Source organism: Arachnia propionica, assembly GCF_003859805.1.
Classification (GTDB): Bacteria; Actinomycetota; Actinomycetes; order Propionibacteriales; family Propionibacteriaceae; genus Arachnia; species Arachnia propionica_C.
Genome location: NZ_RQZG01000018.1, coordinates 57,672 through 113,547, shown reverse-complemented (window position 1 = coordinate 113,547; position 55,876 = coordinate 57,672). Strand labels below are relative to the sequence as shown.

Here is a 55,876-nt window from a genome sequence, read left to right as displayed (position 1 = left end):
TGACCCGGCGCTCGAAGCAGGCCCCGGAGTCGGAGTCGAGGGTGCTGACCTTCCAGGACGTCACCCTCGATCCGCAGCACCGGGAGGTCACGCGGGCCGGACAGCACATCTCGCTGACCCGCACCGAGTTCGCCCTGCTGCAGGCGTTCATGGAGAACCCACGCCGCGTGATGGAACGCAACACCCTCCTCAACGAGGTGTGGGGATTCGAGTTCCCCGCCACCGCCAACTCCCTGGAGGTCTACATCGGTTACCTGCGCCGCAAGACCGAGGCCGGAGGGCTGCCACGGCTCATCCACACGGTGCGCGGCGTCGGATACGTCCTGCGTGAAACGGCCCCGTGATCGGTTCCCTCTGGGTCAGGTTCCAGCGGGCCGTGACCCGGCTCATCACCGGCCAGTCCCTGCGCGCCAGGCTGGCCTCACTGACCGGCATCTCCGTGGCGGCCTCCGTCCTGCTGGTCGGGGGCACCGCCTTCATCTCCACCCGACTGTCGCTGCTGGGCCAGCTCGACCAGGAACTCACCACGGCGGCCCACCAGGCGGCCAGCACCATCGCGGGGGACGTGGAGGCCCTGGGCGGGCTGACCGCCGAGACCATGTCGTCACGGGAGCTGGTCGCACTGACCTCCGCCACCGGTGAGGCCCGCCAGCTCCCCGGCCAGACGGTGGTGCTGGCCCCCACCGCGGCGGACGTCGCCCTGGCCCGGATGCAGGTGGGACAACGCGCCCGGTCCTTCACCACCGAGGAGGGGGTCTCGTACCGGCTGGTCTCGGTCCCGCTGCGCGCCCTCGACGGGGCAGGGAAACCGTCCAGCTACGCGGTGATGTACGCCCGCCCGATGGATGCACTGAACGCCACCCTCCAGTCCCTGTGGATCGTGATCCTGCTCTCCAGCATCGTCGGGATCATCACCACCACCGCGACGGCGCTGTGGGCGGCCCAGACCGCGTTGGGCCCGGTGCGTCGCCTGTCGAACGCGGTGAAGAACGTCACCCGCACCGATCAGCTGACCCCGATCCGCATCTACGGCAAGGACGACCTGGGTGAGCTGACCCAGAGCTTCAACCTGATGCTGAAGTCGTTGGCCACCTCCCGGGAGCAGCAACGCCAGCTCATCGCGGACGCCGGGCACGAGCTGCGCACCCCGTTGACCTCGATGCGCACCAACATCGAGCTGCTCGTGGCCGACGACAAGTCGGGGATGCTGCCGGAGGGGGCCCGCTCCGAGATCCTGGACGACGTCTCCGCCCAGCTGGGTGAGTTCTCGGCGCTGGTGGGCGATCTCGTGGCACTCACCCGCGACGACCACCTCCAGCGTGAACCGGAGCGGTTGGACTTCTCGGAGGTGGTGGAGGCGGCCCTGGCCCGTGCGGAACGTCGAGGCCCGAACATCACCTTCCACACCGACCTGGTGCCGGTCGCGGTGCTGGGGGATGCCTCGACGCTGGAGCGGGCGGTGACGAACCTGCTGGACAACGCGGTAAAGTTCTCCCCCTCCGACGGCGCGATCTGGGTGGAGCTGAGCGGCGAGGGCGTGCTCACGATCACCGACTCGGGGCCGGGCATCGCGGAGGAGGACCTGCCGCACATCTTCGATCGCTTCTACCGCTCCGACCGCGCCCGCAACACCCCGGGCACGGGGCTCGGTCTGGCGATCGTCGCCCACACCGTCGAGGCACACGCCGGCACGGTCCGGGCCGGGAACCATCCCGGTGGTGGCGCACGGTTCACGATGCGCCTTCCGGTGCTGCGTGACGCGGGCTCACCGTTGTCCCCGTGAACAGCTCTCCCCAGCCTGTCCACAGGGTTGTCCACAGCTGGGCAAAACTACACCGACGTAACTCAACGGCTTCCCGGGGTGCGACCGAACCCGCTTCCACAAGGCCCTGCACTGTCCGCACCATTCTCCACAGGGTTGTCCACAGTTGGGCAAAACTACATGGACGTAACTAACGCACCCTGAATAGACTTCGGTGAGCACCTCGAGGGATCGGAGAGAAGATGCTGGGATTTGCTGCGCTCGACCACCGGCCCGGTGGTCCGGTCGCCGTGTGGTTGGTGAGCCGGACCGAACCGGCTGAGGCATCCAGCACCAATGCCGTGGTCATCGACGCGGACGACCCCGAACGGCTGCGCAAGGTCCACGGCCTGACCCGCGACCGCATCGTCGTGCTCACCCCCGACAGCACCACCGTGGAGCCGCCCGTCGAGAAGGCGGCCGGGGTGGACCTCCTCGACCGCTTCGTCGAGGCCACCCGCGCCCACCAGGAGGCCATCGTCACGGCCATCCGCGCCCACGCGGCCACCCGGAAGGGCCAGAAACTGGTGGAACCCACCTTCCCGGCCCCCCCGGAGCCCCCCACACACTGGCCCGGCACCTCCGAGCTGCGTGCCCTGCAGCTCGCCCGCTGGCTGGCCCGGGTGTGGACGAACTGGCTGGTCGGCGACGGGGAACGGCTGCGTCGCACCACCCAGCCCCGCACGGGACTCTCCCCGTGGATCATGCCGGAGGAGCTCAACCAGCACCAGCTGCTGGAGCTTCCCCCCGCCCTGCTCGACGACCTCCACGTCCAACCCCTGACCCCACCCCCGGCCTGAGCGGCCTCCCCGTGCCGACGGCGGAGGCGTCGTAGACTCAGGTCCATGGACAGCACACCGGCGACGCGACCCCGTGGTGTGCGCCGCCTGTTCACCCCGATCACCCTGTCCCTGGTGATCTGTGTGCTCTCCCTCACCCTCATCGGTGTCTTCGGCGGCTGGGAGCCGGTCGCGCAGGAACGCGACCGCGTCGTGACGATCCTGCCCGGCGAGACCGTGACCGCCCACCCGTTCGCCGTCACCCCGGTCGCCGCGTACTGGACCACCCTCAAGGATGCCCCCTACCTCACCCCGGCGGGGAAACGGCTGCTCGTCGTCGAGCTGGAGCTCCAGGTGCAGGAGACCTTCCCCGTCCCTGCCATCCTGCTGACCGGGGACACCACCCTCGAGGCCCCGGGCATCGAGACCCGTGGCACGGACCCCACCACGGCACGGCAGCGCCTGTACGGCAGCTTCCGCACCCTGGACACCCACACCCCCTGGTACCTGCAACCCGGCCTGCGACACCCCATCACGGCACTGTGGGCCCAGGACCTCTCCGTCCCCGCCCCCGAGACACTGACGCTGACGTTCCCGTCGTTCACCTGGCGGCAGCACAGCGGAGGCCTCGGCCACGACTGGTTCGACCCGACCCCGGCGGCCCGGGTGACGCTGCCGGTCACGGAGAGGACCGCGCCATGAGAGTGCCCGCCCCGCTGCGAGTGGCACTGTCGCTGCTGCTGGTGATCGGTGCCCTGCTGGTGCTGACCAGGCTCACCGAGCGCACCCCCACCGTCGACCAGATCAGCTCCGAACCCTTCCGCATCGCGACCACCCTGGGACGCCCCACCACGTTCCGGATCGGCACGGTGACCGTCACCGGGATCTCGGCGGCGACCGAGCTGCAGCAGACCACTCCCCCGCTGCGCACCCCCGGGATCTGGCTCGTCGTGACCTTGGAGTTCATCCCATCGACGGAGGCCGTCACCCTGCCCGACCTCCACCTGGAGGGCAGCGACGGCACCACCTACGGCGGCAGACAGGCGGGCAACATGGTGGGATGCGGCCCGGCGCAGCCCGGCTTCGTGCTCAGCTGCTCCCTGGCCATGGAGCTGCCCCCGGACGCCCTGGCCGGTGCCACCCTGCTCATCCCCGCCAACCGGATCGGGGTCCGCAACCCCGACGACGTCGTCGCCGTTGATCTCGATCTGGATGCCGCCCGGGCACAGGAACTGCTCGCCACCGCCGGACCCGTCACGCTGCCGGAGAACGTCGTCACGAGGCCGGCATGAGGAACCGACGTCCACGCACCACGTGGTGGCTGGCCGCGCTGCCGCTCATCCTCGTCGTGGCGGTGCTCGCCTCGTCGCAACGGATGCTGAACATCCACCTGGCCTGGGAGCTGACCACCCCCGTCCGGGCCACCGACCGCACCGCGCACCTGGTGCAGACCTACGACCACTTCGGTGAGTCCCACCAGCTGGAGGTCACCGTGACGGTCCTCAAGGTCTCCAGCCTGCCCGAGGTGCAGGTTGGGCACCAACGGTTGCGTCCGCCCCCCGGTGGGGTGCTGTGGCAGATCGACACCGAGTTCCAGGCCCCACCCGATGTCGTGCTGTACTACTGCGAGACGGTGCTGTTCTCCGACGGGGTGTCCTACAGCCCCCACGCCGGAAAGATCGACGTCGACACCGGGGTGGGTCTCACCAGGAACGGCAACGGCCTGTCCTGCACCCCGGCGGAGACCCCCGGCCCGCAGCACGAGTTCACCGGCCCCGGCATCAGGCCGGCGGAGGAACCTCGCCCGACACGCTGGCAGCAGAGCTTCAGCTTCGCACTCCCCGCTGGGGTGCAGCCGGAGGAGTTCCGGCTGTGGTGGCACCGGCCGCAGTACCTGAGTTTTCCACTGACCCCCTGAGGGCCCGGCGTGGCCTGGTGGGGTAGGCCAGGACCACGCAGTTCACCGCCGCGGCCAGCACCGCGATCGTCACCACGAAGTACACCGTGCGCACCACCAACACCAGGTAGGGCTCGACGGAGGCCGCGAGCAGCACGTCCCTCGGCCCCATCAGCAGGTGCACCGCCCGCGCCACCGCGGGCTGCAGCTGGTTCAACCCGACGAAGGCCAGGCAGAAGATCGTCATCGGCACCGCACCCGCACTGAACACCCGTCTCAGCCCCGTCCAGGCCTCGTCGATGGGATCGATGAGCGGGTCCAGCAGCTGCACGACCACCTTCTCCACCCAGGACGACACCGGTGTCCTGGCCCGCACCCCGGCCCCGATCCGTCGCTGGATCTCCTCCATCGAGGGCGTGGAGAGCTCGGCGTCGTCCAACTGGTCCTGACACACGTGCGCCCCCAGGGCCAGCCAGGCGACGGGCAGCAGGAGCAGCAGCGTCGCGGACCCGACGAAACCGGAGACCCAACCGAGAACCACGACCGCCAGCTCACCCACCGGTCCCAGCCAGGAGACGAACAGGTCCCACTGCCGCAGCAGGGCGTCGACGACGGCACGTCGTCTGATCCAGCCGAACAGTTTCGTCAGCTCCGTGCTCATCGCCTTGGCCAGCGAGACCATCCACAGCGCCTCCAGGTAGGCGGCGACGGCAGCCATGACGACAAAACGCCTCGCCGCCCTGGTGATGGCGATGACCCGACGGACCACCAGGGCACCCGCGATCATGGCCAGCAGCAGCCACCCGCTGGCATAGCTGAGGCGGTCATCGCTCATGACGACCGTGTGGAGGTACTCATCCAGGGTCACGTCGTGGACATAGGTGCGGGAGTCCTCCAGCAGCAGCCCCTGCATGCCGTAGACCGTCAGGAACGGCAGCATCACGGAGGCCGCCAGCATCAGGTCCCGTCCCACCCGGGCGCGACGGTTGCCCACCTGCTCCCCCTGCAGTGCCGGCAGGGAGGCGATGCAGACCCGCATCATGAACACCAGCGCCACCAGGACCGACAACGGGGCCAGCGGCAGGATGAACAGCCCCAGCGTCGCCGACACCTTGGACGCGAGGAAGGCCAGCCACAGGAACCCACTGCGGGCCGCGGCCCCGAGCAGGTGGATGCCCAGCAGCTGGGGCCAGTGGCGCCACAGCACACGACCGGTGGCCACCAACAGGGCCTCCACCGTCGTGAACCAGGACCTCACCCGGACATGGTAACCCTGAGCCGCCAGTTCTCCCGGAAATCCACCTCGACCCCGTGCCTGAGGGCGTGATCCACCAGCAACTGCCGGATGTCACGCATGTCGTTGTACAGCACCGGTGCCTGCGCCACGGCCGTGTACCCCCCCGGCCCCGCTGAGTCGGTAGTGGTTGAGGGCGACGGCGAAGCGGTCGTCGTCGGTGACGAGGCGGCCGTCGGGATGCGTGAGGCGGGTGATGCGCTGCCCGACGGGGCGGGTGGGGTCGATCTCGTAGTCCACGCCGTGGGCCATGTCGTACTGGTAGTCCCAGATGGTGACGCCGTCGCGGGTGGCGCTGGTCATCGTCGCCGGGTCGAAGACGGTGCCCGCGGGCAGGTCCGCGTAGTAGCGGGCGGCGTGCTCCAGGTGGGCACGCAGCTCGGCCCCGGTGAGTTGGACGGCGGCCAGGGTGTTGTCGAAGACGTAGAGACCGGCGATGTCGCGGAGGCTGACCGGCCCCTGCGGGATGGCGGCGGTGCGGGAGGTCGGCGCGGTGAGCGAGACCACCGGCAGGGCAGCGGCGGGGGTGCCCGCCAGGGCCTCGGCGACGGTGCGGGCCTGGACGTGCTGGACGAAGGCGATGGCCTCACTCGCGCGCCAGGTGGCCTGCTCGGTTCCCATCCGGCGTGGCGAGACCGCGACCTGCTGGTTGACGTGGCGCCGGGTCCGCTCATGGATCTCCTGCACCGCCGCGACGACCCCGGGGTGTGGTGGCTCACCTGCCGCCGGGTGGGCGGTCGCGCTCGCGTGGAGCAGCCGCCAGCCGTCATCGGTGCGTTCCAGCTCCAGGGTGGTCTCGGTGAGTCCGGCGGCGTGGGCACGGGGCTGGGTGAGCAGCACCGGGGCACCGGTGGCACGGCAGGTGACGAACTGTTCGGGAACGTCCTGGTGCGTGTGGCCGATGACCATCAGATCGATCCCCGGGACCTCGGCGGCGATGTCGGCGGCCGGGTTCTCCGGCGGGATGTCGGCCCCCGTCGCGTACGACGACGTCCCGATCCCGGCATGGCAGAGCACCACGACGAGATCGCAGCCGAACTCGTCGCGCAGCCTCGGTACCCACCGCTGCGCGCACACCACCATGTCCTCGACCACGACCCCCTCGCGCTCCAGGTGGTGCCGGTCCCACACCATCGACCCCGGGGTGGTGAGCCCCAGGATGCCGACCCTGACGGGATGCCCGCCCAGGGTGCTCTCGAGCCGGACGAAACGCTGGAACCCCACCTCGGATCCGTCGCGGTGGGAGACGTTCGTCCCGAGCAGCGGGGCCGTCAGCTGCGACTGCCAGGCGCTGAGGTGCTCGAACCCGTAGTTGAACTCGTGGTTGCCGAGGTTGACGGCGGTGTAGCCCATCACGTTGAACGCGGCCGCCATCGGATGGGTCGTCCCGGTCCTCGTGATCGGTTCCTGTTGTGCGACGTAGGTGTTCAACGGGGTGCCCTGGATGGTGTCACCGTTGTCGACCAGCACGACGGCGTCGTCACCGAGCTCACGGCGACGGCGCTCCACGACGGTGGCCAGCTGGGCCAGTCCGGCCTCCCGGTCGGTGAACGGGCGGTCGGCGTAGTAGTCCCAGTTCAGCACGGTGCCGTGCACGTCGGTGGTGGCCAGCACGGTCAGTCGGTGTGCCATCCGTCCTCCTCACAGATCGGAAACCTCCCCGAGCCTACCGGGGTCAGGACGTCATGAGGCCCTCGGACCGTCACGGTCCGAGGGCCTCATGGGATCGACTCAGGCGGGGACGACCTCGAAGCCGACCCGCGCGGTGACGGCGGGGTGCAGCTTGATGGACGCGGTGTGGTTGCCTGCGGTCTTGACGGGCTTGGCGAAGGACACCGAGCGCTTGTCGATGGCCGGGCCGCCGACCTTCTTCACGGCCAGGGCCACGTCGTTGGCGGTGACGGCACCGAACAGGGAGCCGGACTCGGAGACCCGGGCCGAGACCTTGACGGTGAGTTCCTCCAGCTGGGCGCGGATCTCCTGGGCGTGCTCCACGCCACGGATCTCGCGGGCGTCACGAGCGCGCTTGATGCCCTCGATCTGCTTCTCCGCGCCGCGGGACCAGACGATGGCCTTGCCCTGCGGGACGAGGTAGTTGCGGCCGTAGCCGTTGCGGACCTCGACGATGTCGCCGGCGATGCCGAGCTTGTCGACGGTGCTGGTCAGGATGAGCTTCATCTGCTGTTCCTCCGATCAGCGAGCGGTCGAGGCGTAGGGCAGCAGGGCCACCTCACGCGCGTTCTTGACGGCCAGCGCGATCTTGCGCTGGTCCTGGACGGACAGCCCGGTCACGCGACGGGCACGGATCTTGCCACGCTCGGAGATGAACTTCTTCAGCGTCGCGATGTCCTTGTAGTCGATGTTGTCCACACGAGTGGTCTTCACCGGCATGATCTTCTTCTTGTTCACAGACTTGCGCTGTGGACCGGCCATTGTGGTGCTCTCCTAGTGTTGCGGGCCCGGTGGCCCAATGGGAAGCCCGCCTCGCGGCGGAATGTGCCAGCCGACCCGTCGGGTCGGTTGTGCGGGTGGGTCAGAACGGGGGTTCCTCGGCGGCCGGTTGGTTCCAGGGGTCGTTGCCGCCCCGGTTCCCACCGTTGTTGTAGCCGCCCTGGCTGCCCCACGGGTCCCCGGCCGGGCCACCCTGGGGCTGCTGAGCCGGTGCCCCCTGGTTGCCGTAGCCGCCACCCTGGTTCTGGTTCCCCTGCCACTGGCCGCCGCCACCCTGACCCTGGGTGCGGGTCACCTTGGCGGTGGCGTAGCGCAGGGACGGACCGACCTCGTCGACATCAACCTCGAACACCGTGCGCTTCTCGCCCTGCTGGGTCTCGTAGGAACGGGACTTCAGGCGGCCCTGCACGATGACCCGCATCCCCTTGGTGAGGGACTCGGCCACGTGCTCGGCGTACTGGCGCCACACGGAGCAGTTGAGGAACATGGCGTCGCCGTCGCGCCATTCACCGGTCTGACGGTCGAAGGTGCGGGGCGTCGAGGCGACGGTGAAGCTGGCGACAGCCGCACCGCTCGGGGTGAAGCGGAGATCGGGGTCCGCTGTGAGGTTCCCGACCAACGTGATCGTGGTTTCGCCTGCCATGTTCTCCTCCGGGATCGGACTTGGGGTTGAGTTTCGTTCATCACCACTATGGGCACGGCCATCGTCGAATCGTCACGATGGGCCTGAACTGGACTCAGATGTTGACAACGCCTCAGGCGTCGCGACGCAGGACCTTCGTCCTGATGATCTTCTCGTCGATGGTCATGAGACGATCCATCTCCTGGACCACGTCGGGGGTGCAGGTGACCTGCAGCACCGCGTAGGTGGCCTCGGACTTCTTGTTGATGTCGTAGGCGAGACGACGACGACCCCAGTGGTCGACGTTGTCGATCACACCGCCACCGGCGGTGATCACCTCGAGGTGCTTGTCGACCAGGCCAGGGACCTGACGCTCGTCGACATCGGAATCGACGAGGACCATGATCTCGTACTTGCGCATGGGTACTGCCCAACCTCCTTCGGACTGACGGCCGTGGGCGGGTCCCACGGCAGGAGGGCATGACCGACCGGGTGGCCGATCAGGGGCACACTCTACCCGAGCCCGGCAGCGTCACGAAACCGCAGTCGGTCCAGGGTCCCGGAGTCCTCGATGGCCAGCCAGAACGCGTCCGCCCAGATGCGGTGCCCCCGGTCACCGGGGTGGAACCGTCTCATGCCCCGGGTGGCCTCCTGGAGGGGCACGAGGTGGTGGTCGTGGAGTGCGACCAGCTCGCGGGCCACCTCGGCGAACTCGCAGGACCGCCCCGCCCAGGGCGGAGAGTTGAGCGAGGGCACGTCGGCGACGAAACTGCCCTCCGGCAGGGCCGCGACGATGTCACCGAAGTGCTTCTCGAACGAGTAGAGATTGTTCCCTGCCTCCACCACGTCACTGCGACCGATGGCGACGGTGACCACGTCCGCGGGCCGGGGCAGCTCCGCCAGCAACGGGAGCTGCTCGCGCACCAGGTCGCGGGTGGTGGCCGCCGGCACGGAGAGATTGGTGACCACCACGTCGCGGCCGGTCGCCTCCGCCAGGCGGTCCGCCAGCAGACTCACGTACCCCCTGTCGACGTGGGAGGCACCGACCCCCTGGGCAGCGGAGTCCCCCAGCACCACGTGGTGGATGGCGTCCTCGGGCATCGAACGGGGACGCTGCCGCCAGTGATCGGGGTAATGGGTCACCTGCTGCTCCACCCTGGCACGTCGGAGGGCCACCCCGAGTGCCACACCGACTCCCACCACGGCCGCCCCGGCGAGCAACCAGCCGCTGCGCGTCCTCATCGGCGACGGTAGGGGCCGGGGATCACGGGATTGCCGTCGCGGTTCCAGGCGATGAGCCCACCCGCGACGGATTCGGCGAGGATGCCCTTGGAACGCAGCTCCGCGGCGACGATGGAGGAGCGGAACCCGTTGTCACAGATCACCACGACCGCCGAGTCACGCTCGGCGAGCGGGTCGTCGCCGTGGATGGCCTCCAGCGGGTCCTCGTGGAGCAGTTTCGGGTCGATGGGGCGGGCACCGGGCGCGTGCCCGGCCTCGTACTCCCCCGGGGTGCGCACGTCGATGAGCACGGCCCCCTTGCTGAGCGCCATCAAGGTGTCGTCGATGCTCAACCCACCGGAGCGTTTGCTCAAGAAATCCATCAGACCCATGCGGTCAATGATTCCACGCGTTCCGGTCTCGCACCGGGGATCAGGCACCGACGGCACCCAGATGGACAACTTCTGGGCACGACGTGGCGAACACCTGGCCCGGGGTGAGCAGCATCGCCCCTCGCATCCGCACAACTGCGGCCAGGTGATGGTGTGTCACCTGCGTGTGCCCGACGACGGCTGACAGGTCGACCTCTGCGTGGGAGGCGCCTCGGCGAAGAGCTCCCGTCCGGGCGCGGACGCACCGATCGGGGACTGCACCGCGCCGCAGCGACGGTGGGACCGGAGCGCAGGGCGAGGCGGAGGCGTGTCCCCCCGACGAGGCCGTCGGCGGGAAGCCCCTTGCCCGCACCGAGACGGCATCGATGCAGTGGCGTTCCCAGCAGATGGCATCGCGTTGGCCAAGCTCGTCGAGGATGGTCTGGTGGAGACGCTCCCACACGTCTGCGTCGTGCCAGTGACGTAACCGACGCCAACAGATGACCCCGGAACCGCATCCCATCTGTGGTTGCAGGTCACACCACCGGCAGCCGGTCGACAACACGAACACGATGCCCTCCAGGGCGGCACGGTCTGAGGCCCGTGGCCGCCCACCAGGACCCTCGGGGTCCTCGCCCCGGGACAGCCCAGCTCCGTCAGCTCACCGAGGATCGCGGAGCGTGAGACGCCGCAGGCGGCGGCAGGACGCCTGGCCCGCCGGTGGACCACTGACGGGAGACCGACCGTGGTGCGCATGACATCATCACGCCGTGCATCACCACTCGATGTGTCCGGGCAGTGCTGCAGAACTCCCACGAGGGTGCGTCACGGACGGCTCAGGTGTGCGAGACCCACCCCGCAGCACCTTCATGACACGCCTGCCTGTCAGCGGTCACCACCGGTCGTCGTGGATGACGTCGTCGAGGGCGATCCGGTCGTTCCAGCCGAACCGGATCAGGTCCGGGACCTCCTGCAGGCAGCTCACGTGGCCGACGCAGAGCCAGCCGACGGGGCGCACGTGCTCCGGGATGCCGAGCAGCTCCTTCAGGAACGGCTCCTGGTAGAACGAGACCCACCCGACCCCGATGCCCCGCGCGGTGGCCATGAGCCACAGGTTCTGGATCGCACACACCACCGAGAAGATGCCGGCGTCGTTGATCGTGTGGCGGCCCAGCACGTTCGGCCCCGACCGGGTGGGGTCATAGGTGGCGACGATGCCGAGCCCCGACTCCCCCACCCCCTCGATCTTGATGGGATCGAACGTGGCGCGACGTTCGTCGTCGAGGGAGTTCGCGTAGTCGAGCCGACACCCCGCGACGTGGGCGGCGAACCGCTCCAGCAGGTCACGGTCGCGCACGACGATGAAGTCCCACGGCTGGCTGTTGCCGACGCTCGGGGCGGCGTGGGCGGCCTCGAGGAGTGAGCGGAGCTCCTCGTCGCTGAGGGCTTCCCCGGTGAACTCGGCGCGGACGTCTCGGCGTCGGGAGATGATCTGGGTCAGGGCATGTGCGAGGGAATCATCCATGAGCGGGACCCTATCCAGTGACCACCTCCCCCACCCCACGGGGTCACCCCGACCCCCGGCGGACGACCGGAGCGAGCTGGTCGGCAACAGTCGGAAAACCGTCTGTTGCCGACCACCGTGCCTCCGCGCGATCAGCGCTTGCGACGTTCCAGGGCCTCGTACATGCCGTCGATGAGTTCCTTGAAGCGTTCCTCGACCTGGCGACGTCGCACCTTGAGCGTCGGGGTGAGCATCCCGTTGTCCATGGTGAGGTCCTCGTCCATCACCTCGGTGGCGCGGGGACGCTCCTGGGAGGGCAGCCTGGCGGTCAGCTCGGCGACGCGGCGGCGCAGCTCCTCGGCCAGCTCACCGGACTTCACCCAGTCGGCCAGCTCACCCGGCCACTGCATGAGCCTGCCGAGCTCCTCGACCTGCGGCAGCGACGGCTTGACCAGCAGGGTCAGGCACGGCCGGTTGTCGCCGAGCAGGACGGCGTGCTCGAACAGCGGGTCGGCGAGGATCATCCCCTCGATGGGCTGCGGGGCGACGTTCTTGCCGCCGAGGGTGATGATGATGTCCTTGATGCGGTCGGTGATGACGAGGAACCCGTCGACGTCGACGTAGCCCGCGTCACCGGTGTGGAGCCAGCCGTCGTCGTCGATGGCGGCGCGGGTGGCCTCCTCGTCGTTCCAGTACCCCGCCATGACGTTGGGGCCGCGGAACAGCACCTCGCCGTGCTCACCGATGTGCAGCTGCCCACCGTCGAGCACCCGCCCGGCCGTGCCGATCTTGAACCCGCCACCGGGAGAGTTGAAGGTCACCAGCGGGGAGGCCTCCGTCAGTCCGTAGCCGGTGTGGATCGGCTGGCCGACGGCGGAGAAGAACTCCTCCACCTCCTTGCGCAGGGGTGCGCCGCCGCAGGCCAGCACGGACTTGTGGCCGCCGATGGCCGCCCGGATGCTGGAGAGCACCAGGCGGTCCGCCAGCCCCAGCTGGGCCCGCCACCACAGGGCCGGGCGACGACCCTTGCGGTAGGCCCGCTGGTTCCTGGCCCCGACCCGCAGGGCCCAGGTGAAGATCGCACGCTTGAGCTTCGAGGAGGCCACCTTCGCGTGCGCCGTCGCGAACACCTTCTCGTAGAGCTTCGGCACACTGACCAGCAGCGTCGGCCTGGCCTCCACCATCGCCTCGGCGACGGTGCGGGCGTCCGGCACGTAGGTGTTCATGCACCCCTTGAGCAGGATGATCGCGGTCCAGGCCCGCTCCAGGGCGTGGGACAGCGGCAGGAAGCACAGCGAGTGGTCATCGCCGTCGAAGTCGAACATCTCGTCGATGGCGCGTTTCTGCGCGATGAAGGCGCCGTGGCGCAGCATCACCCCCTTGGGGTCACCGGTGGTGCCGGAGGTGTAGATGATCGAGGCGAGGTCGTCACCGGTGGCGGTGGCGAGTCGTCGTCCGATGGCCTCGGGATCCGCGGTGGCGCGGAAGTCGTCGAGGGTGACGACCTCGTCGGGCATCCCCTCCCACCCGGTGATGGCGACGATGAGCCCCAGCTCCGGGAGATCCCCTGCCACCTCGAGGACACGCTCGCCCTCGCTGCGACCCCCGACGAACATGATCCTGAGGCCCGAGTCCGTGGCGATGTGGCGGATCTGCTCCGGGGTGGAGGTGGCGTACAGCGGCACCGGCACGGCCCTGACCGTCGTGGCACCGAAGTCGATCTCGGACCACTCGGGGCAGTTGCCCGCGAACAGGCCGATCCTGTCGCCGGGTTCGATGCCCAGGTCGAGCAGGCCCTGGGCGATCTCGTCGATGCGGCGACCGAACTGTTCGAAGCTGTGGACCCGCCAGCCCTTGTCGGTCCTGATCCGGGTGGCGGGTCGGCCGCGGTGCTCGACGATGGTGTGGCGCAGCTGCACGGCGAGGTGGTCGATCATGGGGCCTTAGTTTACGCGACCGTAGGTAGTGCGACGATCTCCTCGACGAGGGCGGCCGCCAGCCGTCGGGGAACGACGGGTGGCGGCCACCGGCAGGGTTCACGAGACCGGGATGCAGACCTCGGTCACGTACTGGGCCGGGTCGTCGGTCTGCGCCGGACCGACCAGGTAGCGGTTGTACATCGGTCCGGCGATGGTCAGTCCCTCGGCATCCAGGTGGGTGCCCAGCTCATCCACCGCGGCACCGATGAGGTCGTACGGCCCTTTCACCAGGGCGACGGCGACCCGCTGCTCCGGCACGTCGCAGGTGGTGAGCGGGGCCGTCGCCGTCGCATCGGGCTGGACCGCGACCCAGACCTCGACGTCCACGTCGACCTCCTTGTACTCGGGGTCGTGGAAGGTGGCCCCGCACGGCCCGTCGGCAAGGGGCAGGTGCTGGTTCATCACCTCGGTCATGAGCTGGTCCCAGGCCTGCCCCTCGTCCTGGTAGGTGGGGATGATGGTGCGCAGGGCGACGACGCGGTGCGCAGGATGGATGGTGGTGGTGAGTTCGGCCATGATGGTCCTCCCTTGTGTGATGGAGATGAGTTGGTCGATCCGAGCGAGGCGCAGCTCAGCGGCCCGGGCCTCGGTCACGAGGTGCTCGCGTTGCACCACCAGCGCCCGCCGGAGCAGTTCCGGTTCCCGGCGCAGTGGGAGCAGGGCGGCGATGGCGGAGACGGAGAAGCCCACGTCGCGCAGCTGACGGATGAGCAGCGCGTCGGCCACCTGGTCCGGCGCGTAGAACCGGTACCCGGTGAACTCGTCGATGCTCGCCGGGCTCAGGACGCCGTGGGCGTCGTAGTGCCGGAGCATGCGCACGGACAACCGGGTCAGGGTGGAGAACTCCCCGATGCGGAGCAGTCTGGTCTCGGCCATGACCCCACTGTGGACCCTGCCACCGTGTGAGGGTCAACCGTCGGGGCACATTCTCTTGCTCGGCGGCCTCGGCAGGGCGCACCCGCGGGCATCCTCGACGCACTTTCTCACCCCAACCACTGTGCACGAATCGCCGTTCTACTTGCTCGAACCCCCTTGTGAAACGTTCCAAAATCGAGCAGAACGGCGATTCGTGCCGTGTGGCGCGGGGCTGTCCGCCCTCGCCCCCGCGGCCGGGCGCGGCCCGGTACGGTTGCGCCATGAGTCCTTGGCGCAACCGTCTCAGCTTCGGGCTGGGGACCCTCGGGCGGGACATGTCAGCGGCGCTGGTGAGCCTCTACCTCATGTACTACCTCACCGACGTGGCCCACATCCCGGCGACGGCGACCGCCGCGGTCACCGTCGTGCTGGTGGTGATGCGGATCTTCGACGCCCTCAACGATCCCGTCATGGGACTGATCGTGGACAACACCCGCTCCCGATGGGGCAAGTTCAAGCCGTGGATCGCGTTCGGCGGGGCGCTGTGGGCGGCCGCCACCCTGGCGTTGTTCGTCGACACCGGCCTGACGGGGTGGGCCTTCATCGCGTGGTTCACGGTGGTCTACCTGGTGTGGTCGGTGGCCTACACCATCAACGACATCTCGTTCTGGTCGATGCTGCCCGCCCTGTCGCAGGACCTCAGGGAGCGGGAACGGATCGGGGCCATCGCCCGGATCGTCGCCAACCTCGGCCTGTTCAGCGTGGTGGTCACGGTGGTGCCGGCAACCGGCGCGCTCGGTGAGGTGCTCGGGAACCAGCAGCTGGGCTGGCTGGCCTTCGCCGCGATCCTCGTGGTGCTGAAACTGCTGTTCCAGCTCCTGACGCTGGGCTTCACACGCCAGCAGGTCGAGCCGGTCGCGGAGCGCACCAGCTGGCGCGAGGTGGTCACGGTGATCGGGCGCAACGACCAGCTGCTGTGGGTCACGGCCGCGATGTTGTGCTTCATGGCGGGATACATGACGGTGACCAGCCTCGGGATCTACTGGTTCAAGTACGTCCACGGCGACGAGGCGGCGTACTCGATCTTCGCCGCGATCCTGGCGGTCGCCCAGCTGACCGGACTCGCGGTCTTCCCACTGCTGCGCCGCAGGCTCCGCCGTCGCCGGATCCACACCCTGGCGACGGTGCTGTGTCTGGCAGGTCTGCTGGTGTTCTGGTTCGCGGCCTCCTCCATCCACCTGGTGGTGCTGGCCGGGATCCTGCTGTTCAGCGGGCAGGCCTTCATCCAACTGCTCATGCTCATGTTCATCACCGACTGCGTGGAGTACGGCCAGTGGAAGCTCGGGCGACGCAACGAGTCCATCACCCTGGCCGTGCAGCCCTTCATCTACAAGGCCTCCAACGGGCTGGGCACCGGGTTCGTCGGGCTGGCCCTGCTGCTGTCCGGGATCAGCGGCGGGGACAGGGTGGACGTCACCGTCTTCCAGACCGTGATGCTCGGCGTCCCGATGCTGCTCATCGTCGCCTCCTGGTTCATCCTCAAGGGACACCGTCTGGACGAGGCCCGCTTCGCCGAGATCGTCGCGGAGTTGGAGGCTCGGTGACGCTGTGGAGAAGCGTCCTTGGGCCGCACAGCTGCCCAGAGTGTTGACATGAGTACTCTGCGCTCCCAGTCGCTCGTGGTGCGGCGCGCCGACCCGGAACTGCACCGTCATGTCGATCACCTGGTGGAGGTCGGACACCTGGTGTCCCTGCTCCCCGGGGTCTGTCGCCGGGTGGACGTTCCCGTCGAGCACGTCCTGCTCGCACGGGCCGCCACGTCGTGGAAACCGACGGGTGCCCTGCTGGGCGCGAGTGCGGCTGCGTTGACATGGTGGCCTGACCTCGAGCCGAGGGTGGTGGACTTCTTGGCGCGTCCCACGGGACTGGCTCAGGTGTCGCAGGCTGCGCGTACCGGAGCAGCTCCTCCGACGTGTGGGGGGATGCGCGGGTTGCCGGTGTGGAGTTGTCGGTGCTCGGGATGATCGCCGATGGGGATGGGGCCGCACTCTGCGAGGCCCTGCGTCGACGGGTCACCACACAGCCCCGCCTGGAGTCGGCGCTCAGACTGATGCCCGGCTCCCCGGGGGCAACCGATCCGCCGGAAGCTCGTCCTGGCAGCCGAGTACGAACCCTGGTCCCCCCTCGAGCTGAAGGCCCATCAGATGCTTCGGGCCGCAGGGGTCCAGAGCTGGAGGAGCAACTACGAGGTGCGGCTGGGAGGGAGGCGGTACTTCGTGGACATCGCCTTCCCCCGGGTGAGCCTGGCCTTCGAGCTCGACGGCTGGGAACACCACCGGCAGCACACGGCCTTCGTGGCGGATCGGGAACGCCAGAACCTGCTCATGAAACGGGGATGGACCGTTCTCCGCCACACCGCCGGCACACTTGACCAACTCGTCGGCGACGTGCGTTCGGTGTTGACGGTGTTCTCTGCCATTTCTCGGCACTGACCCCCTGTCCAGCGACCGAGAATGGCAGAAAACACCATCCGCGCCGAGCAGCTCCGGCACGATGGTGCCCGTGAAACTGGATCACACCGCCACCATCGCCCAGGTCCACGCCCATCCCCTCGGGCGCGACATCATCGACAAGGTCCTGCTGCAGGCCGGCAGGAGCCGCGCCTGGGTCACCAACCCCCTGGTCTCCCGCATGCGGGTCTCGTGGCTGGAACGCTTCCTCGGCGACGGGTTCACCAGCACCCTCCTCGACCTCCTCGCCGACTGCCCCGAGGCCCCACCCCGACGGGGCGGGCCCGTCCAGGCCACCTGGTGGAAACAGGCGGTGTTCTACCAGATCTACCCGCGTTCCTTCGCCGACAGCGACGGCGACGGCATCGGCGACCTCCGCGGCATCATCGACCACCTCGACCACCTGCAGCGTCTCAGCATCGACTGCGTGTGGCTCTCCCCCATCTTCGCCTCCCCCAACAAGGACATGGGCTACGACATCTCCGACTACCGGGCGGTCATGACCGAGATGGGCACCATGGCGGACCTGGAGGAGCTCGTCGAGGCCTGCCACCACCACGGCATGCGCATCATCCTCGACCTGGTGGTCAACCACACCTCCGACGAGCACCCCTGGTTCCGCGACGCCCTCGCGGGTGGCGACCACCGCGACTTCTACTTCCTGCGCGACGGCGAGGACCTCCCGAACAACTGGACCTCCTTCTTCTCCGGACCGGCCTGGCGGAGGATCGGCGACACGTGGGCCCTGCACCTGTTCACCCCCGAGCAGCCCGACCTCAACTGGGAGCACCCGGCGGTGCGCCGTGAGGTCGCCGACATCGTCCGGTTCTGGCTGGACAAGGGAGTCGACGGTTTCCGGCTGGACGTCATCAACTACATCTCCAAACGCGACGGCCTGCCCGACGGCAACCCCAGGGTCGGGCAGCTCATGGGTTTCACCGGGGTGGAGCACTACTTCCACGGCCCCCGTCTCCACGACCACCTGGCCTGGCTCCGGCAGGCGGCCTTCACCCGCGACGACGTCGCGCCCGGCACCGAGGCGCCGGGAGGTGACGCCCGCCCGGTGATGATCGGGGAGGGGCCCGGGGTCGGCGTCGAGACCGCACGGCTGCTCACCCACACCACCCGTGACGAGCTGGATCTCGTGTTCAGCTTCGACCACCTGGAGACCCCGGGGCACGTCCGCTGGGACGACTACGCCTACGACCTCAACTTCCTCAAGCGTTACTGGATCGACTACCAGTCCCGCCTGGACGCCGGGGACTGGCAGGCGTTGTTCTTCGAGAACCACGACAACCCCCGCATGATCTCGAAGGTGAACCCCGATCCCCGGTTCCGCACCGCCCTGGGCAAGGCCCTGGCGACGCTGCTGCTCACGATGCGCGGCACCCCGTTCATCTTCCAGGGGCAGGAGATCGGGGCCGTCAACCAGGCCTTCCCCGACGCCTCGGCCCTGCGCGACGTCGAGTCGCTCAACCTCCTCGACGCGGAGGGTCCCGGCGCCTGGCCGAAGGTGCTGGCCGGTTCCCGCGACCACGCGCGGGTCCCGATGCGGTGGCGACGTGGCCCGGGGCTGGGGTTCACCACCGGCACCCCGTGGCTGTCCGGTTCCGAGGAGTCCGTCGGCCACACCGTCGAGGAACAGGAGCAGGACCCCGGGTCGGTGCTGCGGTTCCACCAGGACCTGATCCGGCTGCGTCGTGAGCATGCGACGTTGCGGCTGGGCTCGATCCGGTTCATCGACGTCGGGGTCCGCGACTACTTCGCCTGGTTCCGCGAGCACGAGGACGAGCGCTGGTTCATCGAGGTGAACCTCTCACCCCATGAACTGCGGCGCAGACACCGGGACCGACCGCTCGAGGTGGTCCTCGGCACCGCCTGCGACCGGAGCGGGCCGATGCGCCCCTACGAGGCGCTGGTGTGCCGGGTGACACCAAAAAGTTGACACCTCCGGACATTCGCGAATTTCCTTTCCGGCCACTGAAGGGCTACGTTATGGTTGGCCGAAAGTTCAGTAGGCCACCCCCAAACCACACCTGACTTTCGGAGGAAGAGTGATGCGCACCCCCAACCGCGCCGTTCCTCGGTATGTCCTCGCCGCGATGATGGCCGCTGCCATGCTGTTCAGCGCCCTCGTCTCCCCGCAGGCACGCGCCGACGAATACGACCCCGGCTACCCCAAGCTCGGGACATCCCAGGAGCTGTACTACGGCCACTACCTGGATCGTGACGGCAAGCCGTACTCCACCCAGCTGCTCGCGGTCCACGCCAAGGCCGGCGCCAAGCCGTTCTACGCCTACTGCGTCGAACTGGACGTCCCAGCCAGGTGGGGTACCGACCTGCAGCAGGTCGGCTGGGACCAGTTCCCCGGCACCAACAACTTCAAGACCGACGCGAACGTCCGCGCGAAGGTGAGCTGGATCGTCCAGCGCAGCTACCCGCAGTCCTCGCTGGAGGAGATCACGAAGGCCGCTGACGTCCCTGGTCTCACCGAGAAGGAGGCCGTCACCGCCACCCAGTCGGCGATCTGGAACCTGACCAACGGTTTCAAGTGGAACGGCAAGCTGTGGGATCACTACGGCCAGGCCCCCGACACCGACGCCGCTCGTCAGCAGCGTGTGAAGAAGCTCTACGACTACCTGCTCGGTCCCGCGAACACCGGTCTGCAGGAGTCCGCCGGCCCGGCCCTGACCATCAAGGCCCCGGAGCAGGCCGGGGAGGCCGGCGCCAAGGTCGGCCCGATCCTGATCGAGTCCACCGCCGCCACCGTCAAGCTGGAGGGCGAACTGCCCTACCCGCTGGTGACCGCTGACGGCAAGGCCGTCGACGCCAACGCCGCTCCGGTCGGTCAGGAGCTCTTCCTCGACGTCCCGGCCGACGCCCCGGCCGGCGAGGTCAAGCTGACCTCCTCCCTGTTCGGCCACGCCAACGCCGGGCAGCTGCTGATCGGCAAGGGCAAGCGCACCCAGACCATCATCCTGGTCCACTCCACCCCGAAGAAGGTGGACGCCGAGGTGAAGCTGATGTGGAATGCCAAGCCGACGCCGCCCGCTCCCAGCACGCCTGCCCCGAGCACCCCGGCTCCCAGCACGCCTGCCCCGAGCACCCCGGCTCCCAGCACGCCTGCCCCGAGCACCCCGGCTCCGAGCACGCCCGCTCCCAGCACGCCCGCTCCGAGCACCCCGGCTCCCAGTACCCCGGCTCCGACCACCCCGAAGCCGAATGTGCCGGCCCCCAGTGCCCCAGCGAAGCCCGGCCTTCCCAAGACCGGCTTCTGATCCCCTCCCCTCAAGCGAGGCCCGCACGGATGATTCCGTGCGGGCCTCGTGATGTTCCGTAGTCTTGTGCCATGAAGATCGGCTGCCACGTTGACCTCGACTCCGCGACCTCCCGGGCCTCGGCCGTCGGAGCGGACATCGCCCAGATCACCCTGGGCGATCCGCAGTCCTGGAAGAAACCTGTTCCGCCCGAGGGCCTGCGTGAGGCGGCTGCCGACGCCGGGATCGGGTTGTACGTCCACGCCGCCTACGTCATCAACGTCGCCTCCAGCAACAACCGCATCCGCATCCCCTCCCGCAAGCTCCTCCAGCAGACCATCGACGCCGCCGCCGAGCTCGGTGCCGCAGGCGTGATCGTCCACGGTGGGCACGTCACCGCGGGTGAGGAGCAGCAGCTGGGCTACGACAACTGGCGCAAGTGCGTCGACGCCCTCGATGCCAAGGTGCCGGTCCTGATCGAGAACACCGCTGGCGGGAAGAAGGCGATGATGCGTCACCTCGAGTCCGTGCAGGCCCTCTGGGACACCCTCTCCGGCTCCGAGAACCTCGACCGGATCGGCCTGTGCCTCGACACCTGCCACGCCCATGCCGCAGGACTCGACCTCAGCACCGTCGTCCAGGACCTGCGGGCCATCACGGGGCGGATCGACCTGGTCCACTGCAACGACTCGGCGGATGCCCCGGGCTCCGGCCGCGACCGCCACGTCCCTTGGGGACAGGGCCTCATCGACGAGGGGACGCTGCTCGCGCTGCTCCGCGACGCCGACGCGCCCGTGATCCTGGAGACCCCCACCGAGCACCACGCCGACGAGATCGCCTGGTTGCGCGACCACCTCGACGGTTGATCGGGCCGATGTCCCCACGACGCTTGGCGCGACGGTGTTGAATGGTCACATGACGAGTTCCCCGATCATCACACTGAACGACGGCGTCCAGATCCCCCAGCTCGGTCTGGGCACCTGGCAGATGACCGACGACGAGGCCACCGCCTCCGTGCTCAAGGCGCTGGAGGTGGGATACCGCCACATCGACGGGGCCGCGATCTACCGCAACGAGGTGGGTGTCGGCAAGGCCATCAAGGAGTCCGGCCTGCCCCGCGAGGAGATCTTCCTCACCACGAAACTGTGGAACGCGGTGCAGGGCCGTGAGCTGGCGCGTGCCGGGCTGGAGCGTTCCCTGGAGAAGCTCGACCAGGACCACGTCGACCTCTACCTCATCCACTGGCCCTGCCCCGCCAAGAACCTCTACGTCGAGACCTGGGAGCAGCTCATCGACTTCCGCTCCGAGGGTCTGGTGAGGTCCATCGGCGTGTGCAACTTCCTGCCCGACCACCTGGATGCCATCGTCGACGAGACCGGCATCACCCCGTCGGTCAACCAGATCGAGCTGCACCCGACCTTCCAGCCCGATGACCTCATCACCCACTGCGCCGATCTCGGCATCACCATCGAGAGCTGGTCCCCGCTCGGCCAGGCCCAGGACCTGGAGCACCCGACGGTGGTGGGGATCGCGGAGCGGCTGGGCGCGACCCCGGCCCAGGTCGTGATCCGCTGGCACATGGACCGTGGTTTCGTCGTCATCCCGAAGTCGAGGACCCCGGAGCGGATCGTCGCCAACTTCGAGGCCCTGGACCTCACCCTGACGGCCGAGGACCGGGCGGCCATCGACGCGTTGAACGTCGACAACCGCATCGGCCCCGACCCGGCGACCCTCAACGAGTGAGTCAGACCGCCTGGAGCTCGGCGTCCAGGCGCCGCAGGGGTGGTGCCGGTCCCACGGACCACCCCTGCGGACCTGCAGGTGTCAGGAACCGTGTCCGCAGGCTTCGGCTCGCCGGCCTGGCCGGGATCCCGGCCAGGTTCACACTGATGCTGAACCCCTGCGGCCCACAGCTGAAGGTCAGGATGTCGTCACGGCCGGTGGTGTCCACCTCCCGCAGCGGGGTGTGCAGCCCCAGGCCGGTCCGTTTGACGGTGGCCTCCTTGCGGGTCCACAACGCGCTCATGTCGTCCAGCGCCCGCAGGTGTTCACCCAGGGCCATCTCGCCGGGTGCTGCCATGTAGGTGAACAGCTCCGGGTCGAAGGGCACCCTCCCGGAGATGTCCACCCCGACCGGAACCGGGGACAGCACGCAGGCACACAACGCCCGGTCGTGGGACCAGTTGAAGTGCAGGCCGACATCCGCACCGAAATCCGGCTTGCCGAACCGGCCCACGTCGATCCTCGGCAGCGGACCACCACGACGCTCCGCCCACAGGTGCTGCAGCTGCGCGAACACCACGATGCTCGACGAGCGGTCGACCGCGCGCTCGTACCGGTCACTTCGCTCACGTCGCTCTGCCGGGAGTGCGGCGCGCAGGCAGCGCAGGGTCCTCAGGTCGAGCCGTGAGGCATCCGTGATCACCAGGTCGACCATCATGGCCTGTCCACCACCACGCAGGTGTTGTGGCCGCCGAAACCCAGGGACAAGGAGATGGCACGTTCCAGTTCCGTGTGTCGGGAAGCACCCGTGACCACGTCGACCCTGATCCCGGGATCGAGTTCCGTGGTGCCGACGGTGGCAGGCACCTCACCACGGGTCAGGGCCAGGACGCAGGCGATCATCTCGATCGCCCCTGCCGCCCCCATCAGGTGCCCCGTCATGGACTTCGTGGAGGTCACCGGAGTCGTCTCGTCGAACTCCGCAGCGATGGCCCGGGACTCGACCAGATCGTTCCTGACGGTCCCCGTGCCGTGGGCATTGACATGTGTGACCCCCGAGGTCGGGCCTGCCTCGGCCAAGGCGTCGGAGATGGCCCGCCGGATCGCCTCGGCGTCCTCCGCCGGAGCTGTGATGTGGTGGGCGTCCGTGGTGCTGCCGTACCCCGTCAGGCGGGCCAGGACCCGCGCTCCGCGAGCGCGTGCGTGATCCTCACGTTCCACCACGACGGCCGCTGCCCCCTCACCCATCACGAAACCACCCCGGTCCTTGTCGAAGGGCAGTGACGCACGGTCAGGATCATCCGCCAGGGACAGCGCCCTGAGGTTCTGGAACCCGGCCATGACCGGGACCCTGCCCATCATCTCCGCACCGCCACACACCAGGGCATCAGCATAACCGTGACGGATCGCCCGCAGTCCCTCCCCGATGCTCATGGTGCTCGAGGCACAGGCGGACACGTGGGACAGCGACGGCCCCTTGGTCCCCAACTCGAATGGCGGCCACCCCCGACAGCATGTTCCCCACCCATTTCGGGATCAGCATGGGTGAGACCCGGCGTGACCCTGCGGTGCGGTGGGTCTCGAACTCGTCACAGACGGTGGAGACCCCTCCGAGCCCCGGGGCCATGTGGACCCCGAGACGGTAGGGGTCCACGTGGCCGAGCAGACCGGCGGAGGCCACCGCCTCCCGGACCGCCACGAGGCCGAAGGTCACGTACGGGTCCTGGCGTCGCAGCTCCAAGGAGGAGAAGTGGTCCTCCGGGACGAACCCGGAGACAGGCGCGTAGACCTGGACAGCCAGATCCTGGCGCTGCTCCTCGGTGAGCCGGACGATGCCGTGGCTGCCCCGGAACAGGTTCTCCTCGAACCGTTCCACCCCGACCCCGAGCGGGCTCACGGCCCCCCATGCCGGTGATGACGACGTCGTGCATGGCAGGTCTCCTCAGACACCGGCCATCCGGGAGGCATCCTCGAGACAGTCGAAGAGGTCCTGCACGGTGGTGACCTGGTCGTTGAACTGGACACTTCGGCCGAGCTCCTCCTCGACCCTCATCGCGAACTCGAAGACACCGATGGAGTCGACACCGATCTCGGCGAGGTTGTCGGAGAACTGCAGGGTCTCCGGGGTACGGATGGTGAAGTCGGCCAGTGCGTTGCGGAAAGCAAGTTCAGTCATGTCGGTTTCTCCTGTGGTGGTGTCGGTGTGGGATCGTCCAGGGTGTGTCGATCCGCCCGTCCACGACTCCGGTCGGGGACGGTTCAGGTGGTCGGTGGGTTCAGAATCCGTGGTCTCTCAGCCAGGTCAGCAGGTCGTCCTCCCTCCTGACCGCCTCGGCGGGATGCCAACGTCCCATCCGGAGTGAGTCGACGAGACGGCCGTCACGCAGGTAGACCACACGATCCGCGCGGGCCGCGCAGGCCGGGTCGTGGGTGACCATCACGATGGTGCGCCCCTCCTCGTGGATGCCGGAGAGGGCATCCATCACCTCGAGGGTCATGGAGCTGTTGAGGGCTCCCGTCGGCTCGTCGGCGAACACGATGGCCGGTTCCCCCGCGAGTGCCCGACAGATCGAGGCCCGCTGCAGCTGACCACCCGAGACCTCCGTGATGCCGTGCCGTGCGATGTGACCGATGCCGAACCGGTCCAGCAGCGCATCCACCCGGGAGACCACGGTGTGGCTCCTCCTCGGATCCGCCTTGAGGGCCGGCAGCAGGACGTTGTCACGGATGTTCAGGTTGGGCAGGAAGTAGGCCTGCTGGAACACGAACCCCATCCGGGTCAGACGTACCCGGCTCATCTCCTGGTCGCCCAGGCCCGTGAGATCACGCCCTTCCAGGCTCACCGACCCGGTGGTGGGCCGGTCCATGCCACTGATGTTGTAGAGCAGGGTGGACTTCCCCGACCCCGAGGCCCCCATGATGACGACGAACTCGCCCCGCTCGACACTCAGGTCGATGCCGTGCAGGACCTTCGTCGGAGGGTCGGTGCTCCGGTAGGTCTTCGTGATCCCGGTGCATTCGAGAGTGATCTGGGACATCTGGATCTCCTAACTGTTGAGCCATTCGCTGGTTTCACCGCGGCGCAGCCCGGCGGTGACGAGGACGGCCGCGAGAAGACCGACCGCCACGAGGATCAGGGGGTGGCCGACCAGGACGATCCACGGCTGGGTGATGAACCGCAGGCGGGCCAGGCCGAGACCGGAGGCCGAGACGAGGGCGCTGACGACGGCCTCACCGAGACTCGCCGCGAGGAGCGTGCCGAGCAGGGTTCCGACGGTGACGGTGACCAGGGTCTTGAAGATCACCTGGGAGATCAGCTCCCGTCGGGAGAACCCGAGCGCGGCGAGCACCCCCATCCGGCTGCGTTCCCGGGTGAGCCGCAGCTTCAGGAACAACCCGGTGATGAGCCCTGCCACCACGAGCCCGAAGACGAAGGACAGCCAGGCGGCACTGCGGAACGCATCGGTGATCCCGGACAGGGTCTGGGTCACGTATTCCTGCATCGGGACGATGCTGGCCCTGTCGAACCGGCTGCCGTACTCCTGGCTGATCACCGCTGGATCGGTTCCCGGGGTCACGTCCGCATAGATGACGTGGCTGACGGCGTCGGCCGGGGCCTGCCCCTGCATCTTGGCGGTGCGGCCACCACTGGTGACGTCCTGGTAGATCCCGGACACCTCGAGGGTGGTCTCCTGCCCCGCGAGACGCACCGGCAGGGCATCACCCACCGCCACCTCGTGATGGTTGGCGTTCAGCACCGACAGCGCGATCTGACCCTCGGCAGGACGCTGCCCGGAGAGGAACTCGACGGTGTCGCCGGAGTGGTCCCCGACCTCCACACGCAGGCTCTCCCAGCCCTCCGGGCCCCGGGCCTCGTGCAGGACGTTGCCGAAGACCCGGATGTCATCGAGTCGTGGATCGGTGCGCATCGCAGCCACCATGTCGTCGCGCACGGTCCCGACCTCGTCGAAGAACTGCAGGTCGGCGCGCACGTCGGCGAGCGGAGCACCCATGTAGGTCACGAACCGCGGGCTGGAGAAGGTGGAGAGCAGGTTCATCGGGAGGATGAGCAGCAACGCGGTCAGGCAGAACACCGCGGGGATCAGCAGCCACTGCCTCAGCTCGGCACGGAGGTCGATCCACGACAACCGCTGCGGGATGCTCCCGCGTCCACGGCTCAACCGGGCGCGACGCGCCTGCCTCGCCGCACGGGCGGCCCGCCTGGCGGTCTGCTTCTCGTCCAGCGTGCTGCCCTGCACCAGGGCGCCGACCACCTCGATGCGCCGCACCCCCCGCAGGATGCCGCGACAGATGCCGACCACCAGCAGGTACACCAGCACCAGGGCGACGACGGGGACCAGCACCGTCGCCGGACCCGGATCAGGGTTGGAGTAGTTCTTGGTGATGCCCTGTGAGAGGAAGGAGGTGGCCACGACCCCCAGCAGCCCGCCGAGGACGCAGGCGGTCAACGCCATGAGGCTGAACTTGCCGAGGTACAGCCCCGTGACGGCCCTCGCGGGGAGACCGATGGCACGCATGACACCGATCTGGCGCACCTCGTCCTCCATCGTGCCCGTGATGACGAACCGGAGGTTGATCAGCGCGATGACCACCAGCAGCAGGCTGGCGAACACCAGCGCGATCGCGACCAGCCCGTCACTGAACGCGTTGACGAGCCGGATCATGTCGAAGGTCACGGCCTGACCGTTGCGGGGCAGGGAGTCGTCGGCCTCGTAGGCGGTCTGGAGCCCGGTGATCTCGGAGGTGTCCGTGACCCGGTACTCCACGATGATCTCGGGAGCACCGCCCCCGGCCTCGGTCAGCTCGGCGAAGTCGTGCTCCGAGATGACGAAGCGGGTGGCCGACGACAGCGACGAGGCCATCTGGGCGTCCCGGACGAAACCGGCGACGGTGAAGGATGTCACCTTGCTGCCGGTCTGGACCTGGAGGAGATCCCCGACCCGCAGCTTGAACCGGTCCTCGTAGGCGACGGGGACGTACACGTCACCGTCGGCCGGCTGGACGGCCCTGTCCTCGGCGTCGAGCAGGAAGTCGAAGGACTCGTTCTGGGTGACGAAGAGGTTGTCGATGAGACTCTCCGCGAAACTGCCCGATTCCCCCGTGCCGGGGCGGGACCAGGTCAGCGCCGCCGAGTCGTAGCCGATCATCTCCTCGATCAACCAGGAGTCGATCTCGGGATGGTCGGCGGCGAAACGCTCCAGCGCCGCCTGGTCGTGTTCCCCGGTGTGCATCTGCAGGAAGTGCGGTGGCCTGGCCTCGTCGAACAGCTTGTCGATGCCGCCGACGAGGCGTTCCATCACCATGCTCCCGGTGGCCATGAGGAAGGCGCTCAGCACCAGGATGACCAGCAGGGCGAGGTTCACCCCCCCAGTTGCGCACCAGGTCGTTGCGGAAGTACCGCAGGTACAGTCTTTCCTTCATGAGAGGCTCCAGACTCCCGGGATCAGAAGCGACAGCCACGTGAGGGCGACGTGGTAGATCACGTCGAGCACGATGTTGCCGATCTCCACCCAATCAGTTGTGCCGGTCTCCCGGCGTTTTCGCACAACTTCCCGGGTGTGGGTCCACAGCCCACTGACGCCGTAGATGTACAGCGTGACCAGGGCGGCCGCCCAGAAGTTGCCCTGGAACCAGATGGTCATCACACCGATGACACCGAGCCCCAGCTGTTGGAAGCCGTACTTGATCTGCCACGGGCTGGTGGGCCAGCCCAGCTTCTTCGCCGTCGTCCTCGGTGTGAGGACGTTGATGGTGAACCCCAGCACCGCGACGATGCCGTGGGTCACGACGAACTGGTGCAGCAGCAGGGTGTGGCTGACGGTGACGCCGTCCGTGGGGAAGCCCATGACGGCCAGGTGCACCACAGCGGTGAGCACACCCATCCCGATGATGGCCAGGATCCACATGTCAGCTCCTCTCGTTCCGGTCCGTGGTCAGGGTGTCCTGGAGCGCGCGCACGCTCCGGGCGCGGGAAATCAGGGCGGCGATGCCGACCAGCAGGACCCCGACGATCATGAAGAGGAACCCGATGCCCCGGGACTCACCGACGCCGATGACGTTCCCCAGGGAGTCCGCCAGCGCCCCGCCGTCACGCAGCAGCGGGTTGAACACGTGGTCGGCCAGGTGACCGGAGATCCCGTAGGCGGCCACGTAGCCGAGCTGGGAGATCAGTCCCATGAGCCCCCAGATCTTGCCCTGGGTGTCGTTCGGGATGGCGGACCTCACCAGGACCTCGACGGCGGTGTTGAGGGGCGGCAGGACCAGGAAGAACCCGAAGGCCATCACCCCGATCGCGAGCACGTTGGGGATGGCGCCCATGAAGAACACCACCACACCACCACCGACCAGGGACCACGCGAGCCACCCGATCCACGAGCCCTTCATGTTGAACACCCCGATGACCAGACTGGCCACGACCATGCCGATGGCGGCGACGGAGCGGACGATGCCGAGGGTGGTCTCGTCCGACAGGTCGAGCACCATCGGGGTGAGCAGGGTCTGCAGGAAACCCATGCAGAAGGTGACGAGCGTGAGGAGCAGCATCAGCGTCATGATCCCGGGGCTGTTGCCGAGGAATCGGCATCCCTGGTGGAAGTCGGCCCAGAAACCGTTGTCCGCGACCGGCCGGGGGGTCTTGACGGTGCGCCACACCAGCACCATGGCGCTGGTGGTGACCACCATCGTCGCGACGTCGATGGTGACCACGACGGTGATGTCGTGGGTGGCCATGATGAGACCGGCGACAGCAGGTGAGATCAGGTACTGGGACGCGGCCGCCAGCTGGACCAGGCCACCGGCGCGGGCGTACTGCTCGGGGGTGAGCAGATCGGTCACCGTCGCGCGGTAGGCCGGGTCCATCACGGAGCTGAACACGGAACTCACCGCGGCGCACAGACAGAGCACCGGGACCGAGGCGGTACCCGTGTGGAATGCCAGCAGCATGCCCACCAGGCCGAGCGCCGACAGGGAGTCCCCGAGGATCATGAGCAGCCGCCGGTCGAACCGGTCCGCCAGCACCCCGCCGAGGGGACCGAGCAGCAGTGCAGGCAGGAACGCCGCCATGGTCACGAGCGCAACCGACGTCGTCAGTCCGGACTGCTGGTAGACGTGGACGCCGAGCCCGAACGCGGTGAGTCCGTTGCCGATCCGGGCCACCAGTTGGGCCACCCAGATGATCATGAAGGCACGGAACTTCTTGGCGGTCACGTCGTCATCGGGTGTGGGTGATGAGGGCATCTCAGCTGTGGCGGCCCGCTGGGGGGCCAAGGTGTCGTGGCTCACGAGCCTTCCTTTCAGGTCGAAGTTGGTGGGACATCACAGGGTGTTGAGGATCCGGCTGAGCGATATCGCCCTGATGCTGCATGACTCACGCACGACACCTGTCACCTCGTTTCCTCGTGGTGAGTGCCATGGGCAGCAGGTTTTCGGTCACGAGGATGCGCTCCTTGGACAGCGCCACGACCAGTGGCGAGACTGACGAAATCCTGACTCGGAGCCCGAGTCATATGACATTCAGCTGCCTCCAGGGCATCCTTTTTCAGGACAGTTCGCTGTACCCCTGCGCAACTCACAGGACTTGACGGTGAAGACTGTTTCGATGTCTCCCGTTCAAGAACTGATCCCCGGAGAACACGCTCAAGAATTCAGCAGAATCATCTCCTGGATGCAGCCTCTGTTCAGTTCTCGTTGTCGAGTATTGGTCAGCGGATCCAGGTGACCAGTTTCTCTGCACCCGACAGTACGGAAGACGACATCGGGGGTCAACGCCGTCACCCCCAAAGTTGACTCGACGCTGAGCGCACCTCGGGATCACGTGGCCAGGCCGGGTCACCCGCCCCTGTGCAGGGGCACCTTCACGTCGGTCACCCATGTGGCATCCTGGGCGCCGAACGCGCAGGTGCCGCCGAGCATGCCCACACGTTGGCGTATGCCGACCAGGCCGTCGCCCCCACCCCCACTCTTGCGGAGCCCACCTTCTCCCAGGGCGTTGACGGTGCGGATGCAGGCGTATCCCTCCTGCTCGAAGACCTCGACGCTGCACACACCGGGAGCACCGTGCCACACGATGTTGGTCACGAGCTCCCCGAGCAGCCGGGACAGGGTGTGTTCCTCCTCGTGGGACAGCTCGTCGACATCGATCTCGAACCTCGTCTGGGCATGGTACCCACTGTCCCCCAGGGCACTGCGGACCTGATTCCACTGCTGCGTCAGGGAGTGCCCGACCGGGCTTCCCAGGGACATGAAGTCCTGATCCACGGCACGCAGCGCAGCCATTGCGGCACGCAGTTCCTGGGCTGCACGTCTCGAGAGCTCCAGCGTCTCGGTCACCTGGGGGGCGAGATCCTGGTGCAGGAGGGGGTCCTCGACCAGCTCCTCCAGGTTCATCAGCACCAGGGTCTGGGTCTGGGCGACGCTGTCATGGAGTTCACTGGCCATGAGCAGTCGGGTGGAGCGCAGCACCTGCTCGCTCTCGACCCGCATCTCCACCTCGGAGTCCAACCTGCGCCCCATGAACCAGCCCGCACCCGCGGCAAACCCTGAGACCAGTGCGACTGACACGATGTTGGTGGCCAGGTCCTCACTGCCGTGGCGGACCCACCAGGAGATCATCTCGACGACGGGGTAACCCACGGCCAGCCACCACATGCCTGCACGACGATGAAAGAACCAGTTGCGGACCAGCAGGGTACCGCACAGGTTCATGAGCCCCGAGGGCACCGACAGCACCGTCGAGCCGATGTAGTACCCGAGACCGAGCACCAGTGCCGCCCAAGGCCTCCGGGGCAGGACACACATCGCCGCGAGCATGACCAGCATCACGGCAAGGTGGGCTGGCGACAGCTTCCCCCAGGCGGCCTGCAGGGCGACGAAGAGCAGAAGGCATCCTGCCACCGGCTCCATGGGCACCTTCCGAGGCCATGCGAGGCTCTGGAGGATCCCCTTGACCGTCATGGGGTCATGCTACCCAGCGCCACGTGACGGTTGATGGGAGACCACGGGGCACCACAGACTCCAAAATGGTCGCGAACCGCCGAAAAACCGACGATTCGCGACCGGTCACCGGAATTCCCACACCGACACCGCGATCCCGGAAAGCATGAAGGGCCAAACAGTGACCACGGAGATCATTCACGCCCCCGACACAAGCCCCCGACACAACTCGTGACGACGGAGCACGTTCGAGGCAACTTTGGGTGATCGCGTCCCTGACCGGTCCCACCGGGTCAGTAGATTGGCAGCATGAGCAACACTGAGATCCGCGTGCTCGTGGCAGAGGATCACGACCAGGTGCGGGCACGCATCCAACGGATCGTGGATGCCATGCCCGGCATCACCGTCGTCGGGAACGCCGCCAACGGTCTCACCGCCGTCTCGGCGGCGAAACGCCTCGAACCCGACGTGATCCTGATGGACATCAGCATGCCGATCCTCAACGGCATCGACGCCAGTAGGCAGATCGTCGACCTCGGCCTGCCCTCCCGCATCATCGCCCTCACCTCCCTGGAGGACGACGCGACGTTCCACGAGGCCCTGCGTGCCGGTGTGGCCGGGTTCCTGCTCAAGACCAGTTCCCGGGGCGAGATCATGCACGCCATCCAGCAGGTCCATGCCGGGGAGTCGATGCTCTCACCCAGCCTCATCACCCGCGTGCTGGCGCACTACGAGCCGCCACACCGCCCGTCGAAGGTCATCACCGACCTGCCCGACAAGGACCGCGAACTGCTGCGACTCATCGCGCGCGGCCTCAGCAACACCGAACTGGCCGAGCACCTGGGCCTGTCCCCCGCGACGGTGAAGAGCTACGTCTCACGCCTGCTCGGCAAGCTGGGGGCCCGTGACCGCGCACAGCTGGTGATCCTGGCCTACGAGAACGGGCTCAGGGAATGATCGGCAGTGCCCCACGCACGGCCCCGATGCGCGCCGGATCGATGTCGACGATGGCCAGCTCGGGCCCTTCACCGAGTTCCAGCAGCACCCAACCGGACGGGTCGACCACCATGGAGTGACCGATCCCCGTCGGCACCCCGTCCCGGTCCCCCTCGGCCGCGGCCTGGTCGACGGCGATCACGAAGGACGTCGAGTCCATGGCCCTGGCCGTCGCCAACGTGCGCCACTGGTGCAGTTTCCCCGGTCCGGGTGCCCACGAGGCACACACCACCATGATTCCGGCGCCCCGGCTCGCGAGCTCCAGGAAGTGGGTGGGGAACCGGATGTCGTAGCAGATGCCGAGCCCGAACCGTTGCCCCAGGACATCGACGTCGACCAGCCGGTCGCCGGGCGCGATGCCGTCGGACTCGCGCTGACCGAGGGCGTCGAAGAGATGGATCTTGTCGTAGCTGTCCTCGGCCTGGCCGGTCACCAGCAGGGTGTTGTGGATCCTGCCATCCGCTGCCGTGGTGAACATTCCCACGACGACCGTGACCTTGAGCTCGGCGGCGGCATCACGCACCGCCGTCGCCCACGCCCCGTCGAGAGGTTCCGCCACCTCCGCGCCGGGTCGCAGGAAGGAGCACATCATCGCCTCGGGCAGGACGACCACGTGACTCCCCCTGCGGGATGCCTCCCGCAGGGCATCGACGACCTGGTCGAGGTTCTGCAGGGGATCGGTCGTGGCCCGTAGCTGGGCAAGGGCGATACGCACCCTTCCACTCTGGCCGGAGGCGCACGGTTGTGCAAGGCCGACACCGTCCCACTGGACTACCCTTCCCCCATGAGGATCGCTGTCATCGGGTGTGGGTATCTCGGGGCCGTGCATGCCGCGTGCATGACGGAGATCGGGCACGACGTCACAGGGATCGACGTCGACCAGGGAAAGGTGGAGCGGCTGGCCCGGGGCGAGGCCCCGTTCCACGAGCCCGGCTTCCCCGAGGTCCTGGCGCGGGGTGTCGCCAGCGGGAAACTGCGCTTCACCACCGATCCCCGGGCGCTGGCCGATCGGGAGCTGATCTTCATCGGGGTCGGCACCCCCCAGCTCACCGGTCGCCTCGGCGCGGATCTCAGCTTCGTCGACGCGGCCGTCGAGGCGATCCTCGAGCACGTCGAACCGACGGGGGACGAACCCGTGCTGGTCGTCGGCAAGTCGACGGTCCCGGTCGGCACCGCTGAACGTCTCGCCGCCCGGCTCCGGGCCTCGGGCAAGGACCTCGCCCTGGTGTGGAACCCCGAGTTCCTGCGCGAGGGCCACGCGGTGCGAGACACCCTGCATCCCGACCGGCTGGTCTACGGTCTGCCGGACGACCGCGAGGCCGGGCTGCGGGCCAAGGCCATCCTCGACCGGTGCTACGCCCCCATCATCGCGGCCGGAACCCCGGTGGTCGTCGCGAACCACCCCACCGCGGAGCTGGTGAAGGTGGCGGCCAACTCGTTCCTGGCCACGAAGATCTCCTTCATCAACGCGATGGCGGAACTGTGCGACGCCACCGGGGGTGACGTCACCCGCCTGGCCGAGGCCATCGGGTACGACGACCGGATCGGTGCGAAGTTCCTCCAGGCCGGCATCGGATTCGGGGGTGGCTGCCTGCCGAAGGACATCCGGGCCTTCATGGCGCGTGCCGGGGAGCTGGGGGTGGACGAGGCCCTCGCCTTCCTCCGCGAGGTGGACGCGATCAACCTCAGGCGTCGAGATCATGCCGTCTCTTTGGCCGAGGAGGCGGTCGGTGGGCGACTCGCCGGGCGCGTCGTCGCCGTGCTGGGGGTGACCTTCAAACCCGACACCGACGACCTGCGTGACTCCCCGGCCCTCGACATCACGTCCCGGTTGCTGGCCCGAGGAGCCGAGGTCCGTGTCGTCGATCCGGCCGCGGGTCCTGAGCTGCGACGGCGGGGACTCGGACTCAGGATCTGCGACACCGTGGCGGAAGCCCTTGTCAATGCCGATGTGGTGATGGTCCTCACCCCGTGGCGGGAGTTCCTGGAGCTCGATCCCCACGCGTGTCTCGAGCACGTCGGGCAGCCGGTCATCATCGACGGCAGGAATGTCCTCGAACCTCGTCGCTGGCAGGAGGCCGGGTGGGACTACCACGGTATGGGACGTGGTGTCCCCATCTGGTGAGGGTTCCTGCAACCCCCGAAAACACGGGCGTTTCGCCGCGTCGGAGCTTGACATGGACCACGATTCGCTCAAATATGATGAAGACCTCACGATTAAGGAGACAATCAATGACCAAGCGTGAACTCATCCAGGCCATTGCCGCCAAGGCCGGCCTCACCAATGCCCAGGCCGAGGCCGCCATCGACGCCTTCGGTGAAGTCATCACCGAAGCCCTCGTCGCCGACAAGAAGGTGCAGTTGCCCGGTGTCTTCACCGCCACCACCACCCAGCGCGCCGCCCGTGAGGGCCGCAACCCCGCCACCGGCAAGGCCATGACCATCCCGGCCCGCCGCGTCGCGAAGTTCTCCCCGGCCACCGCGCTGCGCAACGCTCTCTGAGCCCGAGACCCACGACGAAGGCGCCGGATCCCGCGGGATCCGGCGCCTTCGCGTCGCGTTCAGCGCACGTCGATGAACTGGTTCGACGCGGCGGACTCGATCATCGCCTCGCAGACCTGCACCACCTTCGCCCCCTGCTCCAGGGTGACGATGTCGGCGGGTTTGCCCAGCACCGCGTCGCGGAACGTCTCGTGCTCTGTGCGCAACGGCTCGGGCTTGGCGATCGCGAACCGCGTCACGTCGCCCTCGGTGACACCGCGGAACTGCGCGATGTCATCCCACGTGGTCTCCACCCGACCGTTGGCGTAGAAGGTCAGGTCGGCGGTCAGGGTGTCCGCGACGAACATGCCCTTCTCACCGGTCACGATGGTCAGGCGCTCCTTGGTGGGCGTCAACCAGTTGACCAGGTGGTTCGACATGAGACCACCCGTGAGCTGGCAGGTGGCCGAGACCATGTCCTCGTACTCGCGTCCCGCCTTGAACATGGTGCGGGCGGCCACCAGCTCGAAGTCACGCTGCGTGACCCACGCCGTGAGGTCGATGTCGTGGCTGGCAAGGTCCTTGATCACACCGACGTCCGCGATGCGGGCCGGGAACGGTCCCTGGCGCCTCGTCGTGATCTGGTACAGGTCCCCCAGCTCCCCCGCCTCGAGACGACGGCGCAGCTCCTGCAACGCCGGGTTGTAGCGTTCGATGTGGCCGACGGCACCGATCAGCCCCTTGTCCGCGAACGCCCCGACGAGCTTCTGGGCGGCCTCGACCGTCTTCGCGAGGGGCTTCTCGATGAGAGCGTGGACACCTGCCTCCGCCAGCTTGAGACCGATCTCCTCGTGGTACATCGTCGGGGCCGCGACCACCACGTAGTCGAGTCCCTCGGACAGCAGACCGTCGACGTCGGGGTGCAGCGGCAGCCCGGAGGCCACGCCGTGCGGGTCCCCCTGGGCGTCGGCGACCGCGACCAGGTCGACACCGTCGATGGCCTTCAGGTTGCGGGCGTGGTGGCGTCCCATCATTCCCAGGCCGATGAGGCCGGCACGCAGGTTGCTCATCACGCACCTGCCTTCACGACGGTGTTGACGGCCTCGACGATGCGCTCCAGGTCCGCCCGGCTGAGCGACGGGTGCACCGGCAGCGACAGGCACTCCTTCGCGGCACGCTCGGTCTCCGGCAGCTCGAGGGGCACCTGGAACGGCTTCAGTCGGTGGTTCGGGACGGGGTAGAACATCCCGGAGCCCACCTGGTGCTCCTCCTTCAACGCCTTCGCCACGCCGTCGCGGTCCTCCGGCACCCGGATCGTGTACTGGTGGTAGACGTGCACGGCACCGTCGGCGACCGGCGGCGGGGTGACCCCGGCCAGGTTCGCGGTGAGGAAGGCGGCGTTGTCCTGCCGCTGCCGGGTCCAGCCGTCCACCTTGGTCAGCTGCACCCGTCCGATGGCGGCATGGATGTCGGTCATGCGGTTGTTCAGGCCGACGACCTCGTTGTGGTACTGCTGCAGCATCCCCTGGTTGCGGTACAACCGCATGCTGCGCTCGATCGTCTCGTCGGCGCAGGAGACCATGCCGCCCTCACCGGAGGTCATGTTCTTCGTCGGGTACAGCGAGAACATCGCGAACTCCCCGAAGGCACCGACGGGGGTGCCGTTGAGCGATGCGCCGTGCGCCTGGGCCGCGTCCTCGAACAGCTTGAGGCCGTGCTTGTCGGCGATGGCCCGCAGCGCGTCCATCTTCGCCGGGTGACCGTACAGGTGCACCGGCATGATGGCCCGGGTCCGCTCGGTGACGGCGGCCTCGACGGAGGCCGGGTCCAGGGTGAAGTCGTCGGCCGCGATGTCCGCGAAGACGGGGGTGGCCCCGGTCAGCGCGACGGAGTTGGCGGTGGCGGCGAAGGTGAACGACGGGACGATCACCTCGTCACCCGCGCCGATGCCGCAGGACAGCAGTCCGAGGTGCAGGCCGGAGGTGCCGGAGTTGACGGCCACACAGGCCCGCCCCAGCTTGAAGTGCTCGGCGAACTCGGTCTCGAAGGCGGCCACCTCGGGGCCCTGGGCGATCATGCCGGAACGCAGCACCCGATCGACGGCCTCACGTTCCTCGTCGCCGATGATCGGCTTCGCCGGGGGGATGAAGGACAAGGACATCATGCTTCCTTTACGAGGTTGAGGACTTCGCCCACCTGCTCGAACTCGTCGCCGGTGTGCGGGTCACGGAAGGTGTTGGGGCCGGTCTCCTCGAGGGGAAAACCGGAACGACCCACCCACTTGATGCGGCGGGCGGGGACCCCGGCCACCAGGGCGTAGGCGGGGACGTCTGTGGTGACGACGGCGCCTGCTGCCACCGTCGCCCATTCACCGATGGTCACGGGGGCGACGCACACGGCGCGGGCCCCGACGGAGCATCCCCGCTTCAGGGTCACCCCGACCGGTTCCCAGTCGTGGGCGGACTTCGAGGTGCCGTCGGGGTTGATGGCGCGCGGGAAGGTGTCGTTGGTCAGCACCGCGGCGGGGCCGATGAACACCCCGTCCTCCAGGTGCGCAGGCTCGTAGACCAGGGCGTAGTTCTGGATCTTGCAGTTGTCCCCGACGTGGACCCCCGTGCCGATGTAGGCACCGCGTCCGACGATGACGTTCTCGCCGAGCTCGGCACCGGAGCGGACCTGGGCCAGGTGCCAGATCGACGAGCCGTCGCCGATCCGGGTGCCGTCGTCCAGGTCGGCCGACGGGAGAATACGGGGTTCTGCCATGGGAATCGCCTCTCGGTTGGGACCTGCGAGGCAGTCTAGCGACCCCCAGCGGCACCGGACCTGTCAGGATCACTCGTTAGGATTCATCGCGACCCCATCAGATGAGACATGGAGAACCATGGACACCCCGATCGAGACCCCGGCCTTCGTCGTCGACGAGGACCTGCTGCTCACCCAGGTACGTTCCTTCCGGGATGCGTTGGCACGAGGCTGGCCGAACTCCACCCTGACCTACTCGGTGAAGACCAACTCGCTGCCGTGGCTGGTGGCGTGGATGGGACGCAACGGCGTCCCCGCCGAGATCGTCTCCGCGGAGGAGTGGGAGCTGGCGCTGCGCACCGGTCACCGGCCCGCCGACATCGTCGTCAACGGGCCGGTGAAGACCCCGGACCTGCTCGCCGCCGCCTTCGACGCCGGGGCCGTGGTGAACCTCGACTCCCGGCGGGAGCTGCGCTGGGTCATCGAACGGGCGGGGCGTGGTGAACGCGTCGACGGCGTGGGGCTGCGCGTGAACTGGGACGTCGACCGGGACGCCCCCGACCACACGGCCTCCGGGGCCGCCGGGCTCAGGTTCGGGTTCCACGTCGACGGCGGGGACCTGGACTCCGCCGTCGAGGAGTTGCGTGCCGCCGGGGTGAGGATCGCCGGGCTGCATCTCCACGTCACCTCCCTGACCCGGGCCCTGGACACCTACGTCTCGGCCGGGCGCACGGCCGCTGGGATCGTCACCCGGCACGCCCTGGAACTGGACTGGCTGGACATGGGGGGCGGGTTCTTCGGCGGCGACTCGGACCGTTTCCCCACCCCCGACGAGTACGTCACCGCCATCCGGGAGGCCGTCGGCGGTGCGGTCGAGCCGGAGCGCACCCGCCTCATCCTGGAGCCGGGCGCCGCCCTGGTGGCGGTGCCGTTCGACCTGCACACCTCGGTGGTCGACTCCAAGCCGGTGCAGGACCACCTCATCGTCGTCACCGACGGCTCCCGGACGAACCTGGACCCGTTCCTGCGCAAGTCGGCCTACGAGCACACCGTCATCTCCGACGGCGCACCGTGCGCGACCCCGCAGGTGATCTCCGGGTTCACGTGCCTCGACAACGACCGCCTGATGACCCTGACGGACGCCCCTCGCCTCGGTGAGGGGGATCGGATCGTGTACCACAAGGTGGGCAGCTACACCATGACCTTCAACCCGTTGTTCATCCAGTACCTGCCGCGGGTCTATGCTCGCCTCCACGACGGCTCCCTCGTCGAGGTGCGCAAGCGGTGGGGCGTCGACGAGTACCTGGCCGGAAACACCTGGTGAACCTGAGAGGAACGCCTGTCATGAACGTCCTGATCCTGACCGCGGGCAGCCGCGTCCAGACCGTCACCTACTTCCGGCGGGCCCTGGCCGGGAGAGGCCGGGTGATCACCACCGACGCCTCGGAGCTGGCCCCGGCGCTGTACGCGGCCGACGGGCACCACGTGGTGCCCCTCATCAGTGACCCCGAGTACCTGCCGACGATCCTTCGGATCTGCCGCGACGAGGAGATCGCGGTGGTGCTGTCCCTGCTGGACCCGGAGCTGAGCCTGCTGGCGAACCACGTCGACGAGTTCGAGGCCCTCGGGGTGACGGTGATGATCTCCCCGGCCGAGGTGGTGGAGCGGGCCTTCGACAAGTGGCTGATGTTCCAGTGGCTGGAGGCCGAGGGGTTGCCGACCCCGAGGTCGTGGATCTCGTTGGAGGCCTGCCACGCGGACCTCGACGCGGGCCTGGCCCGGTTCCCGCTGTTCGTGAAGTCGCGCACCGGGTCCGCGTCGGCCGGGATCGCGAAGATCGAGGACCGGGAGCAGCTCGACGCCGCCTTCGCGGCCACGCCGGGGCTCATCATCCAGGAGTTCCTGCCGGGAGAGCCGGTGGACGTGGACGTCTACGTGGACCTGATCTCCGGCGAGGTGGTCTCCATGTTCGCGAAGAAGAAGCTCCGGATGCGGGCCGGGACGGCTGACAAGTCGGTCTCGTTCAAGGACGACTCGTTGTTCGCCCTCGTGGCGGACTTCGTGAAGCGCTGCGGGTTCCGCGGCACCGTCGACGTGGACCTGTTCTCCACCCCTGAGGGATGGTCGATCCTGGAGGTCAACCCCCGCTTCGGTGGGGTCTACCCACACGCCTACGAGTGCGGGGTGGACTTCCCCACGTTGCTGATCAACAACGTCGCGGGCCAGGTGAACGAGCCGAACATCGGCGCCTACGAGGAGGACTGGGCGATGCTCGGCTACGACGGCGTCATCATGCACCGCATCGAGGGGCTCGCCGAGCGCTGACACCGTCGCTGGTCGGCAACAGTCGCTTTTCCGACGGTTGGCGACCACTTTGACGAGGTGCCCCGGGAAGCTGGTCGGCAACAGTCGCTTTTGCGACAGTTACCGACCACTCAGCCTTGGTCGCATCGCGGGCAACGCTGCAATTCCCCACGCCACCCACGACCCTTGAGCACCAGCGCCACCTGTCGGGCGACGGCGCATGGTCGCTCCGTGACGTCGCGCCAGCCATACCGGAGCACAGTGGCGTCGAACGCCATCGCGAGCCGGTTGTCCCGGTGCATGTCACGCGCGAAGTCGTCGTGGTCACGCCCGTCGGTCTCCACCACCACCCGCTGGTCCTCGTACCAGTCATCGACCCGGCACCAGGGAAGCAGCTGTGCCTGACGCTGAGGGGTCGGCAGCGCATGGGCACGCTCGACCCGGTCGTGGTAGAGCCATTCGAGCACACTCTCCACCGTGACGAAGACCGGATCCGCCAACTCCTCGAGCAGAGCCCGGTGACGGAGTCGGCGTCGCTCGGCGATGGCCACGGCCATGCGCTGGGGTGTGGTCCCTCGCGTCGCGTAGGCGCGGGTCAGGAGGGAGATGATCCGCCTCTCGTCGCAGGTGGCGGCACGATCGAGCAGAGCGGTCTCGACGCTGGTGCGACGCAGCCCCCACACGTCCTGCGCCTGGCGCAGACCTCGCGGGAAGCGCACGGTCAACTCGCCGAACCTGAACGGCAGGATCTTGCTCGGATGCCACACGTCGATGACGCGTGGCTGGTCGCGGATGACCTTGTCGAGGAGCAGTGCGGCTTCTCCCGACAGCACGGCGTCGTCCCCGCCCACCATCAGTCCGGCGAGGGCGACGGCGTGCCACCCGGGCTGACAGGTCGCGTAGATGCCGCGGGTGACCCGGAGCAGGTGGCGGGTGACGGTCCGGATGCCGCGCTCGGACAGGTGTCCCGGGAAGCTGGTCGGCAACAGTCGCTTGTACGACCTTTGGCGACCACCTTGGCACGGCGGGGCCAGCATCACCGACGTCAGGGGTCCGGCTAGGCTCTACCCCATGCGGAATCTCAGCGTTGCGGAGCTGGCGGAGAAGGTCATCGACGGGTCCCGGGGGCACGTGGCCCGGGCCATCACCCTGGTCGAGTCCCTCAAACCGGCGCACCGGGAGCAGGCCCATGAGCTGCTGCAACTCATCTCCCCCCACACCGGGAAGGCCTTCCGCGTCGGCATCTCCGGGGTTCCCGGGGCGGGCAAGTCCACCTTCATCAACGCGATGGGCACCAAACTCATCGACGAGCACCGGCACCAGGTCGCGGTGCTGGCCGTCGACCCCTCCTCGACCCGCACCGGCGGCTCCATCCTGGGGGATCGCACCCGCATGGGGGAACTCGCCAACCGCGACGCCGCCTTCGTGCGTCCCTCCCCGTCGGCCGGACACCTCGGCGGGGTGGCCCGCGCCACCCGCGAGTCGATGCTGGTGCTGGAGGCCGCCGGGTACGACGTCGTGCTGGTGGAGACCGTCGGGGTCGGGCAGTCCGAGGTGGCCGTGGCGGGGATGGTCGACACCTTCCTGTTCCTGCACGTCGCCCGCACCGGTGACCAGCTGCAGGGCATCAAACGCGGCATCCTGGAGCTGGCCGACGTCATCGCCATCACCAAGGCCGACGGCGACAACGAGCAGGCCGCCCGCGTCTCGGCCCGCGAACTCAGCATCGCGATGAAGCTCATCTCCAGCGACGAGTCCAAACGTCGCGCCCCCGTGCTCACCTGCTCCTCCTACACGGGTGCGGGTCTGGACGACCTCTGGGCCGCGGTCGAGAAACACCGCAGCGAGCTGGAGGAGGCCGGGGAGCTCGTCACGCGCCGTCTCGAGCAGCAGCGCGCCTGGCTGTGGAACATGGTGGAGCAGGAGGTCCTCGGGCGGCTGCGCACCTCCCCCGAGGTCCGCGCCGTCGCCGAACGGATCGAGGCCGACATCGACGCGGAACGACTCAGCGCCGTCGAGGGCGTCACCGCCATCCTGGAGGCCTATGCGACGACGTACCGGTGACCGCACGGGGCCCGTCATTTGCCCTCGTCCCCCGATGGGCTGGACGATGTTGCACGACTGATCTGTAAGCTGACAGTGTCGAGAGGAAGGTGCATGGGAGTTTTCGACCGCGCCGAGAAGAAGATCGGTGCCGCCGTGGACAAGGTCTTCGCCCGCGCCTTCAAGGGCGACGTGCAGCCCGTCGAGATCGCCGCTGGCATCCAGCGGGAGCTCGACGCGGAGGCGAAGCTGCTCAGCCGCGACCGGCGGCTGGTCCCCAATTCCTTCACCGTCGCCCTGTCCCCCCACGACTACAACCGGCTCTTCCCCTACTCGAAGACCCTGAACGCGGAGATCATCCCGACGATCCGTGAGCACGCCGTGGAGCGTTCCTACGTGTTCAACGGCCCCATCCAGATCCTCTACGTGCTCGACCAGGGCCTGACGACGGGGCAGTTCAAGATCTCCAGTCGTGCCGTCGCCGCCGCCCCCGGGACCAGCGCCGGGGCACCGCCGGTCCGCCGTGTCGGCAACGCCCCCCTGGTGCTGGAGGTGGCCGGGGTGCGGCATCCACTGATCCCACCGGGGCTGGTCATCGGGCGTGGCTCCGATGCGGACCTGCGCATCAACGACCCCGGGGTGTCCAGGCGGCACGCCATGGTCTCGGTCGCCGGGAGCCCCGGGAACCTGACCATCACCATCGAGGATCTCGGCTCGACCAACGGGGTCACCGTCGACGGAACACGCGTGACCCGCGCCCACCTCGGGGAGGGATCCCGCATCGAGATCGGCAACACGAGGATGCTGGTGCATTCGCCCATGGAGAGCTGAGTTCCATGTCAGACCTCATCGCAGCGGCGATCAAGATCGTCTTCCTGGCCCTGTTGTGGGTCTTCATCGGCATCATCGCGGACGTGGTGCGCAAGGACCTGTTCGGGCGCAAGGTCAAGGTCACCGACCTGCCGCCGTCGGAGCCCGCCCCGACCCGACGGGGCGGTGCCGGTCGGGTCCCCACCCGGTTCGCGATCACGCAGGGCGCCCAGCAGGGGCTGTCCGTCCCGATCACCGCCACCATCAACCTGGGGCGCACCGCCGACTCCACCATCCTCCTCGACGACGACTACGCCTCCTCCCGCCACGCGCAGCTCAACCAGCGTGACGCCGAGACCTGGATCGTCACCGACCTCGGCTCCACCAACGGCACCTACCTCAACGGCAAGCGGCTGACCGAGCCGACCCCCATGACGGTGGACGACATCCTGCGCATCGGCCGCACCATGATGAGGCTGGAGGTGTGATGTGACGTTCTCCCTCGACTTCCGCGTCCACTCCGAGGTGGGTCGGGTCCGGCAGAACAACCAGGACGCCGCCTACGCCAGCCCGCACCTGCTGCTCGTCGCCGACGGCATGGGTGGGGCCGCGGCCGGGGACCTGGCCTCCGCCGTCGCCGCCACCGAGGCGGGCTCCAGTGATCGTCGTCTGGGCGATGACCACCTGTTGGAGCACATGGCCGGGATCATGCAGCGCGCCAACGACAGGTTGGCCGACCTGATCCACTGGAACCTCGATCTCGACGGCATGGGCACCACCTTCTGCGGGGCGGCCTTCTCCGGCACGATGCTCGGGATCGCCCACATCGGTGACTCGCGGGGTTACCTGTTGCGCGACGGTGAGCTGCAGCAGCTCACCCACGACCACTCATGGGTGCAGTCCCTCATCGACGAGGGTCGTCTCACCCCGGAGCAGGCGGCGTCGCACCCGCACCGCTCCCTCATCCTGAAGGTCCTCAACGGGTCCGACGAGACCGAGCCGGACTTCTTCGAGCTGGAGGTGCAGGCAGGCGACGTGGTGCTCTTCTGCTCCGACGGCCTGTCCGGGCTCGTCTCCGACGAGGAGTTGCGGACGCTGGCCGGCGGGGAGGATCTCGACGAGGCCGTGGCCCGGTTGGCGGCCCTGGCCAACGCCAACGGCGGCTACGACAACATCTCGCTGGTGCTGGCACGCGTCGTGCCGCAGCGTGACGACCTGGACGCCCGCCCGGGGGTGCTGGCCGGTTCCGCCCTCGAACGGGAGATCCCGAAGGTGGTTCCCGACGACGGTCCCGGCTACCCGGAGCCGCCCGAGGCCGTCAACCTGGACCACGGCAGCGACGAGACCGCACGTTACGCCCCGCGGGACACGAAGCGACGCTGGGCCCCGGTGCTGGCGGCGCTGGTCGCGGTGCTGCTGCTCCTCGGGGGGGCGTTCTGGGCGGTGCGGCTCTACAGCGCGTCACGCTATTTCGTGGCGGCTGCGAACGGCCACGTCGCCATCTTCAACGGACTTCCCGGGACGCTGCTCGGCCGTCCACTGCACCGGCTCGTCGAGGAACGTGACACCTTGGTCGAGGACCTGCCGGTGCACTACCAGCAGCAGGTTGCGGGGACCATCAGCGCACCGGACCTGCAGGCCGCCACGGAGACCGCCGACATCCTGGCCGAGCATGCCCGACGCTGCTCGGCGGAGCGCACGAGGCGTGACCGGGCTCCCGCTCCGACGCCGGGCGGCCAGCCGACGGTGGCCCCGCTGCCGACCGTCCCCGACGCCTCGGTCCCGGCCCAGCCCTCCCCGGCGGGCCCGCCGACGCTGCTCACCGCTCCCTCCTCGGGTGCCGCCGAGTCCGACCCCGAGGGCTGCTGATGTCGGTGCCCCAGCAGCCCTCCGCAACGGGCGAGTACATCGTTTTCCGACGTCGTCGTGGCGTCGAGCTGGTGCTGCTGCTCATCTCGTGCAGCTTCGGGATCGGTGGTTGGGTGATCAGTCACCTCAACCTGCACGGTGCGCTGCCCCCGAACCTGACCACCGGCGCCGCGATCTGGTACGGCATGGCACTGGTCGCGCACCTGGTGGTGCGGTGGCGGGCCCCGTACGCGGACCCGGTGATCCTCCCCGCGGTGATGCTGCTCAACGGGCTGGGGTTGGCGATGATCGCCCGGCTGGACCAGGCCACCGATCCGGTGGGCCAGGACGCGACGAGGCAGCTGATCTGGACCGCGCTGGGGCTGCTCCTGTTCATCGCGGTGCTGGTGTTCCTGCGTGACCACCGTCGGCTGCAGCGTTTCCCCTACCTGATGTTCCTGGGTGCCCTGGTGATGCTGCTGCTGCCCCTGCTCCCGGTGATCGGGCGGGCGACGGGCGGGGCGCGCATCTGGATCCGGGTCGCCGGGTTCAGCTTCCAGCCCGCCGAGGTGGCGAAGATCATGCTGGCCGTCGGGTTCGCCGCGTACTTCTACGAGAAGAAGGACGTGTTGGCGCTGGCCGGGAAGCGGTTCCTCGGCATCGACTTCCCGCGGGCCCGGGACCTCGGTCCGATCGCGGCGATGTGGTTGATCGCGCTGGGCATCATGGTGTTCCAGAACGACCTGGGCACCGCGATGCTGTTCTTCGGCATGTTCACGGTGATGATCTACATCGCCACGCAGCGCCCCGCCTGGCCCATCCTGGCGGGGGTGGCGTTCCTCGCGGCAGGGGCGTTGGCCGCGAGGTTCACCCATCACGTGCCCCGTCGCATCAACGCATGGCTGGATCCGTTCAGCAACTACGACGCCAACTACCAGGTGATCTCCGCCCAGTTCGGTTTCGCCTGGGGTGGGTTGTTCGGACGCGGGTGGGGGCAGGGGCGTCCTGCACTGACCCCGTTGCCGAAGGACGACTTCATCGCGGCCAGCCTGGGTGAGGAGATGGGGCTGGTCGGGCTGATGGGGATCGTGCTGGTCTACGCGTTCATCGTCTCCCGGGGCATGAAGACGGCGCTGATCTGCCCTGACGGTTACGGCAAGCTGCTGGCCGGTGGGTTGTCGTTCACGTTCGCGCTGCAGGTGTTCGCCATCATCGGTGGCATCACCCGGCTGCTGCCCCTGACCGGCCTGACCACCCCCTTCATGTCACGCGGAGGATCGTCGATGATCGCGAACTGGATGATCGTCGGGGTGCTGCTGGTGATCTCGCACCGGGCCCGGATGCCGCAGCGTGCCACCGCCACCCCGCATGAACTGGTGGCTCCCGGAGATGCGACGGCGGTGTTGGCACGATGAACGGACCTCTGCGCAAGGTGAGCCTCTTCATCGGGCTGCTGATCACGGCCCTGCTGCTCAACATCACCTGGATCAGCATCGGCCCACCGGCCAGCCTCAACGCCGACTCCCGCAACAAACGGGTCCGCGACGCGGAGTTCGCCACCAGCCGGGGGGCGATCCTCGTCGGCAACGACCCGATCGCGGTGAGTGTCCCCTCGACCGGCAGGTACCCGTGGGAACGCACCTTCCCCGCGGGTCCCACCTGGTCGTCGGTGACCGGCTGGTACTCCTACACCTACGGCAGGCAGGAGCTGGAGCGCACCTGGAACGAGGAGCTGTCCGGCACCGACTCGTCGCAGACGGTGGCCCGCATCATCGACCTGCTGACGGGACGCAAACCCGTCGGGGCCACCCTCGGCACGACGCTCGACCCGGACGCGCAGCGGGCCGCCGTCGAGGCGCTCGGGGACAAGCAGGGGGCGGCCGTGGCGATCGACTACACCACCGGCGAGGTCCTGGCGCTGGTCTCCACCCCCACCTATGACCCGAACCTGTTGACGAACCTGGACTACGGGACCGAGTCGGCGAACTGGGACGCACTGCTGAACTCCCCCGACGAGCCGCTGAAGAACCGTGCGGTGCGGGAGGTCTACCCACCGGGGTCCACCTTCAAGCTGATCACGGCCGCGGCGGCCCTGGAGGCGGGCTATCAGCCGTCGACGGAGGTGGATGCACCCCCGAGCTACCGGCTGCCCGGTTCCAGCCACTCGATGGGCAACTCCACCAACTGTGGGGGCACCCGGGTGACACTGGCCGCGGCACTGGCCACCTCCTGCAACACCGCCTTCGGCAAGCTGGGGGTGGAGCTGGGTGAGGAGAAGATGCGCAGCATGGCTGAGCGGTTCGGCTTCAACGCCTCACCACGGATCGACCTGCCGTCGGTGAACTCCCGGTTCCCGAAGGAACTCGACGACGCGCAGGTGGCGTTGTCGTCGATCGGGCAGTACGACGTCGCAGCCACCCCGCTGCAGATGGCGATGGTGACCGCGGCGATCGCCAACGACGGGAAGCTGATGCGGCCGCACCTGGTGCGGACGGTCTCAGGCAGTGATCTGCGCGTGATCCAGACCGTCACCCCTGAGAAGATGGGCGAGCCGCTCAGCTCCAACAACTCCGCGCTGCTCCGGCAGATGATGGAGGGTGTGGTCAGCGACGGCACGGGCAGACCGGCCGCCATCGATGGCCTGACCATCGGCGGGAAGACCGGCACCGCCCAGTCCGACCCGGATCGTCCCCCCTACGCCTGGTTCGTCGGGTACGCCGTCGAGCCGCATGTCGCCGTCGCGGTCTTCGTCTCCGATTCCGGGCTGGAACGCGACGACATCTCCGGCGGTCGCGTGGCCGCCCCCATCTTCAAGAAGATAGTGGAGGCCCTTCGATGAGGGCGATGAGCAATTCCATCCTCAATGCTTCACAATGGTTCCCGATCAACACGAAAGGACCGACGCGATGAGTGAGCGCGGGACCCTCCTTGGCGGGCGGTACGAGCTCGACCAGATCATCGGCCGTGGCGGCATGGCCGAGGTCTGGCGTGCCCACGACACCCGTCTGGTCCGTGATGTCGCCGTCAAACGACTGCGGGTCGACCTGGCCAGTGACCCCACCTTCCAGGCCCGGTTCCGCCGCGAGGCCCAGTCCGCGGCCGGGCTGAACCACCCCAACATCGTCGCGGTCTACGACACGGGCGAGGAACGCGACCCGAAGTCCGACGTGATGGTCCCCTACATCGTGATGGAGCTGGTGGAGGGCATCACGCTGCGTGAGGTGCTGCGGGACGGGCGCAAGATCCTGCCGAGCAGGGCGTTGGAGTTCACCCTCGGGGTGCTGGACGCCCTGGCCTACAGTCACCGCGCCGGGATCATCCACCGTGACATCAAACCCGCCAACGTGATGCTCACCCCGTCGGGCACCGTGAAGGTGATGGACTTCGGGATCGCGCGGGCCGTCGCCGACACCTCCGCGACGATGACGCAGACCGCGGCGGTGATCGGGACGGCACAGTACCTGAGCCCGGAGCAGGCGCGTGGTGAGAAGGTGGACAACCGCTCCGACCTGTACTCGGTGGGCTGCCTGATGTACGAGCTGCTGTGCTCGGAGCCGCCGTTCAAGGGTGACTCCCCCGTCTCCGTGGCGTATCAGCACGTCCGGGAGGCGCCCATCCCGCCGAGCCACCGTGACCCGGAGGTGACTCCCGCGATGGATGCCATCGCGTTGAAGGCGCTGGCGAAGGCCCCGGTGGATCGGTACCAGGATGCGCGTGAGTTCCGCGACGACATCGTGCGTGCGTTGAACGGGCAGCCGGTCCACGCCTCCAGCTCCACCTCGGACAACGACACCCCGACGACCGTGCTGCCCGCCTCCAGTGCGATGGGGGCCAGGCGCGCCGCCGTCGACCCTGCGGCCACGCAGCTGGCCGAGCCGGTGCCCTCGGGCATGGCCACCGGCCCCCTGCCACCGGTGGACCCGGAGGAGGACGAGGAGCCGAGGAGCCGCAAGAAGCTCATCGCGATCGTGACGGTGGTGGCGCTGCTGCTGATCGGTGGGATCGCGTTCGGTGTGTACAAGGTGCTCACCCCGCCAGCCGTGGAGGTGACGACGGTGGCGGTGCCGACCGTGGTGGGTTCCGACCAGGCGACGGCGGAGAAGCTCCTCACCGATGCCAAGCTGACGGCTGTGGTGGAGCAGGTGGAGTCCACCGATGCGGAGAAGGGCAAGGTGGTGGCGGTTGATCCCCCGGCCGGCCAGCAGGTCGACGTGGGCAGCACGGTGACGTTGAAGGTGGGGCAGGGCCCGAACACCTTGAAGGTGCCGCAGCTGGTGGGGCTGTCCGAGCAGCAGGCCAAGCAGTTGCTCAAGGACAGCAAGTTCACCGGGACGGTGACCACGACCGAGGCCGACCCGGCGGAGGAGGACCCCAAGGCGAAGAAGGGTGACGTGGTGGCCTCCGATCCGGCGAAGGACGCACAGGTGCCTGCCGACCAGCCGTTCACGCTGCTGGTGGCGACCGGTAAGTCGCTGGTGCCCGACCTCAGCGGTCTGAGTCCGGACGATGCCAAGGCCAAGGCCAAGGAGGTGGGTTTCGCCGAGGTGGAGGTCGTCGAGGAGGAGAACAACGAGCAGGCCGGGAAGGTGTTCAAGCAGAGCCCTCAGGCCGGCAAGGCCGCCGATCGCAGTTCGAAGCTGAAGGTGACGGTGGGTGCCGCGAAGAAGACCGCCGTCGTGCCGGACATGAGTGGTATGAGCGAGGAGCAGGCCCGGAACACGTTCAAGAGCGCCGGGTTCACCTCGGAGCTGCGGGTGACCGTGGTGGAGGTCAACGGCCACCCGGAGGGTCGGGTCTTCGAGCAGGATCCGGCAGCGAAGACGGAACTGGAGCGCAACGCCCCGGTGACGGTGAAGATCGCGAAGTACCCGGCCGCGCCGCCGACCTCGCAGCAGCCGGGCAACCCGGGGTCCCCGGCACCGTCGGGCTCGCCCACGCCGTCGGACAACTGAGGGGCTCAGGGCCAGAACGCATCACCTTCACGCTGGTCGAGCTCCAGCGCCCGACGGTCGAGACCTCGCGATGGTTCCCCGGGGCATCCCCGGGTCTCGGCACGGGCTGCTCGCTGGCGCTCGCCCTCCGGTGTGAGCAGCGGGGAAGCGGCGTGGCGATGCCCTGCGTTCCCTCGTCCTGTGCGCCAGATGATCCCACCTGCAACATCTGCCATGCCTGACGTCGACCACCGGGCCGTGGCGACCGCCGTTCGTTCATCGGCCACGAGCGCTTCTGGTTCCTCCTCTGCCCGGGGGGGCTCGGCCTCGTCATCACGGCGTTGTGGGGGGACTGGATCTTCCGACCCACCGGTCGGAGCCGGTGAGCCCTTCCTGCCCGCTACGACAGCGCGGTGGTCGCCAGGGGGCTGAGGTCCTCCGCCCGGGCCGGGGCACCAGCGTCGCCACAGGTGGCCAGCCAGTTGGCGAGCATCTGGTAGCCACCCTCGGTGAGCACCGACTCGGGGTGGAACTGCACGGCCTCCATCGGCCAGGTGCGGTGGCGCACCGCCATGATGACCCCGCTGTCGGTGCGGGCCGTGACCTCCAGGTCGTCGGGGACGGTGTCCTCGACGGCGGCCAGCGAGTGGTAGCGGGTGGTGCTGATCGGCGACGGCAGGCCCGCGAAGACGCCCTGCCCGTCGTGGTGGACCGCCGAGACCTTGCCGTGGAGCAGCTCGTCGGCGCGCCCCACGACCCCGCCGAGCGCCACCACCATCGACTGCAGGCCGAGGCACACCCCGAACAGGGGCTTGCGACCGCCGAGGTCACGGATCACCTCGACGCACACCCCGGCCCGTTCCGGGGTTCCCGGGCCCGGCGAGAGCAGCACACCGTCGAAGGGGGCCTCCCAGCCCGGGGTGGCGAACCGCGGGTCGTCGTTGCGCCACACCTCCACCTCGGCCCCGATCTGGGCCAGGTAGGAGACGATGTTGTAGACGAACGAGTCGTAGTTGTCGATCACCAGGATGCGTACCACCGCGCCATTGTGGCACGGAGTGGGTGAACTGATCGAACCAGACGGTCGAGCGCCAGCGAACCGGGGAGATACAGAAATGTCGCATCGTCCGTCATCTTGTCAAATCAGAGCTACAGTGTTGTCGTGCTTCCCTCCCCAACAGACGTACTGAGCAGTACCTTGCTTTGGCTGGGGGTTCCCTTCATGCTGATCCTGCCCCTCAGCTTCGCACTCTGGATCGCCGATTGGGTCAGAACTGCTCGCCAGCTGGGCACCACCGTGAGTCGTTGGAGCTCCCTTATTGCAGAGCTTTCGAGCCGACAATCTGCTCGGCTGTTCCGATTCGTGCTGTTACAGGCACTGCTGGCCGCGCTCGTCTACTCGGGCTTCAGGCTGGGTCACGCCATGGGGATTTCGGACCCGACTGGACGAAACATTGCTGACGGCAAGTCGTTCACATGGCAAGAGTTGTGGATCATGGTGACGACATACTCCACAAATGCCGCGCTCCCCCTGCAAGCATTCTACGGAGTCGCCGGATGGCTGATCGCGCTCAATCTCGCCCACCTGGCCCGTTCTCAGCTCTTGATCCGCATCCTGACCCTGCCAGTGGTTGTCATCATAGCCCTATGTGCTCTCGCAGGGATCGGTATCGGTGTCATCGGACTGATGGTCTTGAGCCTGGCAACATGGCTGCACCATCCCGGCTACAACGTGGGCATGGTTTCCCTATATGCTGCATGGGTTGTCATCCTCATCGGCATCGCGGTAACCCTACCTGCCTGCATCACAGACGCTGAGCATGTCTACCAACAATGAAGAGCGCTTTGGACAACTCGTTCGCTCACCTTCCACGCGTGCCCTCGAAGAAGAACAAGAGCGTCAAACGTTGGTGTCAACCCCGCTTCGCGTGGTTGACACCAACGGCCCCCTCGAAGGGCGGCAACTCCAGCTGGTTCACAACCGTGGCCTCGTAGCCCAGACCGTAGGCGTCGACGTACTGGCGGTAGACCCGGATGGCACGGCTGTCGTCGAGGGAGGCGCTGAGGGCCTTCGGGTCACCGATGGCCTGGATGACGTAGGGCGGGGCGTAGGGAATGCCGTGGAGGACCACGGAGTTGCCGACGCACTTGATGCCGGTGGTGGCGATCACCCGCTGGTCCTGGATGGTGATCGCCTCGGCTCCCCCGGCCCACAGGGCGTTGACGACGGCCTGGATGTCCTGCTGGTGGACCACGAGCGAGTCGTCGTCGACACCCGCGGGCTTGACGTCGACGGGGGCGTCGGTGAGCACCACCCGCATCCCGGGACCGGAGACCGCCCGGGTCCCGGCGTCGAGGGCGATCTCCGACAGCTGGGCGTCGTAGGTGGGGCTGGACTCACTGGCACGGGTGAGGTCATCCACCTCGGTGCGCAGTCCCGCGACCTCCTCCAGGAGGTCTTCGTTGCGTTCCGCCTGGGTGGCGACCAGTTCCCTGAGGCTCAGGTTGCGGTCGGAACGCAGGTCGGTGCCACGGGCCGCGAGCGCCGCGACGGACATCATCGCCCCGGCCAGGACGCAGATCACGACGGTGGCGGCGCGCCCTCGCGGGCTGGGGACGGTGCGCTGTTCACGGGGTCGCACGATGCGGGCCAGGCGGGCCGACCAGGGGGTGCGCTCCTTCATCATGACCCCAGCCTACGGGGTGCCGGTGAGTGCGAATGGGTTTTGGAGGGTGGCCTCGACTACTCTGTGGCGGAGGAAGTCGTGGAAGGAGTGGGTCTGTGCCCGAATCCAAGGTCCGCAAGGAAGCCAAGGCGAAGGCCCGCAAGAAGCAGGCCGAGGAACTGGTGGAGGCGCGGAGCGAACGCAAGCGCCTGAAGAACACCGGCGACCGCAAGTGGGTGCCGTTCGCCTTCATCTCCGTCGGGGTGCTCGGCGCGCTGTGGATGGTGGTGTGGAACCTGGCCGGTTCTGAGATCGGTTTCATGCGCTCGCTGGGGGACTGGAACGTGCTGATCGCCATCGGGTTGATCATCGCGTCGTTCATGCTGGCCACCCTCTGGAAGTAGGTCGACGTCGTGGCGTGGCTGCGGACGGCCGACGGGGTCGTCGGCGAGTTCGATGCCGTGATCTTCGACCACGACGGCACCATCGTCGACTCCGCGACAGCGATGTACCGCGCCTACGGGCGCTGGGCGGAGGAGTTCGGGGTGGATGCCCGGGAGCTGCCCCGCTACATCGGGATGCCGAGCGAGTCGATCTCGGCGCTGCTGGTGCCGGGACGCAGCCAGTACGCGGCGGACCGGATCGAGCAGCTCGAGGTCGAGGACACCGACGGGGTGCAGGCCATGCCAGGGGCCGCGGAGGCGTTCGCTGCGCTGCCCGAGGGGCGGACGGCCATCGCGACGTCGTGCACCGCACCACTGCTGGAGGCCCGCATGCGGGTGGCCGAGCTGCCCCTGCCGCCGGTGGTGGTGACGCGTGGGGACGTGGTCAACGGCAAACCGGCCCCGGACTCGTTCCTGCTGGCCGCCGAACGGTTGGGGACCACACCGGAGCGCACCCTGGTGGTGGAGGACGCCCCGGCCGGGGTCGCGGCGGCCCGTGCGGGAGGTTTCCCGGTGCTCGGGGTGCTGAGTTCACAGACCCCGGAGGGGTTGCGGGCGGACCATCACGTGAAGGACCTGTCCCGGGTGCGCTGGGAGGTCGGCGACGAGGTGATCCGGGCCCGGCTCGTCGAGGACTGAGCGGGGAATGAGACGATAGGATCGCGTGCGTGAGTGATGTGCGCGACCTGGAATCGACCGACTCGGAGCAGACCGTCATCCGCAAGGAGAAGCGGGAACGTCTCCTGGGGCAGGGCAATGAACCGTATCCGGCTGACCTGAAGCGCACGCACACGCTGGTCGAGTTGCGTGACGATCCCGCCTACCAGGGGCTGGAGGCCGGCCAGGAGACCGACGACGTCGTCGCCGTCGGGGGACGGGTGGTGTTCATCCGGAACACGGGCAAGCTGGCCTTCGCGACGTTGCAGGACGGGTTCACCCCGGAGGACAACGGGGCCCGGTTCCAGGTGATGCTGGCGTTGAACGAGGTCGGCGAGGACGGGCTCGCCGCCTGGAAGTCGGATGTGGACCTGGGTGACCACGTGTGGGTCGAGGGCCGGGTGGTGCGTTCGAAGCGCGGCGAGCTGTCGGTGATGGCGTCGTCGTGGCGGATGGCGTCGAAGGCGCTGCGACCGTTGCCGACGCTGCACAAGGAGTTGTCGGAGGAGTCCAGGGTCAGGCGGCGCTACGTCGACCTGATCGCCCGGGACGAGGCGCGGGCGATGGTACGGACCCGCTCGGCGATCACGCGGGCGATCCGGGAGACGTTGTACGCGCAGGGCTACATCGAGGTGGAGACACCGCAGCTGCAGCTGGTGCACGGTGGGGCGGCGGCACGGCCGTTCACGACGCACATCAATGCGTTCGACATCGAGATGAGTCTTCGGATCGCGCTGGAGCTGCACCTGAAGCGGACGATGGTCGGTGGCGCGGACCGGGTGTTCGAGATGGGGCGGGTGTTCCGCAACGAGGGCATCGACTCGTCGCACTCGGCGGAGTTCACGATGCTGGAGGCCTACCAGTCGTGGGGGGATCAGGAGACGATCGCGCGGCTGACGCAGGACATCATCGTCGCGGCGGCGGATGCGACGGGGTCGCGGCAGGTCGAGACGGAGGCCGGGGTCATCGATCTCGACGGTGAGTGGCGGTGGTTGTCGTTCTTCGAGGGGCTGAGCGAGGCCGTGGGGCGGGAGGTCACCGTCGGGACGTCGCTGGAGGAGCTGCAGCGGATCGCGGATGAGCGTGAGGTGGAGCACGACCCGAAGTGGGGGGCCGGGAAGCTCGCGATGGAGCTGTTCGGTGACCTGGTGGAGCCGGGGCTGCTCCAGCCGACGTTCGTGCACGACTACCCGTCGATCGCGCAGCCGCTGGCCCGGCCGCACCGCACGGAGCCGGGCAAGGTGGAGGCCTGGGACCTCATCATCGGCGGGATGGAGCGCGGCACGGGCTTCACGGAGCTGATCGACCCGGTGGTCCAGCGGGAGGTCCTGGTGGCGCAGTCACTGGCGGCCGCGGCAGGCGACCCGGAGGCGATGCAGCTGGACGAGGACTTCCTGGAGGCCCTGGAGTACGGTGCCCCGCCGATGGGTGGCATGGGGCTCGGCATCGACCGGCTGGTGATGCTCCTCACCCCGGGCACCGGCATCCGCGAGACGATCCTCTACCCCCTGCTCCGTCCGTCACAGGGCTGACAAGGGACTACTCCCCGATCAGCGTAGACTGACGGAGTCCCCTCGTCGGGGATGACCCGTTGGCAGACTTCGGGGTATCCGTGTTCCCCACGTCAGTGGGGATGGCTTGGACCTGCGTCAAGGGCATGGTTGTCCCAATATTGGAATTTGGCAGATTTTGGGGTGCGGGGCTTGCGCCCTCCATTCGGATGACCTAGACTGGCATCACTCTCCGATCCGTCACGAGGTGGTCATGGACAACAGCAGGGTTGCACCCGGGACTGACAATTCTGTCCCCCGCCCAGATCCCGCGGTGCTCAGCAGCGCGGCTCGCTCGATCTGGGCGAAGACCGGTGGCCAAACCCACTGGCTTCCCCTTCATCAACACATGACGGACAGCTTCCACGTCGCCTCCAGGCTGTACGACGAGTGGTTGAGCAGACAGGTCAAGGAGCGATGGGCCCGCTGGGAGCCAGAGCCCGGGTTGATACGTCGACTTGCCGTTTTCCTCGCCGGGATCCACGACGTGGGCAAGGCCTGCCCGGCCTTCGTCGCCCAGTCGGAACCCTTGGCTCAGAAGGCCCGCGATGCCGGGTTGTCCTGCCGGGTCATGGCGGAGCTCAGGGATGACCGCAAGCACCTTCCCCACTCACTGGTGAGTCAGGCTGCCCTGGTGACCTGGCTCACCGAACAGGAGATCACAGCAAGGACCGCACTGGCCATCAGCTCCGTGATCGGAGCCCACCACGGTCGCCCCATGAAGAAAGAGCAGTTGACCGACACACATCGCCTACCCAACGGTGTCGGCGGACCCGAGTGGGCCGAGGTTCGAGCCGAGTTCATCACCTGGCTGACTGAAGCCTCCGGCATCACAGCGGACCTGGGTCACCTCAAGAACTGGAAGGCCCCGTTCCCGTTGCTGGTGGAGATCGCGGGCTTCGTCGTGGTGGCGGACTGGCTGGCCAGCAACACCAGCCTGTTTCCTCTCTTCCCCAAGGATCAGGACATCCTCCCTGCCGAGAAACAGGCTGTCCGCCCCCTGTTCGCCTGGGGAGAAGCCGCCATGCCAGCCCCCTGGGAACCCCCGACCCTCGAGGAATCGGCTGCGTCGTTCTACCGCTCCAGATTCGGTTGGCCGGAGAGTTGGCAGCCCCGCGCCATTCAGCGCGTTGCCCACGACATCGCGCGCGAAGGCGCCGTCGGGATGCTCATCATCGAGGCGCAGATGG

Annotated in this window: 57 protein-coding genes and 1 pseudogene (2 of these 58 only partly in view); 30 read left to right on the top strand and 28 right to left on the bottom strand. The window is 68.1% G+C overall.

Annotated elements, in window-relative coordinates; genetic code table 11:
- The 6 genes from EII34_RS13665 to EII34_RS13640 form a co-directional block, all read left to right on the top strand.
- Positions 1-344 carry the 3' portion of a response regulator transcription factor gene (locus tag EII34_RS13665; RefSeq protein ID WP_124845721.1) on the top strand. Its footprint begins 343 nt before the window's first position, so 344 of the gene's 687 nt are visible here — the last part of the coding sequence; its start codon lies beyond the left edge, outside the window; its stop codon occupies positions 342-344.
- Positions 341-1,783 carry a HAMP domain-containing sensor histidine kinase gene (locus EII34_RS13660; RefSeq protein ID WP_311767292.1) on the top strand — a complete coding sequence of 481 codons (1,443 nt, stop codon included), beginning with the start codon at positions 341-343 and terminating at the stop codon, positions 1,781-1,783. The genes EII34_RS13665 and EII34_RS13660 overlap by 4 nt, the downstream gene beginning before the upstream one ends.
- A gap of 221 nt (positions 1,784-2,004) precedes the next feature.
- On the top strand, positions 2,005-2,601 hold the full coding sequence (locus EII34_RS13655; protein WP_124845720.1) for a glycosyltransferase family protein: 597 nt from the start codon (positions 2,005-2,007) through the stop codon (positions 2,599-2,601).
- Positions 2,602-2,646: 45 nt separating this feature from the next.
- Positions 2,647-3,282: a hypothetical protein gene (locus EII34_RS13650; RefSeq protein ID WP_124845719.1), complete on the top strand. Its 636-nt coding sequence runs from the start codon at positions 2,647-2,649 to the stop codon at positions 3,280-3,282.
- Complete coding sequence (locus tag EII34_RS13645; RefSeq protein WP_124845718.1) at positions 3,279-3,872, top strand: hypothetical protein; 594 nt, start codon at positions 3,279-3,281, stop codon at positions 3,870-3,872. The genes EII34_RS13650 and EII34_RS13645 overlap by 4 nt, the downstream gene beginning before the upstream one ends.
- A complete protein-coding gene (locus tag EII34_RS13640; protein WP_124845717.1) occupies positions 3,869-4,498 on the top strand; it encodes a hypothetical protein in 630 nt (209 codons plus the stop codon). The genes EII34_RS13645 and EII34_RS13640 overlap by 4 nt, the downstream gene beginning before the upstream one ends.
- On the opposite strand, the gene EII34_RS13635 is transcribed toward EII34_RS13640, so the two are convergent.
- The 12 genes and pseudogenes from EII34_RS13635 to EII34_RS13580 all read right to left on the bottom strand — a co-directional run bounded on the left by EII34_RS13635 (position 4,407) and on the right by EII34_RS13580 (position 14,795).
- Positions 4,407-5,735, bottom strand: coding sequence for a hypothetical protein (locus EII34_RS13635; RefSeq protein ID WP_124845716.1), 1,329 nt, complete (start codon positions 5,733-5,735; stop codon positions 4,407-4,409). The two genes, EII34_RS13640 and EII34_RS13635, sit on opposite strands and share 92 nt — an antisense overlap.
- A gap of 90 nt (positions 5,736-5,825) precedes the next feature.
- The gene (locus EII34_RS13630) at positions 5,826-7,403 is read right to left on the bottom strand and encodes a bifunctional metallophosphatase/5'-nucleotidase (protein ID WP_124845715.1); all 1,578 of its coding nucleotides are present in this window, start codon (positions 7,401-7,403) and stop codon (positions 5,826-5,828) included.
- A 99-nt stretch (positions 7,404-7,502) separates the two neighbouring features.
- Positions 7,503-7,949 carry a 50S ribosomal protein L9 gene (gene rplI / locus EII34_RS13625; protein WP_124845714.1) on the bottom strand — a complete coding sequence of 149 codons (447 nt, stop codon included), beginning with the start codon at positions 7,947-7,949 and terminating at the stop codon, positions 7,503-7,505.
- Positions 7,950-7,964: 15 nt separating this feature from the next.
- The gene (rpsR, locus tag EII34_RS13620) at positions 7,965-8,204 is read right to left on the bottom strand and encodes a 30S ribosomal protein S18 (RefSeq protein WP_124845713.1); all 240 of its coding nucleotides are present in this window, start codon (positions 8,202-8,204) and stop codon (positions 7,965-7,967) included.
- Positions 8,205-8,304: 100 nt separating this feature from the next.
- Positions 8,305-8,865: a single-stranded DNA-binding protein gene (locus tag EII34_RS13615; RefSeq protein WP_124845712.1), complete on the bottom strand. Its 561-nt coding sequence runs from the start codon at positions 8,863-8,865 to the stop codon at positions 8,305-8,307.
- A 112-nt stretch (positions 8,866-8,977) separates the two neighbouring features.
- Positions 8,978-9,265 (bottom strand): 30S ribosomal protein S6, encoded by a 288-nt coding sequence (rpsF, locus tag EII34_RS13610; protein WP_124845711.1) that lies wholly within the window; start codon positions 9,263-9,265, stop codon positions 8,978-8,980.
- A 92-nt stretch (positions 9,266-9,357) separates the two neighbouring features.
- Complete coding sequence (locus tag EII34_RS13605) at positions 9,358-10,086, bottom strand: SGNH/GDSL hydrolase family protein (protein ID WP_124845710.1); 729 nt, start codon at positions 10,084-10,086, stop codon at positions 9,358-9,360.
- Positions 10,083-10,457, bottom strand: a complete 375-nt coding sequence (locus EII34_RS13600; protein WP_124845709.1) for a rhodanese-like domain-containing protein — start codon at positions 10,455-10,457, stop codon at positions 10,083-10,085. Before EII34_RS13600 ends, EII34_RS13605 begins: the two co-directional genes overlap by 4 nt.
- A 372-nt stretch (positions 10,458-10,829) precedes the next feature.
- A pseudogene (locus EII34_RS16595) lies at positions 10,830-11,082 on the bottom strand (transposase); the annotation flags it as partial.
- 246 nt (positions 11,083-11,328) lie between these two features.
- Entirely contained in the window at positions 11,329-11,961 is a 633-nt protein-coding gene (gene bluB / locus EII34_RS13590; protein ID WP_124845708.1) for a 5,6-dimethylbenzimidazole synthase, read from the bottom strand.
- Positions 11,962-12,092: 131 nt separating this feature from the next.
- Positions 12,093-13,877, bottom strand: coding sequence for an AMP-dependent synthetase/ligase (locus EII34_RS13585; RefSeq protein ID WP_124845707.1), 1,785 nt, complete (start codon positions 13,875-13,877; stop codon positions 12,093-12,095).
- Between the two features lie 99 nt (positions 13,878-13,976).
- Entirely contained in the window at positions 13,977-14,795 is an 819-nt protein-coding gene (locus EII34_RS13580) for a MerR family transcriptional regulator (protein WP_124845706.1), read from the bottom strand.
- 260 nt (positions 14,796-15,055) lie between these two features.
- On the opposite strand from EII34_RS13580, the gene EII34_RS13575 reads away from it, so the two are divergent.
- From EII34_RS13575 to EII34_RS13545, 7 genes are all read left to right on the top strand, one after another.
- Positions 15,056-16,378, top strand: coding sequence for a glycoside-pentoside-hexuronide (GPH):cation symporter (locus tag EII34_RS13575; protein WP_124845705.1), 1,323 nt, complete (start codon positions 15,056-15,058; stop codon positions 16,376-16,378).
- A gap of 48 nt (positions 16,379-16,426) precedes the next feature.
- Positions 16,427-16,798 carry a hypothetical protein gene (locus tag EII34_RS13570; protein WP_124845704.1) on the top strand — a complete coding sequence of 124 codons (372 nt, stop codon included), beginning with the start codon at positions 16,427-16,429 and terminating at the stop codon, positions 16,796-16,798.
- Positions 16,799-16,978: 180 nt separating this feature from the next.
- Positions 16,979-17,266, top strand: a complete 288-nt coding sequence (locus EII34_RS13565) for a DUF559 domain-containing protein (RefSeq protein WP_124845703.1) — start codon at positions 16,979-16,981, stop codon at positions 17,264-17,266.
- A 70-nt stretch (positions 17,267-17,336) separates the two neighbouring features.
- Positions 17,337-19,229, top strand: a complete 1,893-nt coding sequence (locus EII34_RS13560) for a glycoside hydrolase family 13 protein (protein WP_185711346.1) — start codon at positions 17,337-17,339, stop codon at positions 19,227-19,229.
- Positions 19,230-19,341: 112 nt separating this feature from the next.
- Positions 19,342-20,562, top strand: a complete 1,221-nt coding sequence (locus tag EII34_RS13555) for a thioester domain-containing protein (RefSeq protein WP_124845701.1) — start codon at positions 19,342-19,344, stop codon at positions 20,560-20,562.
- Positions 20,563-20,633: 71 nt separating this feature from the next.
- Positions 20,634-21,407: a deoxyribonuclease IV gene (locus EII34_RS13550; protein ID WP_124845700.1), complete on the top strand. Its 774-nt coding sequence runs from the start codon at positions 20,634-20,636 to the stop codon at positions 21,405-21,407.
- A 49-nt stretch (positions 21,408-21,456) separates the two neighbouring features.
- A complete protein-coding gene (locus EII34_RS13545; protein ID WP_124845699.1) occupies positions 21,457-22,284 on the top strand; it encodes an aldo/keto reductase in 828 nt (275 codons plus the stop codon).
- A gap of 1 nt (position 22,285) precedes the next feature.
- Here the strand turns inward: EII34_RS13545 and EII34_RS13540 are convergent, their stop codons facing one another.
- The 9 genes from EII34_RS13540 to EII34_RS13500 form a co-directional block, all read right to left on the bottom strand.
- Positions 22,286-22,981, bottom strand: a complete 696-nt coding sequence (locus tag EII34_RS13540) for a 4'-phosphopantetheinyl transferase family protein (RefSeq protein WP_124845698.1) — start codon at positions 22,979-22,981, stop codon at positions 22,286-22,288.
- Entirely contained in the window at positions 22,978-23,697 is a 720-nt protein-coding gene (locus tag EII34_RS13535) for a beta-ketoacyl-[acyl-carrier-protein] synthase family protein (RefSeq protein ID WP_260425164.1), read from the bottom strand. The genes EII34_RS13540 and EII34_RS13535 overlap by 4 nt, the downstream gene beginning before the upstream one ends.
- A complete protein-coding gene (locus tag EII34_RS13530; protein WP_185711344.1) occupies positions 23,651-24,160 on the bottom strand; it encodes a beta-ketoacyl synthase N-terminal-like domain-containing protein in 510 nt (169 codons plus the stop codon). Before EII34_RS13530 ends, EII34_RS13535 begins: the two co-directional genes overlap by 47 nt.
- A 45-nt stretch (positions 24,161-24,205) precedes the next feature.
- Positions 24,206-24,439, bottom strand: coding sequence for an acyl carrier protein (locus EII34_RS13525; protein ID WP_124845695.1), 234 nt, complete (start codon positions 24,437-24,439; stop codon positions 24,206-24,208).
- Positions 24,440-24,539: 100 nt separating this feature from the next.
- Positions 24,540-25,301, bottom strand: a complete 762-nt coding sequence (locus tag EII34_RS13520) for an ABC transporter ATP-binding protein (protein ID WP_124845694.1) — start codon at positions 25,299-25,301, stop codon at positions 24,540-24,542.
- A 9-nt stretch (positions 25,302-25,310) separates the two neighbouring features.
- A complete protein-coding gene (locus EII34_RS13515; protein ID WP_260425163.1) occupies positions 25,311-27,647 on the bottom strand; it encodes an ABC transporter permease in 2,337 nt (778 codons plus the stop codon).
- 54 nt (positions 27,648-27,701) lie between these two features.
- Positions 27,702-28,190, bottom strand: a complete 489-nt coding sequence (locus tag EII34_RS13510) for a DUF6790 family protein (RefSeq protein ID WP_124845693.1) — start codon at positions 28,188-28,190, stop codon at positions 27,702-27,704.
- A gap of 1 nt (position 28,191) precedes the next feature.
- Positions 28,192-29,565 (bottom strand): MFS transporter, encoded by a 1,374-nt coding sequence (locus EII34_RS13505; RefSeq protein WP_260425162.1) that lies wholly within the window; start codon positions 29,563-29,565, stop codon positions 28,192-28,194.
- 546 nt (positions 29,566-30,111) lie between these two features.
- Positions 30,112-31,236, bottom strand: a complete 1,125-nt coding sequence (locus EII34_RS13500) for a histidine kinase (RefSeq protein WP_124845692.1) — start codon at positions 31,234-31,236, stop codon at positions 30,112-30,114.
- Positions 31,237-31,524: 288 nt separating this feature from the next.
- On the opposite strand from EII34_RS13500, the gene EII34_RS13495 reads away from it, so the two are divergent.
- The gene (locus tag EII34_RS13495) at positions 31,525-32,172 is read left to right on the top strand and encodes a response regulator (RefSeq protein WP_124845691.1); all 648 of its coding nucleotides are present in this window, start codon (positions 31,525-31,527) and stop codon (positions 32,170-32,172) included.
- On the opposite strand, the gene EII34_RS13490 is transcribed toward EII34_RS13495, so the two are convergent.
- A complete protein-coding gene (locus tag EII34_RS13490) occupies positions 32,162-32,926 on the bottom strand; it encodes a carbon-nitrogen hydrolase family protein (RefSeq protein ID WP_124845690.1) in 765 nt (254 codons plus the stop codon). The genes EII34_RS13495 and EII34_RS13490 overlap by 11 nt on opposite strands.
- A gap of 69 nt (positions 32,927-32,995) precedes the next feature.
- Between EII34_RS13490 and EII34_RS13485 the strand changes: the two genes are divergently transcribed.
- A complete protein-coding gene (locus EII34_RS13485) occupies positions 32,996-34,336 on the top strand; it encodes a UDP-glucose dehydrogenase family protein (protein WP_124845689.1) in 1,341 nt (446 codons plus the stop codon).
- A gap of 107 nt (positions 34,337-34,443) precedes the next feature.
- Positions 34,444-34,713, top strand: a complete 270-nt coding sequence (locus EII34_RS13480) for an HU family DNA-binding protein (protein WP_124845688.1) — start codon at positions 34,444-34,446, stop codon at positions 34,711-34,713.
- Positions 34,714-34,772: 59 nt separating this feature from the next.
- On the opposite strand, the gene EII34_RS13475 is transcribed toward EII34_RS13480, so the two are convergent.
- Genes EII34_RS13475 through EII34_RS13465 form a run of 3 tightly spaced genes read right to left on the bottom strand, consistent with a single transcriptional unit; the run spans position 34,773 to position 37,455 of the window.
- Complete coding sequence (locus EII34_RS13475; protein ID WP_124845687.1) at positions 34,773-35,762, bottom strand: Gfo/Idh/MocA family protein; 990 nt, start codon at positions 35,760-35,762, stop codon at positions 34,773-34,775.
- On the bottom strand, positions 35,762-36,853 hold the full coding sequence (locus tag EII34_RS13470) for a DegT/DnrJ/EryC1/StrS family aminotransferase (RefSeq protein WP_124845686.1): 1,092 nt from the start codon (positions 36,851-36,853) through the stop codon (positions 35,762-35,764). The genes EII34_RS13475 and EII34_RS13470 overlap by 1 nt, the downstream gene beginning before the upstream one ends.
- The gene (locus EII34_RS13465; protein WP_124845685.1) at positions 36,853-37,455 is read right to left on the bottom strand and encodes an acyltransferase; all 603 of its coding nucleotides are present in this window, start codon (positions 37,453-37,455) and stop codon (positions 36,853-36,855) included. Before EII34_RS13465 ends, EII34_RS13470 begins: the two co-directional genes overlap by 1 nt.
- A 118-nt stretch (positions 37,456-37,573) precedes the next feature.
- On the opposite strand from EII34_RS13465, the gene EII34_RS13460 reads away from it, so the two are divergent.
- Together EII34_RS13460 and EII34_RS13455 are read left to right on the top strand one after the other, a co-directional pair.
- Positions 37,574-38,758 carry a type III PLP-dependent enzyme domain-containing protein gene (locus tag EII34_RS13460; protein WP_124845684.1) on the top strand — a complete coding sequence of 395 codons (1,185 nt, stop codon included), beginning with the start codon at positions 37,574-37,576 and terminating at the stop codon, positions 38,756-38,758.
- Positions 38,759-38,778: 20 nt separating this feature from the next.
- On the top strand, positions 38,779-39,759 hold the full coding sequence (locus EII34_RS13455; protein WP_124845683.1) for an ATP-grasp domain-containing protein: 981 nt from the start codon (positions 38,779-38,781) through the stop codon (positions 39,757-39,759).
- Between the two features lie 110 nt (positions 39,760-39,869).
- Here the strand turns inward: EII34_RS13455 and EII34_RS13450 are convergent, their stop codons facing one another.
- Positions 39,870-40,724, bottom strand: a complete 855-nt coding sequence (locus EII34_RS13450) for a DUF559 domain-containing protein (protein WP_185711343.1) — start codon at positions 40,722-40,724, stop codon at positions 39,870-39,872.
- Positions 40,725-40,809: 85 nt separating this feature from the next.
- On the opposite strand from EII34_RS13450, the gene meaB reads away from it, so the two are divergent.
- The 7 genes from meaB (at position 40,810) to pknB (ending at position 49,391) form a co-directional block, all read left to right on the top strand.
- Complete coding sequence (gene meaB, locus EII34_RS13445) at positions 40,810-41,802, top strand: methylmalonyl Co-A mutase-associated GTPase MeaB (protein WP_124845681.1); 993 nt, start codon at positions 40,810-40,812, stop codon at positions 41,800-41,802.
- Between the two features lie 93 nt (positions 41,803-41,895).
- Positions 41,896-42,612, top strand: a complete 717-nt coding sequence (locus EII34_RS13440; RefSeq protein WP_124845680.1) for an FhaA domain-containing protein — start codon at positions 41,896-41,898, stop codon at positions 42,610-42,612.
- 5 nt (positions 42,613-42,617) lie between these two features.
- Positions 42,618-43,079, top strand: coding sequence for an FHA domain-containing protein FhaB/FipA (locus EII34_RS13435; protein WP_124845679.1), 462 nt, complete (start codon positions 42,618-42,620; stop codon positions 43,077-43,079).
- 1 nt (position 43,080) lies between these two features.
- Positions 43,081-44,460, top strand: a complete 1,380-nt coding sequence (locus tag EII34_RS13430) for a PP2C family protein-serine/threonine phosphatase (protein WP_124845678.1) — start codon at positions 43,081-43,083, stop codon at positions 44,458-44,460.
- A complete protein-coding gene (locus EII34_RS13425; protein WP_260425161.1) occupies positions 44,460-45,854 on the top strand; it encodes an FtsW/RodA/SpoVE family cell cycle protein in 1,395 nt (464 codons plus the stop codon). The genes EII34_RS13430 and EII34_RS13425 overlap by 1 nt, the downstream gene beginning before the upstream one ends.
- A complete protein-coding gene (locus EII34_RS13420) occupies positions 45,851-47,278 on the top strand; it encodes a peptidoglycan D,D-transpeptidase FtsI family protein (RefSeq protein WP_124845676.1) in 1,428 nt (475 codons plus the stop codon). The genes EII34_RS13425 and EII34_RS13420 overlap by 4 nt, the downstream gene beginning before the upstream one ends.
- Before the next feature lie 67 nt (positions 47,279-47,345).
- A complete protein-coding gene (pknB, locus tag EII34_RS13415) occupies positions 47,346-49,391 on the top strand; it encodes a Stk1 family PASTA domain-containing Ser/Thr kinase (RefSeq protein WP_124845675.1) in 2,046 nt (681 codons plus the stop codon).
- A 379-nt stretch (positions 49,392-49,770) separates the two neighbouring features.
- Here pknB and EII34_RS13410 read toward each other — a convergent pair whose 3' ends face one another.
- On the bottom strand, positions 49,771-50,409 hold the full coding sequence (locus EII34_RS13410; protein ID WP_124845674.1) for an aminodeoxychorismate/anthranilate synthase component II: 639 nt from the start codon (positions 50,407-50,409) through the stop codon (positions 49,771-49,773).
- 183 nt (positions 50,410-50,592) lie between these two features.
- Between EII34_RS13410 and EII34_RS13405 the strand changes: the two genes are divergently transcribed.
- Positions 50,593-51,207, top strand: coding sequence for a hypothetical protein (locus EII34_RS13405; RefSeq protein ID WP_124845673.1), 615 nt, complete (start codon positions 50,593-50,595; stop codon positions 51,205-51,207).
- Positions 51,208-51,283: 76 nt separating this feature from the next.
- Here the strand turns inward: EII34_RS13405 and EII34_RS13400 are convergent, their stop codons facing one another.
- Positions 51,284-52,057 (bottom strand): DUF881 domain-containing protein, encoded by a 774-nt coding sequence (locus tag EII34_RS13400; protein ID WP_260425160.1) that lies wholly within the window; start codon positions 52,055-52,057, stop codon positions 51,284-51,286.
- 95 nt (positions 52,058-52,152) lie between these two features.
- Here EII34_RS13400 and EII34_RS13395 point away from each other — a divergent pair, with 95 nt between their 5' ends.
- From EII34_RS13395 to cas3, 4 genes are all read left to right on the top strand, one after another.
- On the top strand, positions 52,153-52,440 hold the full coding sequence (locus EII34_RS13395; RefSeq protein ID WP_185711342.1) for a cell division protein CrgA: 288 nt from the start codon (positions 52,153-52,155) through the stop codon (positions 52,438-52,440).
- A gap of 9 nt (positions 52,441-52,449) precedes the next feature.
- A complete protein-coding gene (locus EII34_RS13390; protein WP_260425159.1) occupies positions 52,450-53,118 on the top strand; it encodes an HAD family hydrolase in 669 nt (222 codons plus the stop codon).
- 29 nt (positions 53,119-53,147) lie between these two features.
- A complete protein-coding gene (gene lysS, locus EII34_RS13385; RefSeq protein ID WP_395858093.1) occupies positions 53,148-54,668 on the top strand; it encodes a lysine--tRNA ligase in 1,521 nt (506 codons plus the stop codon).
- A gap of 232 nt (positions 54,669-54,900) precedes the next feature.
- Positions 54,901-55,876 carry the 5' end (the start) of a CRISPR-associated helicase Cas3' gene (cas3, locus tag EII34_RS13380; protein WP_124845671.1) on the top strand. 1,934 nt of this gene lie beyond the right edge of the window, so the window shows 976 of its 2,910 coding nt (coding positions 1-976); its start codon is at positions 54,901-54,903; the stop codon falls past the right edge of the window.

What these genes read in the sequence shown, in the direction of transcription:
- EII34_RS13605 (WP_124845710.1), bottom strand. Translation starts at nt 10,086, where the DNA reads ATGAGGACGCGCAGCGGCTGGTTGCTCGCCGGGGCGGCCGTGGTGGGA.
- EII34_RS13470 (WP_124845686.1), bottom strand. Translation starts at nt 36,853, where the DNA reads ATGTCCTTGTCCTTCATCCCCCCGGCGAAGCCGATCATCGGCGACGAG.
- bluB (WP_124845708.1), bottom strand. Translation starts at nt 11,961, where the DNA reads ATGGATGATTCCCTCGCACATGCCCTGACCCAGATCATCTCCCGACGC.
- EII34_RS13495 (WP_124845691.1), top strand. Translation starts at nt 31,525, where the DNA reads ATGAGCAACACTGAGATCCGCGTGCTCGTGGCAGAGGATCACGACCAG.
- EII34_RS13550 (WP_124845700.1), top strand. Translation starts at nt 20,634, where the DNA reads ATGAAGATCGGCTGCCACGTTGACCTCGACTCCGCGACCTCCCGGGCC.
- EII34_RS13650 (WP_124845719.1), top strand. Translation starts at nt 2,647, where the DNA reads ATGGACAGCACACCGGCGACGCGACCCCGTGGTGTGCGCCGCCTGTTC.
- EII34_RS13630 (WP_124845715.1), bottom strand. Translation starts at nt 7,403, where the DNA reads ATGGCACACCGACTGACCGTGCTGGCCACCACCGACGTGCACGGCACC.
- EII34_RS13545 (WP_124845699.1), top strand. Translation starts at nt 21,457, where the DNA reads ATGACGAGTTCCCCGATCATCACACTGAACGACGGCGTCCAGATCCCC.
- EII34_RS13540 (WP_124845698.1), bottom strand. Translation starts at nt 22,981, where the DNA reads ATGATGGTCGACCTGGTGATCACGGATGCCTCACGGCTCGACCTGAGG.
- pknB (WP_124845675.1), top strand. Translation starts at nt 47,346, where the DNA reads ATGAGTGAGCGCGGGACCCTCCTTGGCGGGCGGTACGAGCTCGACCAG.
- rplI (WP_124845714.1), bottom strand. Translation starts at nt 7,949, where the DNA reads ATGAAGCTCATCCTGACCAGCACCGTCGACAAGCTCGGCATCGCCGGC.
- EII34_RS13575 (WP_124845705.1), top strand. Translation starts at nt 15,056, where the DNA reads ATGAGTCCTTGGCGCAACCGTCTCAGCTTCGGGCTGGGGACCCTCGGG.
- EII34_RS13615 (WP_124845712.1), bottom strand. Translation starts at nt 8,865, where the DNA reads ATGGCAGGCGAAACCACGATCACGTTGGTCGGGAACCTCACAGCGGAC.
- rpsF (WP_124845711.1), bottom strand. Translation starts at nt 9,265, where the DNA reads ATGCGCAAGTACGAGATCATGGTCCTCGTCGATTCCGATGTCGACGAG.
- EII34_RS13520 (WP_124845694.1), bottom strand. Translation starts at nt 25,301, where the DNA reads ATGTCCCAGATCACTCTCGAATGCACCGGGATCACGAAGACCTACCGG.
- EII34_RS13420 (WP_124845676.1), top strand. Translation starts at nt 45,851, where the DNA reads ATGAACGGACCTCTGCGCAAGGTGAGCCTCTTCATCGGGCTGCTGATC.
- meaB (WP_124845681.1), top strand. Translation starts at nt 40,810, where the DNA reads ATGCGGAATCTCAGCGTTGCGGAGCTGGCGGAGAAGGTCATCGACGGG.
- EII34_RS13645 (WP_124845718.1), top strand. Translation starts at nt 3,279, where the DNA reads ATGAGAGTGCCCGCCCCGCTGCGAGTGGCACTGTCGCTGCTGCTGGTG.
- EII34_RS13655 (WP_124845720.1), top strand. Translation starts at nt 2,005, where the DNA reads ATGCTGGGATTTGCTGCGCTCGACCACCGGCCCGGTGGTCCGGTCGCC.
- EII34_RS13555 (WP_124845701.1), top strand. Translation starts at nt 19,342, where the DNA reads ATGCGCACCCCCAACCGCGCCGTTCCTCGGTATGTCCTCGCCGCGATG.
- EII34_RS13435 (WP_124845679.1), top strand. Translation starts at nt 42,618, where the DNA reads ATGTCAGACCTCATCGCAGCGGCGATCAAGATCGTCTTCCTGGCCCTG.
- EII34_RS13510 (WP_124845693.1), bottom strand. Translation starts at nt 28,190, where the DNA reads ATGTGGATCCTGGCCATCATCGGGATGGGTGTGCTCACCGCTGTGGTG.
- EII34_RS13405 (WP_124845673.1), top strand. Translation starts at nt 50,593, where the DNA reads ATGCTGATCCTGCCCCTCAGCTTCGCACTCTGGATCGCCGATTGGGTC.
- EII34_RS13480 (WP_124845688.1), top strand. Translation starts at nt 34,444, where the DNA reads ATGACCAAGCGTGAACTCATCCAGGCCATTGCCGCCAAGGCCGGCCTC.
- EII34_RS13425 (WP_260425161.1), top strand. Translation starts at nt 44,460, where the DNA reads ATGTCGGTGCCCCAGCAGCCCTCCGCAACGGGCGAGTACATCGTTTTC.
- EII34_RS13525 (WP_124845695.1), bottom strand. Translation starts at nt 24,439, where the DNA reads ATGACTGAACTTGCTTTCCGCAACGCACTGGCCGACTTCACCATCCGT.
- EII34_RS13485 (WP_124845689.1), top strand. Translation starts at nt 32,996, where the DNA reads ATGAGGATCGCTGTCATCGGGTGTGGGTATCTCGGGGCCGTGCATGCC.
- rpsR (WP_124845713.1), bottom strand. Translation starts at nt 8,204, where the DNA reads ATGGCCGGTCCACAGCGCAAGTCTGTGAACAAGAAGAAGATCATGCCG.
- EII34_RS13580 (WP_124845706.1), bottom strand. Translation starts at nt 14,795, where the DNA reads ATGGCCGAGACCAGACTGCTCCGCATCGGGGAGTTCTCCACCCTGACC.
- EII34_RS13465 (WP_124845685.1), bottom strand. Translation starts at nt 37,455, where the DNA reads ATGGCAGAACCCCGTATTCTCCCGTCGGCCGACCTGGACGACGGCACC.
- EII34_RS13500 (WP_124845692.1), bottom strand. Translation starts at nt 31,236, where the DNA reads ATGACGGTCAAGGGGATCCTCCAGAGCCTCGCATGGCCTCGGAAGGTG.
- EII34_RS13535 (WP_260425164.1), bottom strand. Translation starts at nt 23,697, where the DNA reads ATGAGCATCGGGGAGGGACTGCGGGCGATCCGTCACGGTTATGCTGAT.
- EII34_RS13600 (WP_124845709.1), bottom strand. Translation starts at nt 10,457, where the DNA reads ATGGGTCTGATGGATTTCTTGAGCAAACGCTCCGGTGGGTTGAGCATC.
- EII34_RS13455 (WP_124845683.1), top strand. Translation starts at nt 38,779, where the DNA reads ATGAACGTCCTGATCCTGACCGCGGGCAGCCGCGTCCAGACCGTCACC.
- EII34_RS13585 (WP_124845707.1), bottom strand. Translation starts at nt 13,877, where the DNA reads ATGATCGACCACCTCGCCGTGCAGCTGCGCCACACCATCGTCGAGCAC.
- EII34_RS13570 (WP_124845704.1), top strand. Translation starts at nt 16,427, where the DNA reads ATGAGTACTCTGCGCTCCCAGTCGCTCGTGGTGCGGCGCGCCGACCCG.
- EII34_RS13460 (WP_124845684.1), top strand. Translation starts at nt 37,574, where the DNA reads ATGGACACCCCGATCGAGACCCCGGCCTTCGTCGTCGACGAGGACCTG.
- EII34_RS13475 (WP_124845687.1), bottom strand. Translation starts at nt 35,762, where the DNA reads ATGAGCAACCTGCGTGCCGGCCTCATCGGCCTGGGAATGATGGGACGC.
- EII34_RS13400 (WP_260425160.1), bottom strand. Translation starts at nt 52,057, where the DNA reads ATGATGAAGGAGCGCACCCCCTGGTCGGCCCGCCTGGCCCGCATCGTG.
- EII34_RS13440 (WP_124845680.1), top strand. Translation starts at nt 41,896, where the DNA reads ATGGGAGTTTTCGACCGCGCCGAGAAGAAGATCGGTGCCGCCGTGGAC.
- EII34_RS13565 (WP_124845703.1), top strand. Translation starts at nt 16,979, where the DNA reads ATGCTTCGGGCCGCAGGGGTCCAGAGCTGGAGGAGCAACTACGAGGTG.
- EII34_RS13640 (WP_124845717.1), top strand. Translation starts at nt 3,869, where the DNA reads ATGAGGAACCGACGTCCACGCACCACGTGGTGGCTGGCCGCGCTGCCG.